At 61.9% G+C, this 56,932-nt stretch carries 51 protein-coding genes (1 of these 51 cut by a window edge); 21 read left to right on the top strand and 30 right to left on the bottom strand.

Annotated elements, in window-relative coordinates; translation table 11 throughout:
* Positions 1-346 carry the start of a tRNA (5-methylaminomethyl-2-thiouridine)(34)-methyltransferase MnmD gene (mnmD, locus tag ACM62R_RS00255; RefSeq protein ID WP_415182112.1) on the bottom strand. It extends 347 nt beyond the left edge of the window, so 346 of the gene's 693 nt are visible here — the first part of the coding sequence; the start codon lies at positions 344-346; the stop codon falls past the left edge of the window.
* Positions 347-387: 41 nt separating this feature from the next.
* Here mnmD and ACM62R_RS00250 point away from each other — a divergent pair, with 41 nt between their 5' ends.
* Complete coding sequence (locus ACM62R_RS00250; RefSeq protein ID WP_415182059.1) at positions 388-1,446, top strand: NAD(P)/FAD-dependent oxidoreductase; 1,059 nt, start codon at positions 388-390, stop codon at positions 1,444-1,446.
* Between the two features lie 60 nt (positions 1,447-1,506).
* Here the strand turns inward: ACM62R_RS00250 and ACM62R_RS00245 are convergent, their stop codons facing one another.
* The 5 genes from ACM62R_RS00245 to menC all read right to left on the bottom strand — a co-directional run bounded on the left by ACM62R_RS00245 (position 1,507) and on the right by menC (position 4,818).
* Complete coding sequence (locus ACM62R_RS00245; RefSeq protein ID WP_415182058.1) at positions 1,507-1,950, bottom strand: molybdenum cofactor biosynthesis protein MoaE; 444 nt, start codon at positions 1,948-1,950, stop codon at positions 1,507-1,509.
* Positions 1,951-1,955: 5 nt separating this feature from the next.
* Positions 1,956-2,204 (bottom strand): molybdopterin converting factor subunit 1, encoded by a 249-nt coding sequence (gene moaD / locus ACM62R_RS00240; RefSeq protein WP_415182057.1) that lies wholly within the window; start codon positions 2,202-2,204, stop codon positions 1,956-1,958.
* Entirely contained in the window at positions 2,197-2,868 is a 672-nt protein-coding gene (gene pgsA, locus ACM62R_RS00235) for a CDP-diacylglycerol--glycerol-3-phosphate 3-phosphatidyltransferase (protein ID WP_415182056.1), read from the bottom strand. The genes moaD and pgsA overlap by 8 nt, the downstream gene beginning before the upstream one ends.
* Before the next feature lie 94 nt (positions 2,869-2,962).
* Entirely contained in the window at positions 2,963-3,682 is a 720-nt protein-coding gene (locus ACM62R_RS00230) for a GNAT family N-acetyltransferase (protein ID WP_415182055.1), read from the bottom strand.
* Positions 3,679-4,818 carry an o-succinylbenzoate synthase gene (menC, locus tag ACM62R_RS00225; RefSeq protein WP_415182054.1) on the bottom strand — a complete coding sequence of 380 codons (1,140 nt, stop codon included), beginning with the start codon at positions 4,816-4,818 and terminating at the stop codon, positions 3,679-3,681. The genes ACM62R_RS00230 and menC overlap by 4 nt, the downstream gene beginning before the upstream one ends.
* Before the next feature lie 115 nt (positions 4,819-4,933).
* Between menC and ACM62R_RS00220 the strand changes: the two genes are divergently transcribed.
* Positions 4,934-5,821 carry a MurR/RpiR family transcriptional regulator gene (locus ACM62R_RS00220; protein WP_415182053.1) on the top strand — a complete coding sequence of 296 codons (888 nt, stop codon included), beginning with the start codon at positions 4,934-4,936 and terminating at the stop codon, positions 5,819-5,821.
* A 9-nt stretch (positions 5,822-5,830) separates the two neighbouring features.
* Here the strand turns inward: ACM62R_RS00220 and uvrC are convergent, their stop codons facing one another.
* From uvrC to ACM62R_RS00195, 5 genes are all read right to left on the bottom strand, one after another.
* On the bottom strand, positions 5,831-7,732 hold the full coding sequence (gene uvrC, locus ACM62R_RS00215; RefSeq protein WP_415182052.1) for an excinuclease ABC subunit UvrC: 1,902 nt from the start codon (positions 7,730-7,732) through the stop codon (positions 5,831-5,833).
* Positions 7,733-8,030: 298 nt separating this feature from the next.
* Positions 8,031-8,813, bottom strand: a complete 783-nt coding sequence (locus tag ACM62R_RS00210) for an SDR family oxidoreductase (protein ID WP_415182051.1) — start codon at positions 8,811-8,813, stop codon at positions 8,031-8,033.
* On the bottom strand, positions 8,810-9,763 hold the full coding sequence (locus ACM62R_RS00205) for a calcium/sodium antiporter (protein ID WP_415182050.1): 954 nt from the start codon (positions 9,761-9,763) through the stop codon (positions 8,810-8,812). The genes ACM62R_RS00210 and ACM62R_RS00205 overlap by 4 nt, the downstream gene beginning before the upstream one ends.
* Positions 9,764-9,766: 3 nt before the next feature.
* Positions 9,767-9,946, bottom strand: coding sequence for a hypothetical protein (locus tag ACM62R_RS00200; RefSeq protein ID WP_415182049.1), 180 nt, complete (start codon positions 9,944-9,946; stop codon positions 9,767-9,769).
* A 1-nt stretch (position 9,947) separates the two neighbouring features.
* Positions 9,948-10,766: a S49 family peptidase gene (locus tag ACM62R_RS00195; protein ID WP_415182111.1), complete on the bottom strand. Its 819-nt coding sequence runs from the start codon at positions 10,764-10,766 to the stop codon at positions 9,948-9,950.
* A gap of 159 nt (positions 10,767-10,925) precedes the next feature.
* On the opposite strand from ACM62R_RS00195, the gene ACM62R_RS00190 reads away from it, so the two are divergent.
* The 6 genes from ACM62R_RS00190 (at position 10,926) to ACM62R_RS00165 (ending at position 17,769) form a co-directional block, all read left to right on the top strand.
* Positions 10,926-11,798: a LysR family transcriptional regulator gene (locus tag ACM62R_RS00190; RefSeq protein WP_415182048.1), complete on the top strand. Its 873-nt coding sequence runs from the start codon at positions 10,926-10,928 to the stop codon at positions 11,796-11,798.
* An 89-nt stretch (positions 11,799-11,887) separates the two neighbouring features.
* Positions 11,888-12,349 carry a formate dehydrogenase subunit gamma gene (locus tag ACM62R_RS00185; protein ID WP_415182047.1) on the top strand — a complete coding sequence of 154 codons (462 nt, stop codon included), beginning with the start codon at positions 11,888-11,890 and terminating at the stop codon, positions 12,347-12,349.
* Positions 12,346-13,872 (top strand): formate dehydrogenase beta subunit, encoded by a 1,527-nt coding sequence (locus ACM62R_RS00180; RefSeq protein WP_415182046.1) that lies wholly within the window; start codon positions 12,346-12,348, stop codon positions 13,870-13,872. The genes ACM62R_RS00185 and ACM62R_RS00180 overlap by 4 nt, the downstream gene beginning before the upstream one ends.
* Positions 13,869-16,736, top strand: coding sequence for a formate dehydrogenase subunit alpha (fdhF, locus tag ACM62R_RS00175; protein WP_415182045.1), 2,868 nt, complete (start codon positions 13,869-13,871; stop codon positions 16,734-16,736). The genes ACM62R_RS00180 and fdhF overlap by 4 nt, the downstream gene beginning before the upstream one ends.
* Complete coding sequence (fdhD, locus tag ACM62R_RS00170; protein ID WP_415182044.1) at positions 16,733-17,539, top strand: formate dehydrogenase accessory sulfurtransferase FdhD; 807 nt, start codon at positions 16,733-16,735, stop codon at positions 17,537-17,539. The genes fdhF and fdhD overlap by 4 nt, the downstream gene beginning before the upstream one ends.
* Complete coding sequence (locus tag ACM62R_RS00165) at positions 17,536-17,769, top strand: formate dehydrogenase subunit delta (protein ID WP_415182043.1); 234 nt, start codon at positions 17,536-17,538, stop codon at positions 17,767-17,769. The genes fdhD and ACM62R_RS00165 overlap by 4 nt, the downstream gene beginning before the upstream one ends.
* A 113-nt stretch (positions 17,770-17,882) precedes the next feature.
* On the opposite strand, the gene ACM62R_RS00160 is transcribed toward ACM62R_RS00165, so the two are convergent.
* The 3 genes from ACM62R_RS00160 to ubiA form a co-directional block, all read right to left on the bottom strand.
* Positions 17,883-18,212 carry a hypothetical protein gene (locus tag ACM62R_RS00160; RefSeq protein WP_415182042.1) on the bottom strand — a complete coding sequence of 110 codons (330 nt, stop codon included), beginning with the start codon at positions 18,210-18,212 and terminating at the stop codon, positions 17,883-17,885.
* A gap of 19 nt (positions 18,213-18,231) precedes the next feature.
* Positions 18,232-20,208 carry an OmpA family protein gene (locus tag ACM62R_RS00155; protein WP_415182041.1) on the bottom strand — a complete coding sequence of 659 codons (1,977 nt, stop codon included), beginning with the start codon at positions 20,206-20,208 and terminating at the stop codon, positions 18,232-18,234.
* Between the two features lie 84 nt (positions 20,209-20,292).
* On the bottom strand, positions 20,293-21,276 hold the full coding sequence (gene ubiA / locus ACM62R_RS00150) for a 4-hydroxybenzoate octaprenyltransferase (protein ID WP_415182110.1): 984 nt from the start codon (positions 21,274-21,276) through the stop codon (positions 20,293-20,295).
* 12 nt (positions 21,277-21,288) lie between these two features.
* Between ubiA and ACM62R_RS00145 the strand changes: the two genes are divergently transcribed.
* Genes ACM62R_RS00145 through ACM62R_RS00135 form a run of 3 tightly spaced genes read left to right on the top strand, consistent with a single transcriptional unit; the run spans position 21,289 to position 23,947 of the window.
* Positions 21,289-22,014, top strand: a complete 726-nt coding sequence (locus tag ACM62R_RS00145) for a 16S rRNA (uracil(1498)-N(3))-methyltransferase (protein ID WP_415182040.1) — start codon at positions 21,289-21,291, stop codon at positions 22,012-22,014.
* Complete coding sequence (locus ACM62R_RS00140; protein WP_415182039.1) at positions 21,984-22,529, top strand: hypothetical protein; 546 nt, start codon at positions 21,984-21,986, stop codon at positions 22,527-22,529. The genes ACM62R_RS00145 and ACM62R_RS00140 overlap by 31 nt, the downstream gene beginning before the upstream one ends.
* A gap of 56 nt (positions 22,530-22,585) precedes the next feature.
* Positions 22,586-23,947, top strand: a complete 1,362-nt coding sequence (locus tag ACM62R_RS00135; protein ID WP_415182038.1) for a glutamate--cysteine ligase — start codon at positions 22,586-22,588, stop codon at positions 23,945-23,947.
* A 24-nt stretch (positions 23,948-23,971) separates the two neighbouring features.
* Here ACM62R_RS00135 and plsY read toward each other — a convergent pair whose 3' ends face one another.
* Genes plsY through ACM62R_RS00115 form a run of 4 tightly spaced genes read right to left on the bottom strand, consistent with a single transcriptional unit; the run spans position 23,972 to position 27,351 of the window.
* The gene (plsY, locus tag ACM62R_RS00130; RefSeq protein ID WP_415182037.1) at positions 23,972-24,580 is read right to left on the bottom strand and encodes a glycerol-3-phosphate 1-O-acyltransferase PlsY; all 609 of its coding nucleotides are present in this window, start codon (positions 24,578-24,580) and stop codon (positions 23,972-23,974) included.
* Positions 24,581-25,867 carry a dihydroorotase gene (gene pyrC / locus ACM62R_RS00125; RefSeq protein WP_415182036.1) on the bottom strand — a complete coding sequence of 429 codons (1,287 nt, stop codon included), beginning with the start codon at positions 25,865-25,867 and terminating at the stop codon, positions 24,581-24,583.
* Between the two features lie 40 nt (positions 25,868-25,907).
* Complete coding sequence (locus tag ACM62R_RS00120; RefSeq protein WP_415182035.1) at positions 25,908-26,393, bottom strand: hypothetical protein; 486 nt, start codon at positions 26,391-26,393, stop codon at positions 25,908-25,910.
* A complete protein-coding gene (locus ACM62R_RS00115) occupies positions 26,386-27,351 on the bottom strand; it encodes an aspartate carbamoyltransferase catalytic subunit (RefSeq protein ID WP_415182034.1) in 966 nt (321 codons plus the stop codon). The genes ACM62R_RS00120 and ACM62R_RS00115 overlap by 8 nt, the downstream gene beginning before the upstream one ends.
* Before the next feature lie 109 nt (positions 27,352-27,460).
* On the opposite strand from ACM62R_RS00115, the gene ACM62R_RS00110 reads away from it, so the two are divergent.
* The 3 genes from ACM62R_RS00110 to ACM62R_RS00100 all read left to right on the top strand — a co-directional run bounded on the left by ACM62R_RS00110 (position 27,461) and on the right by ACM62R_RS00100 (position 33,239).
* Positions 27,461-28,276: a uracil-DNA glycosylase gene (locus tag ACM62R_RS00110; RefSeq protein ID WP_415182033.1), complete on the top strand. Its 816-nt coding sequence runs from the start codon at positions 27,461-27,463 to the stop codon at positions 28,274-28,276.
* Between the two features lie 121 nt (positions 28,277-28,397).
* On the top strand, positions 28,398-29,870 hold the full coding sequence (locus ACM62R_RS00105) for an efflux RND transporter periplasmic adaptor subunit (protein ID WP_415182032.1): 1,473 nt from the start codon (positions 28,398-28,400) through the stop codon (positions 29,868-29,870).
* Between the two features lie 3 nt (positions 29,871-29,873).
* Positions 29,874-33,239: an efflux RND transporter permease subunit gene (locus tag ACM62R_RS00100; protein WP_415182031.1), complete on the top strand. Its 3,366-nt coding sequence runs from the start codon at positions 29,874-29,876 to the stop codon at positions 33,237-33,239.
* 10 nt (positions 33,240-33,249) lie between these two features.
* On the opposite strand, the gene ACM62R_RS00095 is transcribed toward ACM62R_RS00100, so the two are convergent.
* Complete coding sequence (locus ACM62R_RS00095; RefSeq protein ID WP_415182030.1) at positions 33,250-34,059, bottom strand: protein-disulfide reductase DsbD domain-containing protein; 810 nt, start codon at positions 34,057-34,059, stop codon at positions 33,250-33,252.
* 154 nt (positions 34,060-34,213) lie between these two features.
* Here ACM62R_RS00095 and ACM62R_RS00090 point away from each other — a divergent pair, with 154 nt between their 5' ends.
* On the top strand, positions 34,214-34,768 hold the full coding sequence (locus ACM62R_RS00090; RefSeq protein WP_415182029.1) for a YqgE/AlgH family protein: 555 nt from the start codon (positions 34,214-34,216) through the stop codon (positions 34,766-34,768).
* Positions 34,769-34,771: 3 nt separating this feature from the next.
* On the opposite strand, the gene ACM62R_RS00085 is transcribed toward ACM62R_RS00090, so the two are convergent.
* The 8 genes from ACM62R_RS00085 to ACM62R_RS00050 all read right to left on the bottom strand — a co-directional run bounded on the left by ACM62R_RS00085 (position 34,772) and on the right by ACM62R_RS00050 (position 45,945).
* Positions 34,772-37,012 (bottom strand): phosphoenolpyruvate--protein phosphotransferase, encoded by a 2,241-nt coding sequence (locus ACM62R_RS00085; protein WP_415182028.1) that lies wholly within the window; start codon positions 37,010-37,012, stop codon positions 34,772-34,774.
* A gap of 37 nt (positions 37,013-37,049) precedes the next feature.
* Positions 37,050-38,309 (bottom strand): aspartate kinase, encoded by a 1,260-nt coding sequence (locus ACM62R_RS00080; protein ID WP_415182027.1) that lies wholly within the window; start codon positions 38,307-38,309, stop codon positions 37,050-37,052.
* A gap of 154 nt (positions 38,310-38,463) precedes the next feature.
* Positions 38,464-39,108 (bottom strand): SDR family NAD(P)-dependent oxidoreductase, encoded by a 645-nt coding sequence (locus ACM62R_RS00075; protein ID WP_415182026.1) that lies wholly within the window; start codon positions 39,106-39,108, stop codon positions 38,464-38,466.
* Positions 39,109-39,217: 109 nt separating this feature from the next.
* Positions 39,218-39,646, bottom strand: a complete 429-nt coding sequence (locus tag ACM62R_RS00070) for a DUF1178 family protein (RefSeq protein WP_415182025.1) — start codon at positions 39,644-39,646, stop codon at positions 39,218-39,220.
* Positions 39,647-39,699: 53 nt separating this feature from the next.
* Positions 39,700-40,155: an NUDIX hydrolase gene (locus ACM62R_RS00065; RefSeq protein ID WP_415182024.1), complete on the bottom strand. Its 456-nt coding sequence runs from the start codon at positions 40,153-40,155 to the stop codon at positions 39,700-39,702.
* 150 nt (positions 40,156-40,305) lie between these two features.
* The gene (locus ACM62R_RS00060) at positions 40,306-41,631 is read right to left on the bottom strand and encodes a 3-deoxy-D-manno-octulosonic acid transferase (protein ID WP_415182023.1); all 1,326 of its coding nucleotides are present in this window, start codon (positions 41,629-41,631) and stop codon (positions 40,306-40,308) included.
* 107 nt (positions 41,632-41,738) lie between these two features.
* Positions 41,739-44,807: an efflux RND transporter permease subunit gene (locus ACM62R_RS00055; RefSeq protein ID WP_415182022.1), complete on the bottom strand. Its 3,069-nt coding sequence runs from the start codon at positions 44,805-44,807 to the stop codon at positions 41,739-41,741.
* Positions 44,808-44,817: 10 nt separating this feature from the next.
* On the bottom strand, positions 44,818-45,945 hold the full coding sequence (locus tag ACM62R_RS00050) for an efflux RND transporter periplasmic adaptor subunit (RefSeq protein ID WP_415182021.1): 1,128 nt from the start codon (positions 45,943-45,945) through the stop codon (positions 44,818-44,820).
* Between the two features lie 431 nt (positions 45,946-46,376).
* Between ACM62R_RS00050 and ACM62R_RS00045 the strand changes: the two genes are divergently transcribed.
* Positions 46,377-46,685, top strand: a complete 309-nt coding sequence (locus ACM62R_RS00045) for an antifreeze protein (protein ID WP_415182020.1) — start codon at positions 46,377-46,379, stop codon at positions 46,683-46,685.
* Positions 46,686-46,785: 100 nt separating this feature from the next.
* Here the strand turns inward: ACM62R_RS00045 and ACM62R_RS00040 are convergent, their stop codons facing one another.
* Complete coding sequence (locus tag ACM62R_RS00040; protein ID WP_415182019.1) at positions 46,786-47,901, bottom strand: PLP-dependent cysteine synthase family protein; 1,116 nt, start codon at positions 47,899-47,901, stop codon at positions 46,786-46,788.
* 317 nt (positions 47,902-48,218) lie between these two features.
* Between ACM62R_RS00040 and ACM62R_RS00035 the strand changes: the two genes are divergently transcribed.
* From ACM62R_RS00035 to lpdA, 4 genes are read left to right on the top strand one after another with little or no spacing between them, the layout of a single operon-like run.
* Positions 48,219-49,451, top strand: a complete 1,233-nt coding sequence (locus ACM62R_RS00035) for a thiamine pyrophosphate-dependent enzyme (protein WP_415182018.1) — start codon at positions 48,219-48,221, stop codon at positions 49,449-49,451.
* Between the two features lie 3 nt (positions 49,452-49,454).
* Positions 49,455-50,468 carry an alpha-ketoacid dehydrogenase subunit beta gene (locus ACM62R_RS00030; RefSeq protein ID WP_415182017.1) on the top strand — a complete coding sequence of 338 codons (1,014 nt, stop codon included), beginning with the start codon at positions 49,455-49,457 and terminating at the stop codon, positions 50,466-50,468.
* Positions 50,469-50,470: 2 nt separating this feature from the next.
* Positions 50,471-51,754 (top strand): dihydrolipoamide acetyltransferase family protein, encoded by a 1,284-nt coding sequence (locus ACM62R_RS00025; protein ID WP_415182016.1) that lies wholly within the window; start codon positions 50,471-50,473, stop codon positions 51,752-51,754.
* 4 nt (positions 51,755-51,758) lie between these two features.
* A complete protein-coding gene (lpdA, locus tag ACM62R_RS00020; RefSeq protein ID WP_415182015.1) occupies positions 51,759-53,147 on the top strand; it encodes a dihydrolipoyl dehydrogenase in 1,389 nt (462 codons plus the stop codon).
* 61 nt (positions 53,148-53,208) lie between these two features.
* On the opposite strand, the gene ACM62R_RS00015 is transcribed toward lpdA, so the two are convergent.
* Both ACM62R_RS00015 and ACM62R_RS00010 read right to left on the bottom strand, forming a co-directional pair.
* Positions 53,209-53,709, bottom strand: coding sequence for a hypothetical protein (locus ACM62R_RS00015; protein WP_415182014.1), 501 nt, complete (start codon positions 53,707-53,709; stop codon positions 53,209-53,211).
* Positions 53,706-54,440 carry a response regulator transcription factor gene (locus tag ACM62R_RS00010; protein ID WP_415182013.1) on the bottom strand — a complete coding sequence of 245 codons (735 nt, stop codon included), beginning with the start codon at positions 54,438-54,440 and terminating at the stop codon, positions 53,706-53,708. The genes ACM62R_RS00015 and ACM62R_RS00010 overlap by 4 nt, the downstream gene beginning before the upstream one ends.
* 728 nt (positions 54,441-55,168) lie before the next feature.
* On the opposite strand from ACM62R_RS00010, the gene ACM62R_RS00005 reads away from it, so the two are divergent.
* Positions 55,169-56,932: hypothetical protein (locus ACM62R_RS00005; protein WP_415182012.1), on the top strand; the 1,764-nt coding region annotated here is incomplete at its 3' end.

The following is a 56,932-nucleotide window of genomic DNA, read 5'->3' as shown; positions in this document are numbered from 1 at the left end:
CCGCGCGGGCCCCCACCTCGGGAAAGTTGGCAAGGGCGCGGGCAATGTCGGCGGCGGGCAGGGGAAACGCCTCGAAACTGGTGTAGTGAACGGGGCCGGGCAGCCCGTCACAGGCGATCAGCGTGGCCAGCATGTTCAGCCCGGTGCCAAAGCCCAACTCGGCAATGCGAAAGCCGGGGGCCAGCCGGGCGGGCAGCCCATTTCCGGCCAGAAAGACATGGCGGGTTTCTTCCAATCCATTGGAAACACTGAAATATGGATCATCAAATCTGGTCGAGACGGGGGTCAGCCCATCACGCCACTCAGGGCTGTTTTCGTCAAGGTTGCTATGGTCTTGGGCGTGCATCTGGATTAGTCCCCGGTCGGGCGCAACCATGACGAAGGGGAATGGCATTGGCAACTGCATTTCAGGCAGAGGTAACGGTGCGGGGCGGCGGCGTCTTTGGCCTGTGCTGTGCGTATGAATTGGCGCGCCGGGGCACCCGTGTGCGACTGATTGAGACCACGCGCCTTGGCGCCGGGGCCAGCGGTGGGAATGTTGGTGCGCTGGCGCCTCATGTGCCTGAACTCTGGAATCCGAAAAAACAGTTTCAATTGGAAAGCCTGCTGATGGCGCCCGCCTTTTGGGCCGGGGTGGCGGCCAATGGTGGGCAAGATGCCGGCTATGCGCAAACGGGCCGCATCCAACCTATCGCTGACGCCCAGGCCGTGGCCCGTGCCAAGGCGCGAACGGGTGGCGCCGTTACGCTTTGGCAGGGTAAGGCCGTATGGCGCGTGGCGCCGGTAGAGGAGTTTGGGGTCCTCGCCCCCGCCTCACCAACCGGGTTGCTGGTGCATGACACATTGTCCGCCCGCGCCAATCCGCGCCGCGCGCTTGCAGCACTTGCCGCGGCGCTTGTCGCCTTGGGGGGGCAGATCGTCATCGGTGATGCGGCGGATCAGGGTGCCGTGATCTGGGCCGCCGGTGTGCAGGGGCTGGCCACACTTGGGGCGGGGCTGGGGTGTATGGTGGGCGGCGGTGTAAAAGGGCAATCCGCACTTTTGGCATATGACGCGGGCCCCGTGCCGCAGATTTTTGCGGACGGGTTGCTTATCGTTCCCCAGGCCGATGGAACCGTTGCAATCGGGTCCACCTCAGAGCGTTATTATGCCGACCCAACCAGCACCGATGCGCAACTGGACGATCTGATTTCCCGCGCCCGCGCGCTGTGCCCGGTGCTGGGCGATGCCCCGGTTCTTGACCGCTGGGCCGGTGTTCGCCCGCGCGCCAAGACACGCGCGCCAATGCTGGGCGCATGGCCCGGCCGCCCCGGACACTTTATCGTCAATGGCGGGTTCAAGATCGGCTTTGGCATGGCCCCGAAGGTTGCCGTGACCATGGCCGATCTGGTGTTGCACGGTGAAGATACCATCCCCGACGGCTTTCGCGTGGCGGATAATCTTTAACGCCGCGCGGCTTTGCGCAATCCGGATCAATGGCCAAAGGGCCCTAGCTGACAGATCAATCTACCAGCGCAGCAATGCCTTTTCGTCGCTGTCCTTGGCGGCAACCCAAGTGGTGCCATCGGCGCGAATTTCCTTTTTCCAGAACGGCGCGCGCGATTTCAGATAATCCATCAGGAATTCGGCGGCTTCAAAGGCGTCGGCGCGGTGACGGGCGGCGGTGGCCACCATCATGATCGGTGCCCCAACAGTCAGGCGCCCATAGCGGTGGATCACCCGGCAGTCGGCCAGATGCCAGCGGCCCTCTGCCTCTGCGACGATCTCGGTAATGGCGCGTTCCGTCATTGCGGGATAATGCTCGATTTCGAGCGCGGCCAGATTGCCGCTATCGTCGCGGACCATCCCGGTAAAGGTGACGATCGCCCCCACATCGGCGCGCCCCTTGCCAAAACCGGCAACCTCTGCGGCCAGATCAAAGACCGCCTCTTGAACAGAAACCCTTGCCATGAGGATCAGCCCCCGGTCATCGGCGGAAAGAAGGCCACTTCGCGCACGCCCGCCAGGGGTGCGTCAAAATCAGACAGCTCCTGATCCAGCGCCACACGCAGGGCGCTGACGTCGGCAAAGGCGGCGGCATAGCGGTCTTCGCGCGCGGCCAGTTCAGCGACAAGCGCGGAAACGGTCAACGCCTTTGTTTCCACCCGCTCTTTTGCCAGTCCAACCCGTTCGCGCACCCAGGCAAAATAAAGAACATCAACCATCGGGACGATCCTTCAGATAGGGAAGCGACTTGCGGAAATAATCCCACCCTGTCGCCAGTGTTAGCCCCGCCGCGATCCAGATCAGTACCAGCCCGATCAGCGTGGCCAAAGATGAACAGCCGCGTGTGCCGCAGCTTCGCACCGGGTCCGCCAGCCCTGCACTGACGGCCTCGGCATATTGGGCGGTGGTCATGCCGCGCCGGGCTATACCTTCGAGGTGCTCAAGCCCGGTGCCCAGAAACAGCACCGCTATTGCTACCATCTGGGCGGTGGTTTTCCACTTTGCAAGGTAGGTGACACTTAGCATGCGGGCATCGGCGCCCAGAAACTCGCGCAGGCCAGAAACAAAGACCTCGCGGAACAAGATCACGGTTACTGGTAGAATCAGCCAGGGATTCATGCCCGAATAGCCGGTGATGACGACCAGCGCGATCACTACCATCGCCTTGTCAGCGATTGGGTCCATAGCCGCGCCAAACCGGGTTTCCTGCTTCCAAAGGCGTGCCAGATAGCCGTCAAACCAGTCAGTCACCGCCGCCGTGATGAACAATGTCAATGCAAACCAATCGGCCCATGGTCGATGGAAATACAAGAACATGACCGCCACGCCCGGCGCAGCCACCAGACGAACAATTGTCAGGATATTTGGTATATTCCATCTCATGCAGGGATTCGTAGCTCATTCCGCAAAGGGGGGGTAGTGGATTCTTGGAAAGGTGCATAGGCGCCCCGTCGATCTGTGCGCCTATGCGGGCAGGTCAGCGTGGCAACAGCAGATAATCGCGCGTTTGTGCGCTATAGGCGGCAATTTCCAAACCTCGTGCAAAGGCTGATTGCATCTGCGCGCGCACCCGTAGACGTTCTCCCTGTGCGGTGGCGGGGTCCGTTTGCAGCAAGGCGCCAAAATCTACCGGAATCGCGATGCGTTCGGCCTGCGCCATTTCCTTGGCCGACAGCGGCGGTTGCCCCGCGATAGAGGCGGCCACGTTGGGGCTGTCCAGATGCCAGTCCAGCATCAGCCGGTCAGACGGCACGCCGGCGTTGATGCCTGCCATCACGCCGTAATAGTCGGGCAGATAGGTGTGCGAACGTCCGCCCAACCTGCCCACATTCAGTTGCGCATTGGCGGCGCGTATCGGATCATAGGTCCAGCGCACATGGGTGATACCGCGCGAAAGGCACCAATCGCGCTGATAAAGCTTCAGCCCGGCCCCTAGCCCCATCCCCCGCGCCGCGCCCAGAACCGCCAGCCGATGCGAATGCTGCACCTTCGGGTCACGGGTGGGAAAGGCAAAGACATAGCCCAGCAACTCTGCCCCTTGAAACGCGCCGGCGACCAGACCGCCTTCGGACTGGATCACCATCATCAGATCGGCGGGGTCTTCCTTGTCGCCCTTGCCCCAGACGGCACGTTGCAGCGCCTCGGCCTGATCAAATTCGGCTATTCCTGAAAGGTCACGCAAGATGACGCCGGTCATGGGGCGAAGCTGTCTGTGCCAAGGGTGACATCGTTCAGGAACGCCCAATCCAGATGTACACCGATACCCGGCCCCGGCGGCACCGGCATCAGCCCGCCCGATGCCTCCAGCTTTTCCACCGTGATGTCGCGCGCGAAATAGCGGCTGGCCGAGGACGTATCGCCGGGTTTGCGGAAATTGGGCAGGGTGGACATGTGGATATTCTGCGCCCGGCCAATGCCCGATTCCAGCATGCCGCCGCACCAGACCGGCACCTCGAACGCCGCGCAAAGATCGTGGATGCGCCGCGCCTCCAGATGGCCGCCGACGCGGCCCAGTTTGATGTTGACCACCCGCGTCGCATCCGTTTGCAGCGCCTTGCGGGCATCGGCCACCGACCGGATGCTTTCGTCCAGACACAGCGGCGTTGCCAGCCGCGATTGCAGCACCGCATGGTCGTGAATGTCATCCCAAGCCAGCGGCTGTTCGATGTAATCCAGCCCGAACCCATCCATCTGCCGCAGCATCGCGCTATCGGCCAGCGTGTAGCAGCTATTGGCATCGACGCTTAGATGAATGTCGGGAAAGGCCGCGCGCACCGCCCGCAACAGCGCCAGATCATGCCCGGGCATCACCTTCAGCTTGATCCGCTTATAGCCCTGTTCGTGATGCGCGCGCACCCGGTCCAGCGTTTCTTCAACCGGGCCGATGCCCAGCGATACACCCACCTCGATCTGATCGCCCGCACCGCCCAGCAACCGGCCCAAGGGTAGGTTCAGCGATTTCGCCCATAGGTCCCAAAATGCGGTTTCCACCAAAGCCCGCGTCATCTGATGCCCACGCCAATGCGTCATCACCCGTTCCAAGGCCTGCGGGTTTTCAAAGGCTTGGCCTGTGATCTGCGGCAAGATCGCTTCACGCAGCAGCGCCATGGCCGAGGGGATCGTTTCATCCAGATAATCGGGCTGCGGGTCCATCACGCCCTCGCCATAGCCCTCAAGCCCGCCGCTGCGCAGGATCAGCAGGGGAAAAACCTTGTCATACATGGTCCCGGTCGAGATTGTGAAAGGCGTCAGCAGCGGCAGCCGCACCAGCCGCAGTTCGGCACTGTCGATCCGAAGGGGGGGCATGGGGGGGGAATCGGGCAGGGGGGGCATGGCAGGCTCCGTCTTGGGGTGGGCAAAGCCTAGTGGAAAATGTTTTTCTTGCAAATAGGAATTTATGATAGTTCTCTTGCATGAGTGCTGATTCAAGAACCGGACAGGCGGGCATTTGACCGACGCAACAGAACCCCGTGATCTACGCAGCCGATTGGCCGCCCCGCTCGAAACCGGCTCAAGGGCCGAACGGGCGCTGGCTGGGTATATGTTAAGCAGCCTTAAAAGCCTGCCGTTTGAAACGGCGGCCAGTCTGGCGCAAAAAGTTGGTGTCTCCGAAGCGGCCGTGGGGCGGTTTTGCCGGGCAATCGGCTATCAGCATTTCAAAGACCTCAAAGCTAGCCTTCGCGCCGATTTCGGTGACCACGCCTGGCTGATCGGTGACCGTCTGCGGCAGTTCCATGAACGCTCCGGTGAGGGAAGCGATCAGCAATCGCGCGCGTTGGAACAGGAATTGGCGGCCGTGGTGCAAAACCACGAAACCGCCGCCTCGGCTGTGTTCAGGCGGGCGGCCAGACGGTTGGCGCATCACCCAAAGGTGTTTGTCGCAGGGTTTCAGACCGAACGCGGCCACGCGATGACACTGGCACATGGTTTGCAATACCTGCGCCCCGAGGTGCATCTGGCCGACCTTGCAAGCGGCCATTTCGCGGACGTTCTGTTGTCTGATCCGGGCAGTGCCTGCCTGATCATCGTAGATGGCAGACGCTATTCGCGCCACTCGCCACTATTGGCCGCCAAGGCACGCGAGGCGGGGATTCCGGTCACGCTGATCACTGATCCTTATTGCGACTGGGGCCGCGACCTGGCCGATGAGATGTTCGTGGTCGAGACAGACCTGAACCACTTCTGGGATGCAACCTCGGCGATGTCGGGGTTGATCGGGCTGATGCTGAATGCGGTGTTCAAAGAGCTGGGTCCGCAGGTTGAAGACCGGATGCTGCGCGTCTCTTCTCTTTATGGTGCATTTGTTGGCCATTCAGGGCAAGGCCGGCGCGAATAGGCGCAGCACCTAGCCTTTGGTGTTGAAAAAGTCGTGGATGATCCGCGCCATCGCCTCGGAAATGCCGGGGACGACCTGCAAATCCGGCAGGCCCGCGCGCGATACCGCCTTGGCGCTGCCGAAATGCGCCAAAAGGGCGCGTTTGCGCGCGGCCCCAACACCGGGAATATCATCCAGCGGGGTGGCCGACACTGCCTTGGCCCGTTTCGCCCGGTGCGCGCCGATGGCCCAGCGGTGGGCCTCGTCGCGCAGGCGTTGGATGAAATACAGCACCGGGTCGTTCATTCTTAGCGCAAAGGGGCGCTGGTCGGGGCGGTGGAATTCTTCCTTGCCGTGGTCGCGGTCCACCCCTTTGGCGACGCCGATCATCGGAATGTCTTCGACCCCCAGATCATTCATGATTTCAGCCACCGCCGAGACCTGCCCGGCGCCACCGTCGATCAACAGCAGGTCCGGCCAGCTTTCGGTTTCGCGGTCGGGATCTTCTTTCAGCAGACGCGAAAAGCGGCGGGTCAGCACCTCTTTCATCATGCCAAAGTCATCGCCGGGGGTCAGGTCTTCACCGCGAATGTTGAATTTGCGGTATTGGCCTTTGATGAAACCCTCTGGCCCGGCCACGATCATGCCGCCAACGGCATTGGTGCCTTGGATATGGCTGTTATCGTAAACCTCGATCCGGCGCGGCGGGCCGTCCAGCGCGAAAGCCTCGGCTAGGCCTTCCAGCAGGCGCGACTGCGCCGCCGATTCCGACATACGCCGGGCCAGGCTTTCACGGGCATTGCGCGCCGCGTTTTCAACCAGTTCGGCCTTTTCGCCGCGCATGGGCACGGCCAGGTCCACCTTGCGGCCGGCGCGGTCAGACAAAAGCTGCACCATCAGATCGGCATCCTCGATCGGATGCGACAGAAGGATCAGGCGTGGCGGCGTCTTGTCATCGTAGAACTGACCCAGGAACGCCTCCAGCACCTCGGGGGCCTCGGCGCCGGATCCGGTTTTGGGATAGAAATCGCGGTTGCCCCAGCTTTGGTTTGAACGGATGAAAAACACCTGCACACAGGCCTGACCGCCTTCCATGTGAACCGCTACCACATCCGCCTCGGCCACGCTTTGCGGGTTGATGCCCTGCGGTTGTTGTACCGCGGTCAGCGCCTTGATGCGGTCGCGCAGGGCGGCGGCGCGTTCAAACTCCATCGCGTCCGAAGCGGTGGTCATCTCTCGCGCGAGATCTTGCTGAACCGAGGTTGACTTGCCCTGCAAGAAACGCTGCGCATCCGCCACCAGAACGGCGTAATCGTCCTGACTGATCTTGCCGACGCAGGGGGCGCTACAGCGTTTGATCTGGTAAAGCAGGCAAGGCCGGGTGCGGCTGGAAAACATCGCATCCGAACAGTTGCGCAGCAAAAACACGCGCTGCAACTGGTTCAGCGTACGGTTTACCGCCCCGGCAGACGCGAAGGGGCCGTAATAGTCGCCCTTTTCGGTCTTTGCGCCGCGGTGTTTCTTGATCTGCGGGAAGGCGTGGGTTTTTGATACCAGAATATTGGGAAACGACTTGTCGTCGCGCAACAGCACGTTGTAACGCGGCTTTAGCTGCTTGATCAGATTTTGTTCCAGCAACAGCGCCTCGGTCTCGGTGCGCGTGGTCAGGAACATCATCGAAGCGGTTTCCTGGATCATCCGCTGGATCCGCGCCGAATGACCGGTCACGCGCGCATAGTTTGACACCCGTGCGCGCAAGGCCCGCGCCTTGCCGACGTAAAGCACTTCGGCCTGCGCATTCAGCATCCGGTAGACGCCGGGCGAATGGTCCAGCGACTTCAAATAGGAATGGATCAAGGCATGCCCGGTCAGCGGCAAAGGTTCCGTTGCGTCACCTTTTGGCTGATCCGGGCCAGACTGATTTTCGCTCATCTCAAACTCTCGATTCTCGGGCGTCGCTGCAACCATACGCCTTTGGGCGCAAGTAGAAACCTGTCCACGGAATCTGTGGATAACTCTGTGAAAAACAATTCAGAAGCGCCGAATTTTCCTTGTATTCAGCATCGTTCACCGGATTGCCTGTTTTTTGGGCGATTTCGTAAACGATTGAAATATATATGAAAGTATTTCGACAAATAGCAAGCGATTGAAACCATTGGCAGATTCATGACGGTTTTGTGACCTGTTTCGGCATGGTGGACAAGTTGCCGCACGGCATGAAGTTGAAACCTTATTCAACCCCTAAAACGTCTGGTGTTTTCCAGCCAAGATGTTGTCCACCATCCACGCACAATAGCTGTCCGGTGACGGAATTGGCGTCCAGAAAGTAGCCCAATGCGGCGCAAATCCCCTCGGCGTCGGCGCCGCGTTCAAGAATGGTTGCAGCGCGTTGCCGGGCAAAGTGTTCTGCCGACTGGCGGGCGCCTTGCATGGTGGGGCCGGGGCCGATGGCATTGACCCGAACAGCCGGGGCCAGTGCCTGCGCGGCGGTGCGGGTCAGCGCCCAGAGGCCCATCTTGGCAAGGGTGTAGGTCATGAACTCGGGCGTCGGTTTCAACACCCTTTGATCCAGCATGTTGATAATCAGCGCGCGTGCCAGCGGTTCAGGGTCAGCGCGGTCAGGGTCAGGCGCCTGCGCGGCAAAGGTCTGGGTCAGCACGAAAGGCGCGCGCAGATTGCTTTCCATATGCCGATCCCAGGACAGACGGTTGGCAGATTGCAGGTTGTCATATTCGAATATCGAGGCGTTGTTGATCAGCACCGTGAGCGGTCCGCCCAGTTCCTGCGCGGCGCGCGCGACCAGCGTTTCGGTTTCCGCCTCTATCAGCAGGTCAGCGTGCAGTGCGGCGGCACTGACCCCCAGCGCGCGCGCGGCCTCAACCGTCGCTTTGGCGTCGTCGGCGGAACTGGCGTAGTGGATCGCCACATCATAACCCCGTCCGGCCAGATAGAGTGCCATCGCCCGGCCCAGCCGCTTTGCCCCGCCGGTAATCAGGGCGCGCCCCTTCGTCATGCACCGGCCCCGCTCATCAATGCGACCACATAGGCCGCGTAAAGCCCGACAAACCCAAACCCTACCGTGCGACGGAACGGCAGGTGATAAAAGATGAACGGTGCAATCAGCAGCGTCACGCCCAGCATCACCCACAGATCCAGCCGCAGCATCTGGGCGGGCACCGCCATTGGCCCGACCAGCCCGGCAATGCCGATGATGCACAGAAGGTTGAAGATATTGGACCCGACGACATTGCCCAACGCCACATCCGCCCGGCCCTTTACCGCCGCCGTGATCGAGGTGGCAAGCTCGGGCAGCGAGGTGCCAACGGCCACCAGCGTCAGCCCGATCACGGCCTCGGAAATGCCGTAGGCGCGGGCGATATCGGTTGCACCATCCACCAGAAAGTCGGCGCCCAGCGGCAGGCCGACAAGGCCCAACCCCACGAAAAACGCGATTCTGGTCCAGCGCATGTGAAGGTCGGCACCCTCCAGCGGGGTATCTTCGCGCTCGGCGCGATGGGCCAGCGCATCAGTGATCTGGTCCCACAGCATCAGCGTCAGCGCCGCCAAAAGCACCAGCGCATCGCCCCATCCGATCGGTCCCAGAAAGCAGATGGCAATGAACAAAAGCGCCGTGGCCAGCATCGTCAGATAGCTTTTGCGCATGTCATGTTCATCAGTGCGGATGACAGCGATGATCGCCGGCAGGCCAAGCACCAGCAGTATATTGGCGGTATTCGAGCCCACCACATTGCCAAGCGCAATGCCCGGCACCCCGTCCAGCACGGCCGTGACCGAAACCATCAACTCTGGTGCCGAGGTGCCAAATGCCACGACCGTCAGCCCGACGATCAGCGCCGGAATACCCAGTCGGAGCGACATGTTCACCGCCCCGCGCACCAGAAAGTCGCCCGCTACAACCAGCAGCGCCAACCCGGCGGCAATTTCGAACAGATCCCAGATCACAGATTACCGCCTCTTGTCTTTTGCGTGGCAGGGGCAAGGCCCTTTCCCGATTCTGGGGCGGCCGCAGGACGGGCATTTGCCCGGCAGTGCCGGACGGTGCGGCAGGCCCGGAAGCCGTAGCTTGCCAAACATCGCCAGCGCGGCCATGACGGCCAGAAAGATGATCATGCCTTTGATCAGCATGTCATAGCCCGTAACGCGCCCAAAGCGCGCGCTCCTCGGCCAGATCCAAGGCAGAGGTCAGCGCGCCTTCGGCCAGTGCCTGCACCCCGAAACGGCGAAGCCATGGGCGGCGCTGGCCATAGGCGAGCATCCGCACCTTGTTGCCGTAAAGCGATTTCAGTTTCGGAACCAGATGCGCGATACCGTCTATAAGCCCCAGATCGGCGGCCTCGACCCCGGTCCACACATCACCGGTAAAGAGATCGCGGTCAGTCGTTAGCCGCGCCGCCCGGCGCGAGGTAATCCAGTTCTTGAAGGTCAGGTGCATCGGCTCCAGCAGTTTGTGCAGCCGCTCCACATCTTCGGGCTTTTCGGGGCGGAAGGGGTCCATGAAACTTTTTGCGCCGCCTGCGGTGTGAACGCGCCGCTCGATCCCGTGACGGTCGATCAGACCCGCAAAGCCGAAACCCGCCGAGATGACCCCGACCGACCCCACAATCGAGGTGGCATCTGCCCAGATCTCATCGGCGGCGCAAGCCAGCCAATATCCACCCGATGCCGCGATATCCTCGACAAAGGCGTGGGTCGCAACGCCGGTTTCTTCCGAGAGGCGGCGGATCCGCGCCGCGATCAATGACGATTGCACCGGAGAGCCACCGGGAGAGTTGATGACCAGCGCCACCGCCGCCGGACGCCCCCGGCGAAAGGCACGCTCGATCAGCGGGGCCAAGGCCGCATCCGAAAGGCCAGTGGCCCCCGGCCGGGTGGCGCCGATTGTGCCATGAAGGCGGATCACCGAGACCAGAGGCGGTTTTTTGGCGAACGGGTTGAGGCGTTTGATATCCATGCGAGCGCATGTAAGCCGCAGAGGGCGGGCAAACAAGCGTCATGGCAGGAAAATCGGCGGGGGCAGGAGCCTCCGGCGGGAGTATTTTGGCCAAACAAAAGCCGGGCCATTTTTCGGGGTGTGTCGGCGCGTGAAGGGTTTTAAGGTTTGGGCATGATCGACAAGTTGGAAATGTTCATTGCACTGGCGCGCGAGGGTCACTTTGGCCGCGCCGCCGAGACGTATGGGGTGACGCAGCCGTCGCTGTCATCTGCCATTCGCGCGCTGGAAGATCAGTTGGGGGTGCAACTGGTCTGGCGCGGGTCGCGCTATCAGGGGCTGACGCCGGAAGGGCAACGGGTGTTGGAGTGGGCGCGGCGGATCGTGTCGGATGCGCGCACGATGCGCCAAGAGATGCGCGCTGCACGCCATGGGGTCGCGGGCGATTTGCGGTTGGGGGTGATTCCGACGGCGTTGACGCGGGTGTCGCGGTTGACGGGCCCTTATCTGGCGCGCAATCCGGGGGTGCGGATCTCGATTATGTCGCACACCTCGACCGAGATCCGCGAGGGCTTGGAAGCGTTGCAGCTGGATGCGGGGATCACCTATCTGGAGACCGAGCCTTTGGGTCGGATGCGCGAGGTTCCGCTATGGACCGAACGCTACCGGCTGTTGGAGCGGGGCACCGACGCCACACCTATCGGTTGGGCAGAGGCGGCGAAACGGCCGTTGTGCCTGCTGACGCCAGACATGCAAAACCGCCGTTTGGTCAATGCGCATCTGGCCGAGGCCGGGGTGACGGTGACCGCGCGGGTGCAATCCAATTCGACGATCGCGCTGTTGGCGCATGTGGCGAGCGGGGGTTGGGCGGCGATTCTGGCCGAGGCGCTGACCGAGGGTTTCGCGTTGCCGCCCGGCTGCGTGACGCGGCCCCTTGTGGCGCCCGAGGCCAGCCACCGTGTGGGGCTGATTGCGCTGGAGCGTGACCCCTATACGCCCAGTCTTTTGGCTTTATTGGATGAGGCGCGGCGAATAGCCGAAGATTGATAGGCTGTGGCTATCAAGTAACGATATATGTGAATTGATTTCCCTATCATACCGCCCTACCTCAGACATGGCCAACCGGGAGGAGAGCGATGACAGAAGCGGCAACAGCCGAGCGTGTGGATGCGATTTTAAGGGCGCATCAGGGGCTTGAGGGTCCGCTTTTGCCGATCTTGCATGCGGTGCAGGCCGAATTTGGCCTGATTCCAGCAGCGGCAGTGGCGCCTATTGCAAAGGCGCTGACCCTGACAAGGGCCGAAGTTGAGGGTGTTATCAGCTTTTATCACGACTTTCGCCGTGTCCCGGCCGGTCGCCATGTGATCAAACTGTGCCGTGCCGAGGCGTGTCAGTCGATGGGGGGGGCGGCCACGCTGGCCCGGATGGAGGCGGCCTTGGGCCTGAAGATTGGCCAGACGCGGGCCGATGTGACGCTGGAGGCGGTCTATTGCCTTGGGCTTTGCGCCTGCGCGCCCGCAGCGATGGTAGACGGGCGGTTGATCGGACGGTTGGATGACGCCAAGGTGGCGGAAATTGCGGCAGAGGTGAGCGCATGAAAATTTACGTTCCCGCAGATGCCGCTGCCCGTGCGTTGGGCGCCGATGCCGTTGTTCAGGCGATCACCGATGAGGCTGCGCGCCGGGGCCTTTCGCCCCGGATCATCCGCAACGGAAGCCGCGGTATGATCTGGCTGGAGCCGCTGGTAGAGCTGGAAACAGCCGAAGGTCGCGTTGCGTTTGGCCCTTTTGTGCCGGGCGATGCGGCGGCGCTGTTTGAGACGCCCGAGGCGCATCCAAAGGCGTTGGGCCTGACCGAGGAAATCCCCTATCTCAAACGCCAGACGCGGCTGACCTTTGCGCGCGTGGGGGTGATAGAGCCCACCGCACTGGCCGATTATGAAGCGCATGGCGGTCTGGTGGGGCTGCGCAAGGCGCTGAGCATGACGGGCGAGCAGATCCTGGATGTGGTGACGCAATCGGGCCTGAGGGGGCGCGGTGGTGCGGGCTTTCCGACCGGGATCAAGTGGAAGACGGTGGCGAACGCGCCGGCCGATCAGAAGTATATCGTTTGTAATGCCGATGAGGGTGACAGTGGCACCTTTGCCGACCGGATGTTGATGGAAGGCGATCCGCTGAGCCTGATCGAGGGCATGGTGATTGCGGGCATCGGTTGCGGTGCGACGAGAGGCTATGTCTATATCCGGTCGGAATACCCCGATGCGATAGCGGTGATGAACCGGGCCGTGGCTACGGCGCGCGATGCGGGGCTGCTGGGGGATGCGGTCCTGGGGTCGGGCTTTGCCTTTGATATTGAGGTGCGGGTGGGCGCGGGCGCCTATGTCTGCGGCGAGGAAACCAGCCTGTTGAACAGCCTTGAAGGCCAGCGCGGCGTGGTGCGGGCCAAGCCCCCGTTGCCCGCGCTGGAAGGCTTTATGGGCAAGCCGACGGTGGTCAACAACGTGCTGAGTCTGGCCACGGTGCCAGTGATTTTCGCGCGCGGGGCAGAGTATTACCGCGATTTTGGCATTGGCCGGTCACGCGGCACGATGCCCCTGCAAATTGCTGGAAATGTGCAATTCGGCGGGCTGTTTGAAACGGCTTTTGGCCTGAGCCTGGGTGAAATTGTCAATGACATCGGCGGCGGCACTGCCACCGGGCGCCCGGTGAAGGCGGTTCAGGTGGGCGGCCCGCTGGGGGCTTATTTTCCCCCTTCGATGTTCGACACGCCCTTTGGATATGAAGAGTTCGGCGCGAAAGAGGGGCTGATCGGCCACGCCGGGATCGTCGTTTTTGACGACAACACCGACATGCTGGCGATGGCCCGCTTTGCGATGGAGTTTTGCGCAATCGAGTCCTGTGGCAAATGCACGCCGTGCCGGATCGGGTCGGTGCGCGGCGCCGAGACGCTTGACCGGATTGCCGCGGGGGACGCTACCGCGGTGCCGCTGCTAAAGGATCTTTGCCAGACAATGAAGCTGGGGTCGCTCTGCGCGTTGGGGGGCTTTACGCCCTACCCGGTGCTATCGGCGTTAACCCATTTTCCGGATGACTTTGCCTGCCACAAGGAGGCTGCGGAATGAAGGATTTCATCATCCCGATCAAGGATAAAGGCACCCCCGCACGGCAAGGCGCGCCCGTCACGCTGATGGTTGACGGGTTCAGCGTTACGGTTCCGGCGGGGACGTCGGTGATGCGGGCGGCGGCCGAGGCGGGGATCTCGGTCCCGAAGCTATGCGCCTCGGATATGTTGGAGCCGATTGGGTCGTGTCGGCTGTGTCTGGTGGAAATCGACGGGGTGCGCGGCACGCCCGCGTCATGCACAACGCCGGTGGCGCCGGGCATGGTGGTGCATACCCAGACGCCGCAGTTGAAAACCCTGCGGCGTGGCGTGATGGAACTTTACATCTCGGATCATCCGCTGGATTGCCTGACCTGCGCGGCCAATGGCGACTGCGAATTGCAGGATATGGCCGGGGCCGTGGGCCTGCGCGATATGCGCTACGCGCCCGGTGAAAACCACTTTGAGGTGCGCGGCCCCGAAGGGGACAACCCCGCCTGGCAACCAAAGGATGAAAGCAACCCTTATTTCACCTTTGATCCCACCAAATGCATTGTCTGCATGCGCTGCGTGCGCGCCTGCGAAGAGGTGCAGGGCACCTTTGCGCTGACGATTGACGGGCGCGGCTTTGACTCAACCGTGTCGACCGGCACCGAGAATTTTCTCAATTCCGACTGCGTGTCCTGCGGCGCCTGCGTGCAGGCCTGCCCCACCGCCTCGCTTATCGAAAACTCGGTCATCGAGATCGGCACCCCCGAGCGCAGCATCATTACCACCTGTGCCTATTGCGGTGTCGGCTGCAACTTTGAGGCGCAGATGCGCGGTGATGAGCTGATCCGCATGGTGCCCTGGAAAGAGGGCAAGGCCAACCACGGCCATTCCTGCGTCAAGGGTCGCTTTGCCTGGGGCTATGCCCAGCATAAGGAACGGATATTGAAGCCGATGGTGCGCGACAGCATCACCGACCCTTGGCGTGTGGTTACTTACCCCGAGGCGATCGGTTTCGCCGCTGACCGTTTGCGCGCGATTCAGGCGCGCGATGGGGTGGATGCGATCGGGGTCCTGACCTCATCGCGCTGCACCAATGAAGAAACGTTTCTGGTGCAGAAACTGGCCCGTGCCGTCTTTGGCAACAACAACACCGATACTTGCGCGCGGGTCTGCCATTCGCCCACCGGTTATGGATTGAAACAGACTTTCGGCACATCGGCAGGCACCCAGGATTTCGACTCGGTCGAGCAAACCGATGTGGCGGTTGTGATCGGTGCCAACCCAACGGATGCCCACCCGGTTTTTGCCAGCCGGCTGCGTAAGCGGCTGCGCGAAGGCACCAAGCTGATCGTGATTGACCCGCGCCGGATTGACCTACTGGAAACGCCGCATATTGGGCCGGCATGGCATCTGGGTCTGCGGCCCGGCACCAATGTGGCCGTTTTGACCGCGATGGCCCATGTGATCGTGACCGAAGGGCTATACGACGAAGCCTTCATTCGCGCGCGCTGCGATTGGGACGAATTCAGCGATTATATGGACTTTGCCGCCGACCCCGCCCATTCCCCCGAAGCGACCGAGGCAATGACCACCGTTCCCGCCGAAACGCTGCGGGCCGCGGCGCGGGTTTACGCGACAAATGGAAATGGCGCGATCTACTACGGGCTGGGTGTGACCGAACATTCGCAAGGCTCGACCACCGTCATGGCAATTGCCAACCTTGCGATGATGACCGGCAATATCGGGCGCCCCGGCGTGGGGGTGAACCCATTGCGCGGGCAAAACAACGTGCAAGGGTCGTGTGATATGGGCAGCTTCCCGCATGAACTGCCGGGGTATCGCCATGTTTCGGACGACACTGCCCGCGGCATATTTGAGGCCGCCTGGGGTGTGCCCCTGTCGGATGAGCCGGGCCTGCGCGTCAACAACATGCTGGATGCGGCTGTGGCTGGCAGTTTCAAAGGGATTTACATTCAGGGCGAAGACATCATGCAATCTGACCCCGATACCCGGCATGTCGCGGCGGGTCTGGCGGCGATGGATTGTGTGATCGTCCAAGATCTGTTCCTGAACGAAACCGCAGATTTCGCGCATGTGTTCCTGCCCGGTTCAACCTTTTTGGAAAAGGACGGCACCTTTACCAATGCCGAACGTCGCATCAACCCGGTGCGCCGGGTGATGGCGCCGAAAAACGGCTATGCCGATTGGGAGCTGACTCAGCTTTTGGCCAATGCGATGGGCGCCGATTGGGCCTACACCCACCCGCGTGAGGTGATGGCCGAAATCGCCGCCACCACGCCGGGTTTTGCCAATGTCACCTATCAGATGCTGGACGAGCGCGGCTCGGTTCAGTGGCCGTGCAACGATAACGCCCCCGATGGCAGCCCGATCATGCATGTCGACGGTTTTGTGCGCGGCAAGGGCAGGTTCATCCGCACCGATTATGTGGCAACCGAGGAACGCACTGGCCCGCGCTTTCCGCTGCTGCTGACCACCGGGCGGATTTTGTCGCAATATAACGTCGGCGCACAGACCCGGCGCACCGAAAACAGCACATGGCACCCCGAGGATCTGCTGGAAATCCACCCCCATGACGCAGAGGTGCGCGGCATCAAGGACGGCGGCTGGGTGCGCCTCGCCTCGCGCGTGGGCGATACGTCCTTGCGTGCCACCGTCACCGAACGGGTTGCGCCGGGTGTCGTTTATACGACGTTCCACCACCCGGCGACGCAGGCCAATGTGGTCACCACCGACAATTCCGACTGGGCCACCAACTGTCCCGAATACAAGGTAACGGCGGTGCAGGTCGCCCCGTCGAATGGCCCGACGGAATGGCAGACCGATTCCGCCGCCCGCAGTGATGCGGCGCGCCGGATCCTGTCCGTTGCAGAATGAGGGCGCTTTGGTCCTCGCGCTCTGCGCGCCGCTACGCGCGGGGGTTCAGCGATGCGGGCGGCGCACTGGCCGAAGAGGTGCCGGTCGCGCTGGTCTATGATGGCACAACGCAGGCCGTGATGATGGCCAGCCCCGGCGATCTGGAAGAGTTCGTCACCGGTTTTGCGCTGACCGAAGGTCTGGTGCGGACCCTGGACGAAATCACCGCAATCGAGATTGTCGATCAGCCCAAAGGCATCGAGGCGCGCGCCTGGCTGGTGCCGGGGTCGGCGTCGCGGCTGGCGGCGCGGCAGCGTGGCATGGTTGGCCCGTTGGGTTGCGGGCTTTGCGGTATCGACAGTCTGGAACAGGCGCTACGCGCTTTGCCGCCCGTGCCGCGTGGCACGGCATTGTCGCCCCGGGCCCCCGCGCAGGCCATGGCCGCGCTGGCGACTGCCCAGCCGCTGCAAGACGCCACCCGCGCCGCCCATGCCGCCGGTTTCTGGCACCCCGAACGGGGCCTTGTCATCCTGCGCGAAGATGTGGGCCGCCATAATGCGCTTGATAAACTTGCCGGTGCGTTGGCGCAGGCCGGCATCGCGCCGGCGACCGGCGCACTGGTGATGACCTCGCGCTTGTCGGTCGATCTGGTGCAAAAGGCGGCAATGATTGGTGCGCCGGTGCTGATCGGGGCGTCTGCCCCCACCGCCCTTGCCGTGACCGAAGCCGAGGCCGCCGGCCTGACCCTGATCGCCCGCGCGCGCGGCGAGACCTACGAAATCCATTCCCACCCTGACCGGATCGACGCAAAGGACATCCAATGAGCGCAGACAAGCTGGTCCGAATGGCCAACCAGATCGCCGGGTTCTTTGCGACCCAGCCGGGTGACGCAGGCGCGGCCTCTGTCGGCGGTCACATCAACGATAATTGGGCGCCGCCCATGCGGCTGGAGTTGCTTGATCTTATCGTCAGACAAGACGCCGATTTGCACCCGTTGGTCATTGCTGCGGCAAGCCATATCCGCAAACCGAAACCCGCAGCCACCAGCGGCTGACCGGGGCGGGGCCGCAGCATTCATTCCGATCAGGACTTGCGGCTGCCTTCCCAACATCGGCGTTCGGGGCAGGTGTTCTCGTTTCGCAATCGCGCCGTGCCCTGCACGCGGCGTCAGCGGTCCGCGTTCATCCGCTCAATATAGCCGCGCAGTTCCTCTGCCTCGTGGCGGGCATCGCGCAACCCGTCCATCGCGGCACGTTGTTCGGCCTCGGTCTGGCTGATCTGGTTCATCAATTCCGCTTCGCGTTGTTCGATGTAAGCCATTGCCTGATCGCGGGTTTCTTCGGCCTCATGCAGGGCCTGGGCCATTTGCTCCAGCTCGCCCATATCGGCACGGGTGACGCGGGTCAGGCGATGTATCAGCCACGACGCGAACCACCCCAGGCAAAATGTGACAAACAGGGTGATTGCCGTGGCGAAGACAAATTCGGTTCGGTTCATACTTGGTCCTTGTCACCCTTTATTCGGTTTGCGCCGGGGTCTGATCCGCAGCGTCGGGCCGGGGCGTGGGGCGTTTGGTTTCGTCATCTGCGGGCTGCGCCTCAATTACGATGTCATCTTCAGGGGTGGCTTCGGGCGCGGTGGCCGCGGGGGTATCCGCCGGTTCGGCGCTATCGTCAGATGGTGCGGGTGCCGTCTGCTCGATCGGGGTGGCGTCCAGCAGGACAAACTCGATCCGGCGGTTCGCCTCGCGGCCCTCTTCGGTGCGGTTGTCCGCGATAGGCTGGCCTTCGCCGTAGCCCTTGGCCTCAAGATTGCCAATCAGAACCCGGCGCTGCATCAGCGCGTCGATCACGGCTTTTGCGCGGTCTTGTGACAGTTCCTGATTGAACTCCTCGCTGCCCTGACTATCCGTATGACCGGCAAGCTCCATGCGGAAATCGGCGCAGTTTTTCATCAGCACGGCCAGTTCATCCAGCGTGGCGGCCGCGTCATCCGCGATCACCGAGGAATTGGGGTCAAAGGTGATTTTCGCGGCGGCCAGAACCGCATTCAGTTTGGCCACACATTCCGGCCCGGTGGGCAGGCCCAGCACCGGGTCCAGCCGCTTGTCGTAGCGCACCGAAAGATCCATCCGCGTGTTTTCCCCGACCCGCGCCGACAAGATCCGCGCCACCTCGTCCGAGGCGTTGGGGTTGCCGCTGACCCCGCTGAGGCGGATCAGGTCGGGTTGCACCGTTACCTTGCCCTCATTCACCTGATCCAGCGCCTCCAGCGCGGCCAGAACCCGCACTGGCCAACCGGCGGGCAGGGTCTTGTCGATCCGCGTGGCCCCCAGAACGGCGTCATGGCCAAACTCGGCACGGGCAAAGTTTTCGACCGCTTCGCGTTCGCGTTCATCGGTCAGGCGGCCGCGCAGCTGGACCTTGCCTTTTTCAGTCAGGGTTGCGGAAAACTCGGGTGGGCCTTCTGCGGCGCTGGTCGGTTTGCGCGTCAGTTCGGCCTTCAGCGAAAACACTTCGGGCAGGTTCGATTCCAGTTCACCCACGACCTGATCAAACGTCGCTTGGCTGACGCTGTCGGCGGCAATCAGCGAAATATCGGCATCGGAATAGGTGATTGACCCGGCCCCCAATTCCTTGATCGCGCGCAGGCCCATGGTCACGGCATCGCCCCAGCCGGGGCTGGGCACGCCCATCCCCACGGTGCAGCCCTGCGCGCCTTGGGCACCTGCGTCGCGGGCGGCGGCCAGTATCTTGTCGCGGGCACGGTCCGTATCGGCCGAACAGGCATCAAAGCGGGCGCCCTCATCGTCGATCAAAAAGCGCAGGGTAAACGGGGTGATAACCGGTCGCGGCGCGGAAATATCCAGCGTGACGCGCAAGGCGCGGGGGGTGCGGCGCCTGAGATCGGTTTCGATCCGCGATTTTTCGGTGACGCTATCGGTGATGGCAGTAATCGAAACCCGCCCCGGCGCGACTGAGATTTTTGACCGGGGTAGTGTTTTCAGCGCCGATATTCCGAAATCCAGCGCCTGTTGCCACGCGCCCGGCACGGGGTAATCGGCGCTTTCCAGCATGTCGGTGACCACGCCATCAGCGGCAACCTGTTTCAGCAGCGTCAAAAGCGCCTCTCGGTCCGTATCCGCCGGCACCAGCCCGATCAAGGAAATCCCGTCGTCATTGCGCAGCAGTTCCAGCGAAAACACTGGCGCGTCGATTGCCTTGGCTGCCTCGACATCCGCGGCATCGACGATCCGGCTGGAATCGACGATGGAGCCAACCAGCGTCACGGCACGAAAACGCGCCGCCTCGGATGGCGCCGTGCCCAGCAGATTGACCTGTAGCCCGTCAGTCTCGACCCGCGCCCAGGAATGGCCTGCGGTGTTCAGCGCCGCCTGCACGTCATTGCGCGACCGCTTTTCGATGACGGTGGCAGAGCCGCCGGCAACCAGCGCCGACAGCACTAGCGCCAGAGAAAATGCCGCGAAAGTCATGATCTTGGGTCCAAAACGCATGTGACGCGTGGCCTTTGTCAGTTGGTTTCGCCTGTTCTTACGGCGCGCGTGCGCCCGGATCAATCAGACCAGCGCCGCACCGGCAAGAAATAGCGCAACGATCAGGCCAGTGTCGCGGCTTGTGCGAAACAGCGCAAGACACGTCTCGGGGTTGTCGATATCCAATCGCCGAAGCTGCCACAGCATGTGCCAGCCAAAGGCCCAGGGCGCCACCAACGCCATTACCAGTTTCAACGGCCCCGCGCCGGGCAACAGCGCCAACAGCACCGCCAACGTCATCAGCGCGACCGCACCCAGCAAAAACCAGCTCAGCCAGCGCGCCGTTTGCTGCCCAAACAGTCGCGCGGTGGATTTGACGCCAATCAACGCGTCGTCCTCCTTATCCTGATGGGCGTAGATCGTATCGTAAAACAGCGTCCAGACAATGCCCGCGCCATAAAGCGCCACGGGCGCCAGCGAAACGCTACCGGTATGGGCAGCCCAGGCCAGCAGCGCGCCCCAGTTGAACGCGAGGCCCAAAAACACCTGCGGCCACCAGGTGAACCGCTTGGCAAAGGGATAGATCACGACCAGCGCCAGCGACCCCACGCCCAAACCGATTGCCACCCAGTTGAAGGTCAGCAGGATCAGCCCCGCCAGCGCGGCCTGCACGGCCATCCAGACCACAGCGCCCCGCACCGTAACCTGGCCCGACGGGATCGGCCGTGACCGGGTTCGCGCTACGCTGCCATCAATATGGCGGTCGGTGATGTCGTTCCAGGTGCAGCCCGCGCCACGCATCAAAAATGCCCCCAGCGTTGACCCCAGCGCGATCCACAGGTCAAACAGCTGGGGCGCGTCGGCAGCGGCGGCCAGCGCCACGCCCCACCAGCACGGCAATAGCAATAGCCAGGTGCCAATCGGCCGATCGGCACGGCTTAGCCGCAGCCAGGGGCGGCTCCAGGCGGGGGCCAGACGGTCCACCCAATTGCCTTTGGGCGCATCTGCAACGCGCCCTTGGGTGTTTGGGTGCTGCGGATGCTCTGGCATTTCGTTTGCCCCGGTCATAAGTTCTGCCTCATGGAACGCGCAAAAATCAGACTTCATGTAGAGCACCCTTTGGGGCAGGGGCAAGCCGTGCCGCTGACAGAGGCGCAGGCGCATTACCTTTTTGGGGTGATGCGGCTGGCACCGGGGGCATTGGTTGCGCTGTTCAACGGCCGCGATGGGGAATGGAGCGCAAAAGTTGAACGCGCTGCAAAACGGGGGGGCGATCTGATCTGTCAGGCGCAGACCGCGCCGCAAACCACGCCGCCCGACCTGTGGCTGATCTTTGCGCCGGTCAAAAAGGCGCGCACCGATTTCATCGTGGAAAAAGCGGTAGAGCTGGGGGTGGCGCGGCTTGTCCCGGTGCAGACCGAGTTCACAAATTCTGACCGTATCCGCCCCGACAAACAGCGCCTTCACGCCGTTGAGGCGGCCGAGCAATGTGGCGCAACCTTTGTGCCCGACGTGGCGGGTCTGGTGCCGCTGCCAAAGCTGCTGGCAGGTTGGGACGAAAGCCGCCGCATCCTGTGGGCTGACGAATCGCTGGCCGGTCCGGCGCAGGTTCTGTCGGGCCTGCCGCCGGGGCCCTGGGCCATTTTGATTGGCCCCGAAGGCGGGTTTTCCGCAGCCGAGGCCGCGCGCCTGCGCGCCGCCCCCTTCGTGACACCGGTCAGCCTTGGCCCACGCATCCTGCGCGCTGAAACCGCAGCACTTGCCGCGTTGGTGTTGTGGCAAACCGCGCTTGGGGATTGGAGTTGACCCTGCTGCGCCCCGAGGCGCTGGCCACGCTGGCCCGTTGGCGCGAGGTGATGGCGGCGCTGGGTGCCTTTGGCGTGGCGGTCTGGTTGTTTCGGCTTGGGGGCTACATTCTGGCGCCGATGGGCGCTCTTTTGGGTGTTGCCGCCCTTGGCTGGGTGATTATCGCACTGCGACGGATACGTTTTTCCCGGCCGGTCAACGCGCCGGGGCTGGTCGAGGTGGACGAAGGCCAGATCGGTTATTTTGGCGCGGGTCTGGGCATTGGCGGTTATGTCGCGCTGCGGGATTTGGTGGAAATCCGGCTGCTGCGCCTGCGCGGTTCGCTTTACTGGCGGCTAAAGCAGAGCGACGGGCAGGCGGTATTGATACCCGTGGCGGCGGCAGGCGCGCCTGCGCTATATGATGCGTTTGCCACTTTGCCCGGTATTGATATGGGCCGGCTGACCGCCGCGCTTGACCGGCGCACCCCCGCGCAAAGCTTGTGGCAAAGACCGGACGCTTCGGCCTTGACTTGAGCGCGCGCCCGCGCCACCTGTGTGATCCTTGACCCGCAGTGAACGGAGCCCTGCCCATGTCTATTCCCCAACTGGGCGGTGGCCCCATTGAGCAGGTATCGCAATTGGCCGAATATATGGCCGAGGGTGAAAAGCCCAAGGCTGATTGGCGTATCGGCACCGAGCACGAAAAATTCGGCTACTGCACGGATTCCCTTAACCCCTTGCCCTATGATGGCCCGCGTTCGATCCGTGCAATGCTGGAAGGTTTGCGCGACCGCTTTGGCTGGGCGCCGGTGTTGGAGCAGGACAAAATCATCGGCCTGACGCAGAACGGCGCAAACGTCAGCCTGGAACCGGGGGGCCAGTTGGAACTGTCGGGCGCGCCTATGGAAACATTGCATCAGGTGCGCGCCGAACTGGACCAGCACCTGCTTGAAGTTGCCGCAGTGGCCGAAGGCATTGGCGCGGGTTTTGTCGGTCTTGGGGCGGCGCCGATCTGGACGCATGAACAGATGCCGATGATGCCCAAGGGCCGCTATCGGCTGATGACGGACTATATGAGCAAGGTCGGCACGCTGGGCACGCAGATGATGTATCGCACCTGCACGGTGCAGGTGAATCTGGACTTCGCGTCCGAGGCCGACATGGTGCAAAAGCTGCGCGTCAGCCTGGCGCTTCAACCGGTGGCAACGGCGCTGTTTGCCAATTCGCCCTTCCTGGAGGGTAAGCCAAATGGCTTTAAATCCTGGCGCTCGCGGATCTGGCGTGACCTTGACGCGGCCCGTACCGGCCTGCTGCCCTTCGCCTTTGAAGACGGCATGGGGTATCAGCGTTACGTTGACTATGTGCTTGATGTTCCTATGTATTTTGTCTATCGCGATGGCAAGTATATTGACGCGCTGGGCCAGTCCTTCCGTGATTTCCTGAACGGCAAGCTGCCCGCGCTACCCGGTGAAGTGCCCACCCTGTCGGATTGGGCCGATCATATGACCACCGTTTTCCCCGAAGCGCGGGTCAAGAAATTCCTGGAGATGCGTGGTGCCGACGCTGGCGATCGGGCGCATCTGATGGCGCTGCCGGCGCTTTGGACCGGGCTTTTGTATGACCAGTCGGCGCTGGATGCCGCCTGGGATCTGGTCAAGGGCTGGGATGCCGAAACCCGCGAGGCGCTGCGCGTTGCCGCGTCAAAACAAGCCCTTCAGGCCGAGGTCGGTGATTTGCGCATGATCGACCTTGCCCGCGAGGTGGTCGAGATTGCCCGCGGTGGACTGGTCGCCCGCGCCGGGCTTTCGCCCGAAGGCGACGAAAGCGCCTATTTGGAGGTTCTGGCCGAAAGCGCCGCGACAGGCTGGGTGCCCGCCGATGTGCTGCTAGAGCGCTATCATGGCGAGTGGGACGGCGATCTGACCCGGATCTACAGCGCGATGTGCTACTGACGGCGGTCCGGTATGGGCCGAAAGTTAGCCTCTTTTGCCGATTCTGGGTTCGGTTCCGGCGATGATGCGCGTGATATTGGCGTGGTGGCGCAGAAAGATGAGGGCCGCCAGAATCGTGCATAGCAGGGTTATTTCGCCGCGACCCATTGCCCATGCCAGCGGCACCGATGCCGCCGCCGCGACCAGCGCAGATAGCGACGATATCCGGCTGAGGTAAGCGGTAACCAGCCAGGTGGCACAGGCGGCAAGCCCCACGGGCCAGGCCAGCGCCAGCACCGTGCCCAGAAAGGTCGCGACGCCTTTTCCACCCTTGAACCCCAACCAGACCGGGTAAAGATGGCCAAGGAACGCGGCGGCACCCGCAATCTGCGCCGCGTCTTCGCCAAGGGCGGCGCGGGCGATCAATGCGGCAACGGCACCCTTCGCGCCGTCCAGCACCAGCGTTGCGGCGGCGGCGCGTTTATTGCCGGTGCGCAACACGTTGGTGGCGCCGATATTGCCCGACCCGATGGCACGCAGATCGCCCAGACCCATTGCCTTGGTGATGACCACGCCAAAGGGGATAGCGCCCAAAAGATACCCCAGCACCGCCACCAGCACCAAAAGTACTGCGCTATGTTCAATGATCGGCATTCAGGCCACGGTCCCCTTGTTGTCATATATCTGCACGCCGGCCACAAAGGTGGCAAGCACCTTGCCCTCCATCCGCTGGCCGTCAAACGGGGTGTTCTTGGATTTTGAGTGCAGCTTAAAACGGTCCAGCAGGAACGGCGCATCGGGGTCGAACAGCACCAGATCGGCGGGCGCGCCTTCTGACAGGCGGCCTTGCGGCAAGCCAAGCCGGCGCGCGGGGTTCAGCGCCATTGCACGAAACAGCTGCGGCAGGGTTAGCGCGCCGGCATGGTAAAGACGCATCGCGGCGGGCAGGAAGGTTTCCAGCGCAACCGCACCTGCCGCGGCCTCTTCAAAGGGCAGGCGTTTGCTTTCTTCGTCCGCCGGGGTGTGCATCGAGCAGATCACGTCGATCAACCCGTCACCCACCGCCGCCAGCACCGCCACCCGGTCATCCTCGGATCGTAGAGGTGGCGTCATTTTGAAGAAGGTGCGGTAATCGCCCACGTCCAGCTCATTCAAGGTGAGGTGGTGGATTGAAATCCCGGCCGTCACATCCAGCCCGTTTTTCTTGGCGCGTGCCAGTGCGGGCAGGCTGCGGGCGGTGGTGATCTGGTCGGCGTGATAGCGCACGCCGGTCATCTCAACCAGCGCAAGATCACGGTCCAGCGCCATGCGTTCGGCCATGGGCGACACCCCCGGCAGCCCACGCAATGACGCGAACTTGCCCGAGGTAACAGCCGCCCCCGCCGAGAGACCCGGGTCTTGTGGATGGGCCACGACCAGCGCGCCAAGGCCCTGCGCATAGGTCAGCGCGCGCGACAAGGGTTTGGTTTGGGTCGCGACATGGTCACAATCGGTAAAGGCAATCGCGCCGGCATCCAGCAAAAAGCTGATCTCGGTCATTTCGCGGCCTTCGCGGCCCTTGGTTAGCGCGGCCATGTGGTGGATGCGCACGGGCGCGGACCCGGCGGCGCGGCGGGTGACGAACTCCAGCGCCTCGGGCGTGTCGATGGCGGGTAGGGTATCGGGGCGGGCGATAATCGTGGTCACGCCGCCTGCCGCGGCTGCCAGCCCCGCCGAGCGGAAGGATTCGCGGTGCCTCTCGCCGGGTTCCCCGATCTTGACACCCCAGTCAACGATGCCGGGGGCAAGGCATTTGCCGTGACAGTCGATTATCGCCGCGTCAGCAGGCGCCGACATATCGCCAATGGCGGCGATCAGGCCGTTGTCCACGATGACATTGCCCAGATGTTGGGTCAGCGCCTCGGGGTCGATCAGGCGGGCGTTTTCAAAAAATAGGGTCATGTCGCTGTCCGATGATAAGGCGCAAGCTGGGCGTTTGCGGTCATTTTGCCACCATGGCGCGCGCATCGCGCGCCTGAAGGATGGTTGTCACCACGGCGTCTGAATCGGCCAGATGTTTCAGCAAATGTTTCTGCCCGCTTTTGGTGACAATTTGCACATCGCCCAGCAGTTTGCGCGCGGTCAGCAATTCCAACAGCATCACATTGCGGCCTTGCGGGCCGATCAGGCGGCGGTCGGTCAGCTGCCAGCGGCGGGCAAACTGCTCTGAGGCAAGGTAGGCGCCACGCAGGAATATGGCCACGATCACCGCGGGCACCGCAATCGGGATCTGCCCGGCCTTGCCAAACAGCGGCAGGATCAGCAACACAGCCGCCGCGCCGATGCCGGCCATTGCCGCGTGATCAGTCCAATAGCGGCGGCGATCACTGGCGAAAACGGCCAGAACCGGTTCGTCCATCTCGACCGGCAGTTCCGATTGTGGGCCGGGGCGGTAGTTCATGACCGCGTCGCGTTCCATTTCAGACATAGGTATCCCCGCTAAGGGCGCGGCCGCGTTCGGCGCGCAGGTTGCGGGCCAGAAGGTCCATGCAGGCCATCCGCACGGCCACCCCCATTTCGACCTGCTCCTGAATCACGGATCGGTGGATGTCATCGGCCAGTTCACCGTCAATTTCCACACCCCGGTTCATCGGGCCGGGGTGCATGACGATGGCGTCAGGTTTGGCGTGGCGCAGCTTTTCGGGGTCGAGCCCATAGCGGTGGTAATATTCGCGCTCGGACGGGATAAAGCCGCCGTCCATCCGTTCGCGTTGTAGCCGCAGCATCATCACCACATCGGCGCCTTCCAGCCCCTTTGCCATATCGTCGAAAATCTCGCAGCCAAATTCACCCACGCCAGAGGGCATAAGCGTGGGGGGCGCGATCAGGCGCACGCGGTTTTCCATTTTGCCCAGCAATATCAGATTGCTGCGTGCCACCCGGCTGTGCGTGATATCGCCACAGATGGCGACGGTCAGCCGCTGGATCCGGCCCTTGGCGCGGCGGATCGTCAGCGCATCCAATAGCGCCTGTGTGGGGTGTTCATGCTTGCCGTCGCCCGCGTTCACCACCGCGCAATTCACCTTTTCGGCCAGCAGATTGACCGCGCCCGAACTGCCGTGCCGCACCACCAGCAGATCGGGATGCATTGCGTTCAGCGTCATCGCTGTGTCAATCAGCGTTTCGCCCTTCTTCACCGAAGAATGCGCCATTGCCATGTTCATCACATCGGCCCCCAGCCGCTTTCCGGCCAGCTCAAAACTGGCCTGCGTGCGGGTCGAGTTTTCAAAGAACATGTTGATCTGGGTCAGCCCGGCCAGCGCATCGGTGCGTTTGACCGTCCGGCGGTTCAGGTCAACGTATTGATCGGCAAGGTCCAGAACCGTGCGGATTTCCTCAGGGGAGAGGTGCTCGATCCCCAAAAGGTGCCTTGCGCGGAATGTCATCGCGGCCTCCCCAAACGTGGTTTTGCGCGCTTATCGCAAAGGGGGCGGCGGCTGGCAAGCGGCATCGCGGTGGCTTTACCTTTTGCTGCGCTGGCCGTAGCTTTGGCGGATGGAAACTGGAACCGCCCCCGCCCTTGATCTGGACTTTCACGCCGCCGTCGCCCTGATGCAGTGGCAGATGGAGATGGGCGTCGATGAGGCGATTCTGGATGCGCCGCTGAACCGCTACGATCTCCCAGAAAGCCTTGCCGTCAAACCGGCCGCCACTGGCGCCCGCGTCCCGGCCCCGGTGGATGGGGTGCCCGCCCGCACCTCTGGCCCCGACCCGGTTGCCGTGGCCGCCGCCGCCGCCGCCGCTGCCAGTGATCTGCCCGCCTTGGCCGAGGCGCAGCGCGCCTTTGATCTGTGCGAGTTGAAAAAGGGCGCGCGGTCGTTTGTGTTTGCCGATGGTGTGGCGCGCGCGCGGGTGATGATCGTGGGCGAGGCGCCGGGCCGCGAAGAGGATATCGCGGGCCGTCCCTTTGTTGGCGCCGCTGGCGAATTGCTGGACCGGATGTTGGCCGCCATTGGTTTGTCGCGGCAGGCCCCGGCCCCCGAAAGCGGCGTCTATATCACCAATGTCATGCCGTGGCGCCCGCCCGGAAACCGCGAACCGACCCCGGCCGAGATTGCCATGATGCAGCCGTTTCTGGCGCGGCATGTTGCGCTGGCGGACCCGGATCTGATCGTGCTGATGGGAAATGCGCCCTGCATGGCGGGTTTGGGGCAGCGCAGCATCTTGCGGTTGCGGGGGCAGTGGGCCACCGCCTTTGGCAAACCAGCCCTGCCGATGGTGCATCCTGCCTACCTTTTGCGCCAACCGCAGGGAAAGCGTGACGCCTGGGTCGACCTTTTGGAACTGCGCGCAAGGCTTGATCGCGCGTAATTGCGACGGAAGCGGCAAGCTGGCACGTTGAACTGTGGTGGGCTTGGTCCTATCCCGGTTCGGAACTAGATGATCAGCATTGGCTATCGGGGCATGCCCCGGCACAGGAAAAGGCACGACTATGCGGTTTTTGATGCGCAGCCTGATGGGGTTGTTTCTTGTGGCTCTGACGCTGGGCCTGTTGGCCTTTGCCGCCTATACGGTCAAATCTGCGCTTGATGCGCGCCGGACGGCGAAAAGCCGGCCCCAGGCTGCGCAGGAACGGGTTTTTTCGGCCAATGTGGTGGCGGTTACGGTGGGGCGCATCGTGCCGGTGCTGACCGCCTACGGCGAGGTGCAAAGCAGCCGCCGCTTGGAACTGCGCGCCGCCAGCTCGGGCACGATTGTCGAAATGTCGCCCGATTTTGCTGAAGGGGCAGCGGTTGAGGCGGGTCAACTTTTGCTGCGCATTGATCCTGCCGAAGCCACCGCCACCCGCGACACCCAGCGCGCCGCCCTGGCCGAGGCCGAGGCAGCGCTTGCCGAAGCCATCCGTGGCCTTGCTATCGCGCGCGACGATCTGGCCGCCGCCGATGTGCAGGCGCAGCTGCGCGATCAGGCCCTGACCCGGCAACAAAGCATTGACGCCCGCGGCCTTGGCCGCGCGACCGATACCGAAACCGCGCAGCTAGCCGCCAGCACCGCCGCGCAGGCCGTTCTGAACCGGCGATCAACGCTGTCGCAGGCCGAGGCGCGGCTGGATCAGGCGCAAAACACCCTGGCGCGCCAACAGATTGCCCTTTCGGAAGCCGACCGCAAATTGACCGACACGGAATTGCGCGCGGAATTTGCCGGGCGCCTTTCGGGGGTGACGGCGGTCAAGGGCGGGCTTTTGTCGAACAACGAAAAGCTGGGCGAGCTGATCGACCCCGCCGCGCTGGAAGTGTCGTTCCGGGTTTCCACCACGCAATTTGCACGGCTGATTGATCCGCAAGGGGCGCTGTTGCCCGTCACGGCCACAGTCGCGCTTGAGGTGCAGGGAACCGAGCTGATGGCCCGCGCGCGGCTGACCCGCGTGGGGGCGGCGGTGGGCGAAGGTCAGACCGGGCGGCTTTTGTTCGCGCAGCTTGAGGCGGGGGCCGCAGGCTTTCGCCCCGGCGATTTCGTGACTGTTCGGCTGGAGGAACCGGCGCTGGATCAGGTGGCGCTGGTGCCCGCCACGGCGGTCGATGCCGCCGGGCAGGTGCTGGTTCTGGGGCCGGACGACCGGTTGGAACTGGCCCAGACCCAGGTGCTGCGCCGTCAGGGCGATGCGGTCATCATCCGCGCCTCAGCCCTTGCCGGGCGCGAGATTGTGGCCGAACGCTCGCCGCTTTTGGGCATGGGGTTGAAGGTTCGGCCGCTGCGGTCAGGCGAAACCGGCGCGGCGCTGACGGCCCCAGAGGTGCCCGCCATGGTGGCACTGACCCCCGAACGCCGCGCGCGGCTGATCGCCTATGTCAAGGGCAATGCCAATATGCCCGCCGACGCCAAGGCCCGTGTGCTGGCGCAACTGGGTCAGGAACAGGTTTCAGCCTCGGTGATTGCCCGGCTGGAACAGCGGATGGGGGGCTGACGCATGGCCAATCCCGATACCGATGACCTGCCCCCGCCGCGCGGCGTGATTGCGCATTTCACCCGGCACCGGACGCTGGCCAATATCGTTTTGGTGGTGATGATTGCGGCGGGGCTGGTGGCGATACCGCGGATGCGGGCGCAGACGTTTCCCGATTCGGTGGTGCAGTCTGTCAGCGTGAATGTGGTGTGGGACGGTGCCGGTGCCGAAGATGTGGACCGCGCCATAGTGCAGGTGCTTGAGCCCTCGTTGCTGCTGGTCGAGGGGGTGGAAAACACGACCTCGCGCGCGACCGAGGGGCGGGCGCGCATTGATCTCGAATTTGAGTCCGGCTGGGATATGAGCCGCGCGGTGGATGACGTGGATGGCGCGTTGGCGCTGGCGGGCGATCTGCCCGATGACGCCGAAACCCCCGAAGTCAGCCGTGGCGTATGGCGTGACACGGTGACCGATGTGGTTATCACCGGCCCCCTTTCAGTGATGCAGTTGGGCCGTCTGGCGGATGAGTTGATCGTCCGGCTTTACGCCGAGGGCGTCACGCGCACCACCATTCGCGGGCTGGCGGCACCCCAGACCGTGGTCGAGGTGCCGCAGCTTAGCCTGATCGCGCATGATGTGACGATGGCACAGATTGCCGCCGTAATCGGCGCCGAGGCGGCAACCCAGCCTGCGGGTGATGTGGCCGGCGGCGCGGCGCGGGTGCGCACCGGTCAGGAAAAGCGCGCCCCCGAACAGATCGAATCGCTGGTGCTGCGCTCAGAGCCGGACGGATCGACGTTGACGGTGGGCGATGTGGCGCGGATTCGCGTTGAAGGGGCGGACCGCGCGCGGGCGTTTTATGTGGGCGGCCATCCGGCGATGACGATCAATGTGGCGCGATCAGACAAGGGCGATGCCATTGCGCTTCAGCACAAGGTGGAAAAGGCGGTGGCCGAAATGCGGCTGAGCCTGCCTGCGGGGGTGCGCGTCGATCTGATCCGCACCCGGTCCGAAGGTATCAGCGCGCGCATTGAATTGCTGATGCAGAACGGCGTGATGGGGCTGGCATTGGTGGTAACGCTGCTGTTTTTGTTCCTGAACGCGCGCACGGCGCTTTGGGTGGCTGCGGGGATTCCGGTGTCGATGCTGGCGGCGATTGCGGCGATGTATATGGGCGGCATGACGCTGAACATGATCTCGATCTTTGCGCTGATCATCACACTGGGGATCGTGGTGGATGATGCGATCGTGGTGGGCGAACACGCTGATTTTCGTGCCCGTATCTTGCGCGAACCGCCGGCGCTTGCGGCTGAAAACGGTGCGCGGCGTATGGCCGCGCCGGTGTTTGCCTCAACCATCACCACGATCATCGCCTTCGCTGGCTTGATGGTTATTGGCGGGCGGATGGGGGATACGATCAAGGATATTCCCTTCACGGTAATAGCGGTTCTGGCGGCCTCGTTGATCGAGTGTTTTTTGATCCTGCCCAATCATATGACACATGCACTGGCCCATGCGGCCAAGGAAAGCTGGTATGACTGGCCGTCACGCACCGTGAACCGGGGCTTTGACTGGCTGCGCCACCGGGTGATGCGGCGGGTGACAGGGGCGGTCGTGCGGGGGCGCTATGTGGTGCTGGCGGCGGCGCTGGCGCTGCTGGCGTGGCAGGTTGCCTATCTGATTTCGGGCAAGGTGCAGTGGCGGTTTTTCAACCCGCCCGAACAGGCGACGGTGACCGGCAGTTTTGCCATGCTGAACGGTGCCACGCGCGCCGATACGGTGGCGATGATGCGCGGCCTGCAACAGGCCGCCGATGATCTGGGTACGCGCTATCAGGCGGAATACGGCGTGAACCCCATTGATTACGTCATTGCCGAGGTGGGCGGCGCGTCAGGGCGCGCCCTTTCCAGCGCTGATACCAAGGACAGCGATCTGCTGGGGTCGATTTCGATTGAGCTGATCGACCCGGACCTGCGGCCCTATTCCTCGTCCGAATTTGTGGCGGCGTTGCAGGATCTGGCCCCGCGCCATCCGCTGCTGGAAGAGATCAGCTTTCGCGGCTACCGCATGGGGCCGGGCAGTGACGGGCTATCGGTGCAGTTGTCGGGGGCCGAGGCGGGCACCCTGAAAGCCGCCGCCGAGGCGCTGAAATCAACGCTTTCCGCCTACCCGGAAATATCCGCGATCGAGGATAATCTGGCCTATGACAAGGATGAACTGGTGTTGGAGCTGACCCCGCAGGGGCAGGCTTTGGGTTTTACCGTCGAGGCGCTGGGCCGAGAGCTTCGTTCGCGCCTCAACGGTATCGAGGCGGCAAGTTTCCCCGATGGGCCGCGCAGCGCCACCATTCGTGTTGAAATGCCCGATAGCGAATTGGCCGCCGATTTTGATGAGCAGATGCAGCTACGCACCCCGTCGGGGGCCTGGGTGCCGCTATCGGATATTGTCCATATTTCGGTGAGGGGCGGCTTTTCGACGATCCGGCGGGAAAACGGGCTGCGGCTGGTCGCGGTCACCGCCGATCTGTCCGAGGACGACCCGACCCGCGCCACCGAAATCACCAAAGAGCTTGAAACCGTCATCCTGCCGCGTCTGGCTGAGGATCATGGTGTCACCTGGCAACTTTCCGGTATGGCGGAACAGGAACGCGACTTTCTGTCGGATGCGCTGGTGGGGCTGGCGCTTTGCCTGATTGGCATTTTTATTGTGCTGGCGTGGATATTTTCCAGCTGGACGCGGCCTTTGGTGGTGATGTCGGTCATTCCGTTCGGGCTGATCGGGGCGATCTGGGGGCATGTGGTCTGGTCGATGCCGATGTCGATGTTTGCGGTGGTCGGGCTGATCGGCATGTCGGGGATCATCATCAACGACGCGATCGTGCTGATTTCAACGGTGGATGAATACGCGCAAAAACGCGGGCTGGTGCCGGCAATCATTGATGCGGTGTCAGACCGTCTTCGCCCGGTGTTCCTGACCACGGCGACAACGGTTCTGGGGCTGGCGCCGATGCTATACGAGAAATCCAGCGCGGCGCTGTTTTTGAAGCCCACGGTCATTACGCTGTGCTACGGGCTGGGCTTTGGGATGGTGATCGTGTTGCTGGTGGTGCCGGCGCTCTTGGCGGTGCAACTGGACTTTGGCCGCCAGATACGGGCGCTGCGGCGTGGCTTGGCGGTGCCGGGGCTGCGCGGTGTGCTGGCCGCCAGCGCGGTGGCGTTGCTGCTGGGCTTTGGCGCAACGCTGGGCCGTGCGGTTTTCGCGGGTGAAGGGGTGGCAGCCGCTTTCGGGCAGTTTGCGCTGTTGGCGGCGGCTGTGGTGGTGTTGGCGGCGCTGCTGGGGCCAAGGCTGATGGCGGGGCGATTGACCAAAACGCCCCATCCCGGCGAGTGATGTGCGGGGGTTAGCCCGGGCAGCCGTTTATTTCTACGGCACGCTCGTCACTTAGAACGGTGATCACCAGATCCGCCGGGTTCAGCGCAAAGGGCTGCGCGTTGTCTGGCACAAATTCGGCCATGGATACCAGCCGGGTGCCGTCGCGGTGCGAGGTGCTGTCAGATACCCAGACCGGCGCTCCGCGTAGCTCGAACAAGGCTATCTCATCAGGACCAAGGGGCGGCAGATCAATGCTGGCGGTGACGCGCATACCATCTTTTATCGGCTCGATCAGGCAGGTCGCGTTTCCCTTGACCGGTTCGGGTTGCGCGGTCAGCGCGGCGCGGATCAGCGGATCGGTTGTGCCGGGGCCAGACAGATCGGCCGAGAGCGCAACCGAAACCGGCACACAGACATCGCGACAGATGCCAAATTCAACATCCGCCGCCAGCGCCACCGGCTGTGAGGGGTCAGTGGGGATAATCTCAATCGGCAGGATCATTTCACCCAGATAGCCAACCGAACGCATTCCGCCCGACTCGAACACCTGCGGGCGGGGCCAGTGAACGGTAACGCCCGCCACATTCTGCGATCCGGCAAAGTTGAACTGTGGTGGGATGCCGGCATCGCCGGGCGCGCGCCAATAGGTTTTCCAACCCTCGCCAAGGGCGATCCGCACGGCCGCCATGCGGCTGCCGTTGTCGGCCTGCCAACCGTCCAGAACCTCGGCCCCGCGCATGCCATGCGGCAGATCCTGTGCGCTGGCGACACGCGGTGCCAACCCGCTGGGCAGGCAAAGCGCAAGCAAAAGGGGTAGGGCGTGCAGGTGTGGTTTCATGCCCTACGCTTACGCCCCCGCCATGCCTGTGCAAAGTCACAAACGCGCCAGCAGGCCGGACCTGTGCGCCCGTGCCACACCCGGCTCTTGCGTCGTGGCCCGGTACGCGCGATGCTTGGGGAAGGGACGTCACAGGCGCAAGAAGGGGGTTGCCATGGACCTGACCGGAAAGCTGTTGATTGCCATGCCCGGCATGGGGGATACGCGCTTTGAACATGGCGTCGTGCTGATCTGCGCCCATTCGGAAAGCGGCGCAATGGGGCTGATCATCAACAAACCCGCGCCGGGGGTCGAGTTCAACAGCCTGATGGACCAGCTTGGCATATCGCACCCAAACCCCGATATTCTGGTGCCGGTGCATTTTGGCGGACCGGTGGAAACCGGGCGCGGCTTTGTGCTGCATTCGGCCGATTGGCACGGGCAGGGCGGGGCCATTCAGGTTGGGCCGCAGATGGCGATGACCTCAACCCGCGATGTCCTTGAGGATCTGGGCCGGGGCAACGGGCCAGACAATGCACTGCTTGCCTTGGGGTATGCGGGCTGGGGGCCGGGCCAGCTAGAGGCCGAGATCCTGTCCAATGGCTGGCTGACCGGCAAGGCCGACCCCGAACTGGTGTTCACCATTCCCAATGCGCGCAAATGGTCAATGGCGCTTCATGCGCTGGGTGTTGATCCCTTGACGCTTTCGCCGACGGCAGGGCACGCCTGACGCCTAGAGCCGTGCCAGATAGCCGACGACAGCCGGACGGACCGAAGCGGCACCCTTTGCGCGGGCCTCATCAATCACGGCCTTCAGATGGGTCAGATTTGCACGCCGGATCAGGCTTTTGACCGGCCCGATCGACGCGGGGCGCATCGAAAGCGTGGTCAGGCCAAGGGCCGCAAAGGTCAGCGCCTCAATCGGGCGGCCCGCATCTTCGCCGCAAAATGACAGCGGCGTTCCCGAAGCGGCACACCGCGCGACGATCTGTTCCAGAAAGGTCAAAAAGCTGACATCAAGCGTGTCATAGCGTCTGCGCACACGTTCATTTTCACGGTCGGCGGCAAAGAAGAACTGCTTGAGGTCATTCCCCCCGATCGAGATAAAATCCGCATCATCGAAAAACGCCTGTGGTGCAAAGGCAAGGCTGGGCGTTTCCAGCATCGCACCCGCCTCGACAGAGGCGGGGACCGGGCGCCCCAACAGGGTTTCGCGCGCTATTTCCTTGGTCAGAAAGGCGCGTGCGGTGGTGAATTCCTTGTGGCAGGCGATAAACGGAAACATCACCGTCAGCGGGCGTCCATTTGCGGCACGGATCAACGCCTGAAGCTGCATCCGCAACATGCCGGGTTTGTCCAGCCCTACGCGGATCGCGCGCCAGCCCATGGCGGGGTTGGGTTCATCGTGGGGCTTCATGTAGGGCAAGACCTTGTCCGACCCGATGTCAAGGGTGCGAAACGCCACCCGCCGGCCATGGGCCGCATCCATCACCCGTGAATAAAGCTTTGCCAGCTCTCCTCGGCGTGGCACATGGCTGCGGATCAAAAATTGCAACTCGGTGCGAAACAGGCCCACGCCCTCGGCGCCAGACCCTTCAAGGCTGGGCAGATCGGCCATCAGCCCTGCGTTCATCATCAGGTTGATTCTGGTGCCGCAGGTTGCGGCCGCGGGCAATTCGCGCAGGCTTGCATAGCGTTCTTGCGCCTCGGCCTGCATCGCCATCTTGTCGCGAAAGGCGGCAGCCACGGTATCTTCGGGGCGCAGATGGGCGAACCCCTGATCGCCGTCAACCAGAATCGGGTCACCGTTCATGGCCTCTGACGTGATCCGTTGGGCGTGGATAACCAAGGGAATCGACAGCGCCCGCGCCACAATCGCAGCGTGGCTTCCGACCGAGCCCTCCTCAAGCACCACACCCTTAAGGCGGCGGCCATAGTCCAGCAGATCGGCGGGGCCGATATTGCGCGCCACCAGAACCGGATTTTCGGGCAGGTCCAGATCGGTGTTGTGCCCTTGGTCGGTCAGAATCCGCAAAAGCCGGTTTGACAGGTCTTCGAGGTCATGCAGCCGATCACGCAGATAGGGGTCGGCCGATTGTTCCAACCGGGCGCGGGCGGTGGATTGTTCCTTTTCAACGGCGGCCTCGGCGGAAAGGCCCAGGTCGATATCTTCGCTCATCCGGCGGATCCAGCCGCGCGAATGCGCAAACATCTTGTAGGTTTCCAAAACCTGCCGATGCTCCTTGTCCAGGCTTACCGCCTCGGACAGCATCTGGTCGACCTGTTTGCGCAACTTTTCAACAGCATCTGTCAGCCGTTCACGTTCGGCGTCAGGGTCATCCCCGACCGGGTTGGTGACGACGACACGCGGTTCGTGCAGCCAGACGCGGCCTTCTGCTGTGCCTTCCTGGGCTGTGGTGCCGTGAAACATGACGGGGTGACGGTGGGTGCCCCCCAGGGCCTCTCCCTCGCCCAGAAAAGCCCCCAGCTCTGTCATTTCGGCAAGAACCATCGCTACGACCTCCAGGCCGTATAGCTCATCTTCGGAAAATTCGCGGGCGACTTTCGATTGCACGACCAGAACACCCATCCGTTCGCCAACGCGCTGAATCGGGACGCCCAGAAACGACGGATAGAGCTCCTCTCCGGTTTCGGGCATATAGCGAAAGCCCTTTTCGGCAGGGGCGTTGCCCGTATTGACCGGTTGCGCCGTGCGCGCTACGCGCCCCACCAGACCTTCGCCCAGACGCATCCGCGTATGATGCACGGAACCGGCTTTCAAACCCTGGGTGGCGCTGAGTTCCAGTGTGTCAGCGTCGCGGAAAAGATAGATTGAACAAACCTCTGTGCCCATCGAATCGGCAATCAGTCTGGTTATTTGATCAAGCCGTTCTTGTCCTTTGCCTGGGGTTGCCAAACTGTCGCGCAGACGCCGAAGCAATTTTCGGCTGTCACTTTCTGTCCGTTCTGGCATAGGCCCCCTGCGTCTCTTGGCTTAGCGGCCTGTAACTTCAGGCCGATTTTTCCAACTCAAACGCATCATGAAGCGCCTGCACCGCTAATTCCAAGTATTTCCGATCAATCAGCACAGAAATTTTGATTTCAGAGGTCGCGATAACCTTGATGTTGACGTTTTCGGAGGCAAGTGCCTGAAACATGGTCGCGGCAACCCCTGCGTGTGACCGCATCCCGATGCCAACCACCGAAACCTTGGCGACATCCGTATCAACAACCAGATCGTCATATTTGATCACGCCGTTTGCACGGGCATCTTCCATCGCCTTTTGGGCGCGCGAAACCTGGTTGATTGGGCACGAAAAGGTCATATCGGTGACGGCGGCGGTATGGCCTTCGTAATTCTTTTCCGAAATATTCTGAACGATCATATCGACGTTCACCCCGGCTTCGGACAAGGGGCCAAAGATTGCCGCGGCAATGCCGGGCCGGTCTTCGACCGAGAGCAGGGTCATCTTTGCCTCATCCCGTGAGAAGGCAACGCCCGAGACAACTTTCGATTCCATGATTTCATCCTCGTCGCAGACCAGGGTTCCAGAATTTTCGTCGGTGTCCTCAAACGAGGACAGAACCCGCAGCCGCACCTTGTGGCGCATGGCAAGTTCGACCGAGCGGGTTTGCAGCACTTTTGCGCCCAGGCTGGCCAGCTCCAGCATCTCCTCGAACGCGATGCGGTCAAGTTTGCGGGCCTTTTGGCTGATGCGCGGGTCTGTGGTGTAGACGCCGTCGACATCGGTGTAGATATCGCAGCGTTCCGCGCCAAAGGCGGCGGCAAAGGCAACGGCTGTGGTGTCGGATCCGCCGCGGCCGAGGGTGGTGATCCGCCCTTCGGTGGACAGTCCCTGAAAACCGGCGATCACCGCGACCTTCATGCCTTCGGTAAATTTCGTATCGATATTGGTGCGCGGAATGTCGACAAAACGGGCACTGGAGTGGACGCTGGTGGTGTGGATCGGCACCTGCCAGCCTTGCCAGCTGCGCGCGGGCACGCCCATTTCCTGCAATGTCAGCGCCATCAGGCCGGCGGTGACATTTTCACCCGATGAGACGACCGCATCATATTCGCGCGCGTCAAACATCGGTGAGGTCTGTTCGACCCAGCCGACCAGCTCATTGGTCTTGCCCGACATCGCTGATACGATGACGATAACGTCATAGCCGCGCTCGACCTCGCGCTTGATCTTTGCGGCGACATTCTTGATGCGCTCTAGATTGGCTACAGAAGTGCCACCGAATTTCATAACTAGAAGCGGCATGGATACCCCCCTGAACCGCCGGACCGGGTTTTGCCGTTCTTTATGCGCCGCAACGCCGAAGGGCAAGGGGCGATGCGGGCGCGGCAGGGGGCATTCTGCCCCCTCTTGGCTGCGCCAATTCACCCCCTGAGAGTATTTCGGCCAAACAAAAGCCTCAAAACGGGATCGGCGTGCCGTCCCATTCCTCAAAGCAGCCGGTGGTTTCAGGGCCAAGGGCCGCAAAGCGTTCGCAAAGGCCCTCGACCGATTGTTTGGGGCTGATCGTGGCACCGGGGCCGCCCATATCGGTCTGGACCCAGCCGGGGTGATAGATGCCGACCGCGATGCCCTCGGGGGCGAGGTCGGCGGCGAGATTGCGGCCAAGGTTGAGCGCCGCCGCCTTTGAGGCACGGTAGATATACGAGCCGCCGGGTGCCAGCGATTGCGAGGCCATTTGCGACGACAGGATTGCCACCTTGCCATGGCCGGCGCGCAGGTTGGGCAAAAGCGCCTGAATGGTCAGAAAGACGCCGGTGACATTGGTTGCGAAAGTTGCGGCCCAAAGGGCGGCTGGGTAGCCTTTTTCCAGTGTCTGGCCCTTGTCGGGGTAAACGCCCGCGTTACAGATCAGAAGGGAAATTGGCAGGCCGTTCAGGCGGCGGGCCAGCGCGGTGTGGCTGGCCGGATCCGTGACATCAAGAGCTAGCAAGTCACCCACCGGTTTGCGGCTGGTGCCCATCGCGGCGGTGCCGGATTTGCGGTATCGCGCCAGAAGGGCCGCACCAACGCCCCGGTTTGCGCCGGTAATGAGAACGGTCATGAAAGCCTCCGTGTTGGTTGAGGGCCATGATGCAGGGGCGTCGGGTGAAGGCCAAGGGAAAAACGAACCAGCGGAAAAAACCTGCGCGTTTTCGGGCCTTGCCGGTTGTTTAGTTCGTTTTGCGCGCGGACATGAAAGGTAGGGGGGCGACCTGGATACCCTCTTCGAGCAGGGCGCGGGCTTCGTCTATCCGGGCTTCGCCGTAGATCGAGCGTTCGGGTTGCGCACCTTCGTGCATGGCGCGTGCTTCGGCGGCAAAGTTCATGCCGACATAATCGGAATTTGCTTCGACATGAGCGCGCAAGGTGGCAAGGGCGGCCTCGGCAGGGGATTGCGGGGACGAAAGTGGAGTGTCTGTCGCGGTGGCGCTGCGGGTGGGGCGAATTGCCGGGGCCATCAGTTCCTTGTCAACCATGGTTGATCCGCAGACGGTGCAGGCGATCATGCCACCGGCTTTGAGTTTGTCAAAGGCGTCGGTGGATTGGAACCAGCTGTCAAAGCTATGGTTGTGATCACATTTGAGCGTGTAGCGGATCATCATATACCCCTTCCATTCATACCTATGGTTTGGGTAGGAAAATGCAAGCGCCGTCAGAGTTTCGCAGGTAGTTCAGCCAAGAGCTGTGCCAGTTCGGGTTCCAACACTTTGGTGGCCGCCTTGGATGGGGTGAACCATTTGCGCTTGCGTTGGCCCATTTCCGGGAATTCATCTGCCAGACGGTCGACCGAAAGCGGGTAGACTGCTACGCGGCAGGGGCGCGCAATGGCTGTGCCAAGGGTTTTCTCGTAGGAAAAATGGCCCAGACAGGTATCGCTGACCGTGCCGATTACCCCGGCCTCTTCCCAGGCCTCGCGCGCGGCGGACCCTGATGCGCCAAGCCCCGCAATCGGCCACCCCTTGGGCAGCACCCAGCGCCCGCTATCGCGTGAGGTGATCAGCAAGACTTCCTGCTTGCCCGCCCGCCGACGCAGGCACAATGCCGCATATTGTGTTGGCGTCTTGCCATTTGCGCCGATCAGCAGCGATAGTTTCGTTTCAAATTTCATGGCCTGCCCAGCCCCGGTTTCCTGCCATTCGGCATGAGTGTCAATTATTCGCCCGATGATAGGGTAAGCGGGCGCATATTTCCAGCGCAGGGTTGAATGCGCGGCGGGCGCCCCGCCAGAGCCTTGGTCGCACCATCATTGGTGACGCCCCTATGTTCGGGTGGGGTGCGCGTCATCGCTGGGCGCCTTGCCGCAAGAGGGGGAAAAGATGGCGTCGAGCAGGGGGTCAAGATCGGTGCCTTTGTCCAGAACCTTGTGGGCGGTGCTGGCCATGGTGGTTTGGCGGGCGGGATCTGCCAGGGCCTCCAATGCCGCGGCCAGTGATGGGGCCGTAACGGGAAGTGCCGCCTCGGCGGCATCCAGCGCGTCAAACGCGGCGTGAAAGTTTGACACATGGGGGCCATGCACGATGGCCGAGCCGAAGGCCGCGGGCTCATAGGGGGTATGGCCGCCCCGGTCCACCAGCGACCCGCCGACGAAGGTAATACCGGCCAGCGCATACCAGATCGCCATTTCGCCCATTGTGTCGGCCAGATAGACGGGGGCATCGCCGGGGCTTTCGCCATTTGACCGGGTGGTATGGTGCAGCCCGGTGCGGGCGATCAGCGCCGCGATTTCGGCGGCGCGGCGCGGGTGGCGCGGCGCGAGGATCAGGCGGCGCGCCGGGTTGGTTTTCAGCGCTTGCGCGAATGCGGCCAGGACCGGCTCCTCTTCGCCCTCATGGGTTGAGGCGGCGAGCACCGTGGTTGCGCGGGGAAAATGGGGGCGCAGGGCCGCAACCTCGGGCGGGGGGGTGGCATCTGGCGCGGTCTTGAGATTGGTGATTGGCAAAAGCCGATCTGCGGGTAGGCCAAGTTTGGCAAAGCGCACCTCGGACCCGGCGTCCTGGGCGGATAGCGCGGTGATAGCCCCCAGCAAGCTGCCCGCAAGCCCCGGCATCCACCCCCAGCGACGGGCTGAACGTGCCGACATCCGCGCGCCGACCACCACCACCGGAATCGCGCGGGCGGCACAGGCGGTTAGGCGATTTGGCCAAAGCTCGTTTTCAACCACGACCAGCACGGCGGGGCGGGTGCGGGCCAAAAACCGGCGCAGCACCAGCCGATGATCCAGCGGCGCCAGCGCGGCATGGGTGCGCGGCAGGCGCCAGGATCGCGCCAGCGCCCGCCCGGTTTCGGTGTTGGTGGTAATCAGCAGCCGGACGGATGTGTCGCGGCGCAACACCCCCTCGATCAACGCGCGGGCCGAGGCCAGTTCGCCATTAGAGGCGGCATGAAGCCAGATCAGTGGCCCCGCCAGACCGGGCGCCGTGCCAAGGCGTTCGGCCACGCTCGCTGCATCACCCCGCCCCATCATGCGGCGCAGTAGCAGGCGCAGCGCCATATAGGGCGCGGCAAATGACACAAAAAGGCGATAAAGAAGCAAAGCGGCACCATGAACGAGGATCATGCCATTGAACCCGTCCGAACGCTGCATGCAAGGCTTGCGATACATATTTGCGGGCCGCAGAAGATGAACGGACAAGTTGCCCGTTCATCTTTATGTCAATACCTCTGTCCTTGCCAGAGGGTGTTGGGTTTGCCTTACCCGGCGGCCAGGCGGGCTTCGCGCGCCTTGCGCCAGGCAACGTCGGAAGGCGAGATGAAGGTGTAAAACATCGGCACGACAAACAGGGTGAACATGGTGCCCAGCACCAGCCCCGAGAACATCACCACGCCCATTGCCTGACGTGCGGCGGCGCCCGCGCCATCGGCCATGATCAACGGAACCACGGCCAGCGTCATGGCGGCGGTCGTCATCAGGATGGGGCGCAAGCGCACCTTGGCTGCGGCCACGATTGCCTCGCGTCGGGTGGCGGCATGGTCGTGGCGCTGCTGATTGGCAAATTCGACCATCAGGATGCCGTGTTTCGTAATCAGGCCGATCAGCGTGATCAGCCCGACCTGGCTATAGATGTTCAGCGTTCCCAGCCCCAGGTTCAACGGCAGGACCGCGCCAAAAATGGTCAGCGGCACGGACATCAGGATGATGAACGGGTCACGCAGGCTTTCAAACTGTGCGGCCAGCACCAGATAGATCACCACAACCGCTGCCGCGAAGGCGATCAGGATGGTGTTGCCCTGTTTAACCTCAAGCCGCGACTGGCCGGAATAGTCGATGAAAAAGCCGTCGGGTATAACCTCGTTTGCGATCTGAACGATCTCGGCCAGGCCATCACCGGTGGATTGGCCGGGCAAAGGCAGTGCCGTGATGGTGGCTGAGTTGAGTTGGTCAAACTGTTCGATCGAGGATGCCGCGACACCGGTTGAAATGTTGACCACCGCCGATAGCGGCACCATTTCGCCGGTTGCGGCACGCACAAAGAACTGGCCCAGTTGTTCGGGGTTGGCGCGCATGTCTTGGGGCACCTGGGTCACAATGTCATAGCTGTTGGAGTCGCGGTCAAACTGTGCCACAGCGCCGCCGCCCACCAAAAGCCCCAGCGTCGCCCCGATCTCTGAGACCGGCACATTCAGCGTTGCCGCGCGATCACGGTCGATCATGACCCGCACTTCGGGGGCATCGAAGGCCAACGAATTTTGCACGATGATGAACTTGCCTGTGGCCTGCGCCTTGGCCTTGATTTCATCAGCGACCTCGGCCACCCGATCCGGCGAGTGGATCGACTGAATCACGACAGAGATAGGCAAGCCGCCGCCTGTGCCCGGTAGCGATGGTGGCGAAAAGACAAAGCCCTGCACCCCCGCCACCGAGTCCAGCCGCGCCTGAATGTCCTGCTGGATTTGCTTTTGGTTGCGGATCCGGTCGGACCAGTCTTTCAGCGCCCAGATATAGATGCCGGTATTTCCAGCCCCCCCAAAACCGGCAATCGAAAACTCGGTCCGAACCTCGTCTATATCCTGGGTCAGATGCGAGATTTGATCAGTGTAAAGGTTGGTGTAGTCGATGGTTGCGTAGCGTGGGCCGTTCAAAAAGGCGAACAGCGCGCCTTGGTCTTCTTCCGGGGCCAGTTCGGTTGAGGTGTTGAAAAACATGAACCCCGTCACCCCGACCAGTGTGGCCACGATCAAAAGCGTCACCGGGCGATAATCAAGCGAGGATGACACCCGCCGCCCGTACCACGCTGACAGCGTGTCCGAAACGTGGTCGACATATCCTTGAAACTTGCTGGTGCTGTCATGGCTCAAAAGTCGGGCGGACATCATGGGGGTGATGGTCAGCGCGATGATCCCCGAAAGCACGACCGCGCCGGCCAGGGTAAAGGCAAATTCCTGAAACAACGAACCGGTAAGCCCGCCGGTAAAGGCCAAAGGCGTAAGAACGGCTGCCAGTGTGATGGTCATGGCAATGACCGGGCCGGTGATTTCCTGCATCCCCTTGATGGCCGCAGGCATCGGTTTCATGCCGTCTTCGATATGGCGGTGGATGTTTTCCACCACCACGATCGCGTCGTCAACGACAAGCCCGATCGCCAGCACCATGGCCAGCAGCGTCAGCAGGTTGATCGAATACCCCAGCGCCAACAACACCGACATCACCCCGATCAGCGACAGCGGAATGGTGACGATTGGCATCAGCACCGACCGGAACGATCCAAGGAACAACAAGATCACCAACACCACGATGCCGACCGCTTCAGCGATGGTCTTGAACACCTCATCGATCGAGGCCGAGATGGTTTCGGTCGAATCGTAAACCAGTTCGATGTTCATCCCCTCGGGCAGGGTGTCATTGATGACGGGCAATTCAGCGACCACGGCGGCCGCAGTATCCAGCGGGTTGGCCGCCGGGGTGGGGAACACGCCGATAAAGGTGCCGGGTTGACCGTTGAAGGTCACAATCTCTGACCCGTCCTTGGCCGCCAGTTGTACATCGGCCACATCGCGCAGCCGCACCACGGCATCGCCATCGGCGCGGATCGGCAGGGCGCCGAACGCCTCAGGGGTTTGCAAGGTGGATTGCAACGTGATTGACTGTGCGACATATTCGTTTTCTGTCTTGCCGGGGGCCGACAGGAAGTTCGACGCGCGGATCGCGCCCAGCACTTCGGATGCGGTCACGCCGCGCGCCGCCAGTTTCAGCGGGTCAATCCAGACGCGCATCGCGTAGTTCGAGGCCCCGATCACCTGAATTTCTGCCACGCCGGGAATAGTGGACATGCGCGGGCGGATCACGCGCTCAAGATATTCGGTCAACTGTTCGGGCGTCATGTTGGGGTTCTGGGCGGCCAGATACATCAGCGCGAACTGCATCCCCGTGCCTTTGACGATGATCGGGTCTTCCGCCTCACTGGGCAGTTGCCCGCGCACCTGTTGAACCTTGGCCAGCACTTCGGTCAGGGCTACGTCGGGGTCGGCACCAAGCTGCATCTGCACCGACACGACCGAGGCCGAGGGCCGCGACTGCGAGGTGACATAGTCAATGTTTTCGGTCGTCGCCACCGCTGCGGCAACCGGCGAGGTGATGAAGCCCTGAATCAGGTCCGGCGCGGCGCCGGGGTAGACCGTGGTGATCGTGACCACGGTTTCCTCAACCTCGGGGTATTGGCGCACGGCAAGGCTGAAAATCGCCTGAAATCCCAGCAAAAGCATGAAAGCGCCCAACACGGTAGACAGCACGGGGCGGCGGATGAATATCTCGGAAAAGCTCATCTTATGGCCCTCAGTTGCCGGTTTGGGGGGCGGCGTCGCCATAGGCCACGGGGGTCGGCGCGACGGAATTGTCGATGGTGACGGCGGCACCGGCAGATAGCTTGTTCTGGCCCGCGTTCACCACCTTGTCGCCTGCTGCCAACCCTTCGGTTATTTCAACCATGGCGCCGGTACGGCGGCCCAGTTTGACAAATACCTGTTCGGCGCGTTCGGGGTCGCCTTCGGCCTTGCCGGGGCGCACAACATAGACCGAGTCACCGTAAAGGTTTGATGTAACGACAGTTTGTGGCAGCGCGATTACCCCGTCTTCGTCCGGCAGATCAACCCGTACGCGCAAGAACTGACCCGGTGTGATGCCTGTGCCCGCGTTGTCTACCACAGCGCGAACCGTAACCAGACGCGAGTTGGGGTCGATCTTCGGCTCTATCCCGCTGATATGGCCGGTTGCGGACAGATCACCCACCTCAGACCGGACCGACAGCGCCTGACCCGTGCTTACAAGGCCCAATTGCTGTTCGGTCAGGGTGAAATCGACGCGCATGTTATCGCGGTCTTGCAGGGTCGCATACACCGTGCCGGTGGCGACGAACTGGCCCGCCTCGATCTGGGGGATCCCCACCACACCGGCGAAGGGTGCGGTCAGGCTTTTGGTTGCCAAAAGAGCCTTCAGCTTGGCCACGGTGGACCGGGCAGAGACGGCCTGTGCCTCGGCAACATCCAAGGCATTCGAGGTGGAAACGCCGCGCGTTGACAATTCCCTCGCGCGTTTCAACTCGGTCTCGGCCAGCTGCATTGCGGCTTCTGCGGCGGCCAGATCGGCCCGTTCGGTGCGGTCGTCGATTTGCACCAGGACGTCGCCCTTTTTGACGCGGTCATTGGCCGTAAAAGCAATTTCTCGCACCACGCCCGAGGCTTCGACTGACAGGTCAACGCCCTGTGCCGCCCGCGCGGTGCCGATGGTTTCAATACCCGGCGTCCAGGTGATCGGTTGCACTTCGGTTACTGAAACCACCAATGGGGCCGGGGTCATGCCGGCAAAAAATTGCGCGATCATCTTGGCGCGAAACAGATTGAAGCCAACAATGCCGCCGCCGATCAATCCAAGAACGACGATGGCGATGATTATACGCTTTATCATGAAGACCCCTGCAGTCATTGAACATAGAAAAGCCAGCGCGCAACCTTGCCCGCCGGTCTCATTCCTGAACGTGATAGTTCAGAATGTACGTCGGGTGTCAATCACGCATCAGGCGCAAGCTATGTCGTTTAACCCATATGGCAAGGGAGTAAAGCGCAGTCCCCGCATTGCATTACCTTACGGAAGGCAAAGTCGTATTTTGTTGCGGCCACGTTCTGAATCAGGTGACAAAGCGAAAAGGTGACGCAACTGGAGCGATCATCTGACCGTCTGAACCACATATGGCGGACGATATTTTATAGCAATATGTGATTTGGGTTTTGGTGGAACCGATGCGCATGCCTTTGTGAACCGCTTTAGAGAACAGGCTTACACCGAATGGTAAGCCTTGGGGCGTGATGAAATGAAATCAGGGAGGAGCGATACGAGAAATGTTTGACCCTTTCGCGCCATTTGCGCTGTGTATGGATATCGCAAAGATCGGGATGGAAGCACAATCCGTGGTTACTTATCGGCTGGCAGGGCTGATGGGGCTGTGGGATACCCCCCCGTCCGAGGTGAACCGGATGTTTGCCGAAAAACAGCGCGCCATGGTATGGTCAGTCGGTGCGGCACAACGTGCTGTGTTTGCGGGAAAATCGCCCGAAGCGGTGATGCGGGCCGGGCTTAAGCCTATCGGCAAACGCACGGCTGCAAATGCGCGTCGCCTTGCGCGGCTGGGGCCGAAAAACGGCGATTGATGCCGCCTTTCGCGCATTGGCCGGCGCGTCAGCGCGGCGCGCAATGCGCAGTGATACCTCAAAGGCCTGTGCCCCGGACAGCCCCCGAAGAGAAGCGTGACTAGGAGGGGGCCGCGATAAGGCCGTCAATCCGCGCTTTCCAGGCTGTCGTGTCCACACCGCATTTGGCCAGCCAATCGGCATTGTAATAGGTGTCCAGGTAGCGCTCTCCGCTGTCGCAGATCAGCGTTACGATTGAACCCGTCTGCCCGCGCCGCTGCATTTCGGCAGCGATGCACAGAACCCCGAAAAAGTTAGTTCCGCTCGAAGGGCCAACCTTGCGAAACAACAGGTTTGAAAGCGCCTGCATTGCCGCAACCGATGCCGCATCCGCAACCTTGATCATCGCGTCGATGACCCCAGGAATAAACGACGGCTCGACCCGGGGGCGCCCGATCCCTTCGATGCGCGATGATGTTTTTGCCGTAAGGTTGCGGTCGCGTGATTGCCAGGCATCGAAAAATACCGAATGTTCCGGGTCCACGACGCATAGCGATGTGCGAAGGTCCTGATACCGGATATAGCGCCCGATCGTGGCTGATGTGCCGCCGGTGCCCGCGCTCATGACGATCCATTCGGGTATTGGATGCGGTTCGCCGGCCATCTGGCGGTAGATGCTTTCCGCGATGTTGTTGTTTCCGCGCCAATCCGTTGCCCGTTCGGCATTTGTGAATTGGTCCAGGTAAAAGCCGCCCGATTCCTGTGCCAGCCGTGCCGCTTCGGAATAGACGGCATCTGCGGTGCCGACAAAGTGACACTTGCCGCCATATTGGGTGATTGCGGCGACCTTTGCGCGCGAGGTGCTTTCTGGCATCACCGCGACAAACGGCAAGCCAAGAAGCCGCGCAAAATAAGCCTCGCTGACCGCTGTAGAGCCAGAGGACGCCTCGACCACCGTTGTCTTTGGGCCAATATCGCCATTGCTGATCCCGTAAAGAAACAAGGACCGCGCCAACCGATGTTTCAGACTGCCCGTCGGATGGGTGCTTTCATCCTTTAGATAGATCGGGATACCCGCAAGCCCCGGCACATCCAGCCGAACCAGATGGGTATCGGCCGAGCGCTGGCGGTCGCGTTCAAGCTGGGTCGCGGCGTGGCGGACCCATTCATGGTCAGTCGGGCGGGTGATGATCAGATTTGCAGGGCAAAAACGTTCAGCGTCAGCGTGGTTTGTCATGGCTCAGAAGTCTTTCATTGCGAACAGGTTCCGCCCTTGATCAACGTGCCACACGGCAGGCAGGCACCTTGCCATGGTGCGTAGGCTGTCGCGGGTGCCCAAGTATTCGGCGCATGTATTCTTTACCCCGGCTATGGCTGAGAGGTCACGCGGAAAGATCGCGGGGTTGATCGCGCCCCCCTTTCATCCCGGCCCTTAACGCTTGCGTGCGGGGCAAGTGGTTATAGCCCGCGGCCCCTATCGTAATTTCGCCCGAAGCTGTTATCATGGTCTTTTAACTGCCGTTCTTTCGTCACTGGCCTGTGAGGAAGTCCGCCATGCAAAAGATCGCTGCGCTTAGCCTTCATGTTCCCGAACCCGAGGTTCGCCCCGGTGGGGTGCCCGATTTCACCAATGTGACCATCGCCCCGGCGGGCGCTGTTGACCGCCCGCCTGTGGATGTTGACCCCCGCGAAATCCGTGATTTGGCGTTTTCCATCATCCGGGTGCTGAACCGCGCGGGCGAGGCGGTTGGCCCTTGGGCGGGCACGCTTGGCGACGATGAGTTGGTCGCGGGGCTGCGCCATATGATGCTGCTGCGCAGTTTTGACGCACGGATGATTATCGCGCAGCGTCAGGGCAAGACCTCGTTCTACATGCAACATCTGGGCGAAGAGGCGGTCAGCACCGCCTTTCGCAAGGCATTGTTGCCCGGCGATATGAATTTTCCCACCTATCGGCAGGCCGGGCTGTTGATTGCGGATGATTATCCGCTGGTGGATATGATGAACCAGATTTACTCGAATTCGGCCGATCCGCTGAAGGGGCGGCAGTTGCCGGTGCTTTATTCAGTCAAGAGCAAGGGTTTTTTCACGCTTTCCGGCAACCTTGCCACGCAGTTCCCGCAAGCGGTTGGCTGGGCCATGGCCTCGGCGATCAAGGGCGAAACGAATATCGCGGCCGCCTGGATTGGTGACGGGTCAACCGCCGAAAGCGACTTTCACGCGGGGCTGGTCTTTGCCTCGACGTTCAAGGCGCCGGTCATTTTGAATGTGGTCAACAACCAATGGGCCATTTCCACGTTTCAGGGCATCGCGCGCGGTAGTGCGGGCACATTTGCGGCGCGGGGGCTGGGGTTTGGTCTGCCCTCGCTGCGGGTCGACGGAAATGACTATCTGGCGGTTCATGCGGTGGCGAAATGGGCTGCTGAACGGGCAAGGCGCAGCCTGGGCCCGACGTTGATTGAATACGTCACCTACCGCGCCGGGGCCCATTCATCGTCTGATGACCCCACCGCCTACCGCCCCAAGGAAGAATCTGCCGCCTGGCCGCTGGGTGACCCGGTGATCCGGTTGAAAGCGCATCTGATCGCCAAAGGGCTTTGGTCTGATGAGCGGCACGCCCAGTTGGAGGTCGAACTGCTGGATACCGTGATCGCCGCCCAGAAAGAGGCCGAAAGTTTCGGCACGCTTCATTCCGGCGCCCACCCGTCGACGCGGGACATGTTTGAGGGGGTTTACGCCGAAATGCCTGCGCATCTGCGCCGCCAGCGGCAAGAAATGGGGGTCTAGCGCATGGCACGGATGACGATGCTTCAGGCTATCCGCGACGCCATGGATGTCGCCATGGGGCATGATCCGACGGTTGTGGTTTACGGCGAGGACGTGGGGTATTTTGGCGGCGTGTTCCGCGCCACGCAGGGGTTGCAGGAAAAATATGGCCGCACCCGCTGTTTTGATACGCCGATCAGCGAAAGCGGCATTGTCGGCACCGCTATCGGCATGGCCGCGAATGGGCTCAAACCCTGTGTCGAGATCCAGTTCGCGGATTATATGTACCCCGCCTATGACCAGATCACCCAAGAGGCGGCGCGCATCCGCTACCGCTCTTCGGGGGAGTTTACCTGCCCGATCGTGATCCGCATGCCAACCGGCGGCGGTATATTCGGCGGCCAGACCCACAGCCAAAGCCCCGAGGCGCTGTTTACCCATGTTGCGGGCCTAAAGGTGGTGATGCCGTCAAACCCGCATGACGCCAAGGGCCTGCTGATCGCTTCAATCGAAGACCGCGATCCGGTCATTTTTCTGGAACCCAAGCGCCTTTATAACGGGCCGTTTGATGGCCATTACGACCGGCCGGTGACGTCCTGGGCGAAACACCCCGATGGCGAGGTGCCCGAGGGGTATTTTGCCGTGCCGCTGGGCCAGGCCCATATTGCGCGCAAAGGGGGCGGCGTTACCGTTCTGGCCTACGGCACGATGGTGCATGTTGCGCTGGCCGCCGCTGACGACACCGGGGTTGACGCCGAGGTGATCGACCTGCGCACCCTGCTGCCCTACGATCTAGACACGATCACCGCATCGGTCCGCAAGACGGGCCGCTGCGTGGTCGTGCATGAGGCAACGCTGACCTCGGGCTTTGGCGCCGAACTGGCGGCATTGGTGGCCGAGCATTGTTTTTACCACCTGGAGGCGCCGGTGTGCCGTGTGGCAGGCTGGGACACGCCCTATCCGCATGCGCAGGAATGGGACTATTTCCCCGGCCCCGCCCGTGTTGGCGCGGCGCTGACCAAGACGATGGAGGCCTGACGATGGGCCAGCACACGATAAAAGTTCCCGATGTTGGCGAAGGTATCGCTGAGGTGGAACTGGCGGAATGGGCCGTTGAGGTGGGTGATCTGGTGCGCGAAGATCAGGTGCTGGCGGCGGTGATGACCGATAAGGCAACCGTTGAAATCCCCTCGCCTGCAGACGGCAAGGTGATCTGGCGCGAGGCGGAAATAGGCCAGAAAATGGCCGTGGGTGCCCCCCTGATCCGGCTGGAGGTCGCGGGCGACGGTAACACCAAACCAAGCGCGGCGATCAGGGATGAACCACCTGCCGTGCCGCTGCCCCGCGCCAGGGGCGACAGCGACCCCATGGCCAAACCGCCGAAACCGGAAAGACCCGCTACCCCGCCCCACCCCGTTCATGCGCCGCTAGCTCCACTGCCCCGCCCCGAGGGGGAACGGCCGATGGCCGCGCCCTCGGTCCGCGCGCGCGCCGCAGAGGCGGGCGTTGATCTGCGCCGGGTGACGGGGTCAGGGCCGGCTGGGCGCATCACCCACGAAGATCTGGATCGGCTGGCAGCCCAACCCGAGGCCCCCCGCCCGGCAGGCACCCGTCAGCGCAACACCACGATCGAACAGATCAAGCTGATCGGTATGCGCCGCAAGATCGCGGAAAAGATGGCCCTCGCAAAAGCGCGAATACCGCATATCACCTATGTCGAGGAAATTGATGTGACTGCGGTTGAGGCATTGCGGGTCAGCCTGAACGTTACAAAGCCTGACAGCCACCCGAAACTGACGCTGTTGCCGTTTTTGATGCGCGCCATGGTGCAGGCCATCGCCGCGCAACCCCGCTTGAATGCCCGCTTTGATGATGAGGCGGGGGTGATCGAGCAGGTCGGCGGGGTGCATATCGGTATTGCCGCGCAGACGGGCGCGGGGCTGATGGTGCCGGTCGTGCGCCATTGCGAGGCGCGCGATATATGGGAATGCGCCGCCGAGCTGAACCGCGTCACGGATGCCGCCAAATCCGGCAGGGCCGCGCGGGATGAATTGACCGGATCGACCATCACCATCACCTCGCTTGGCGCGATGGGGGGGATTGTTTCGACCCCGGTGATCAACCACCCCGAAGTGGCAATCATCGGGGTGAACAAGATCGCGATCCGCCCAGTCTGGCAGGACGGTGCCTTTGTGCCGCGCAAGATGATGAACCTTTCATCGGGCTTTGATCATCGGGTGATCGACGGTTGGGATGCGGCGATGTTCATCCAAAAGATCAAGACCTTGCTGGAAACGCCGGCGCTGATCTTTGTCGAAGGGTAGGGCAATGAGGGATATTTATTGCAAACTACTGGTGATTGGGGCGGGGCCCGGCGGCTATGTCTGTGCCATCCGCGCGGGACAGTTGGGCATTGATACGGTGATCGTTGATTTTGCCAAACCGGGCGGCACCTGCCTGAATATCGGCTGCATCCCCTCAAAAGCGCTGATCCATGCGGCAGATGAATTTGATGCAGCCCGGAACCGGGCGTTGCCGAATGCACTGGGCATCAGCGCGGGCGCGCCGCAGATTGATCTGGCCCAAACGGTAGAGTGGAAAAACAGTATTGTTGCGCGGTTGACCGGGGGTGTCAGTGATCTTTTGAAACGGGCCAAGGTCAAGATCCTGGCGGGACAGGCGCGGTTTCTGGACGGCAAGACGGTTGAGGTGATGACAGATACCGGGCCGCAGATCCTTCATGCCGAAAACGTCGTGATCGCCACCGGATCGGCCCCGGCGGAGCTGCCGTCGCTGCCGTTCGGCGGGCGCGTGATCGCATCAACCGAGGCGCTGGCGCTGGCGCGGATACCCGAAAGCATGGTGGTGGTTGGCGGCGGCTATATCGGGTTGGAACTGGGCACCGCCTTTGCCAAAATCGGCGTCACGGTGACGGTAATCGAGGCCGCCAGCCGCGTGCTGCCGCAATATGACGCTGATCTGATCCGCCCGGTGCTACGGCGACTGAATGAGCTTGGGGTCACGGTGATGACCGGGGCCAAAGTGACCGGTATGAATGTAAAAGGCGCCCTGCAGATTGAGGGCCCCGACGGCGATGTGCGGATGAAGGCCGATACAGTGCTGGTAGCCGTTGGCCGCCGCCCGGTGACCGATGGTTGGGGCCGCGAAGAACTGGTGCTTGAGATGGACGGCCCCTATCTGCGTGTTGATGACCGCTGCCAGACCGCAATGCGCGGCATCTATGCCATAGGCGACGTCACGGGTGGGCCGATGCTGGCGCACCGGGCGATGGCCCAAGGCGAATTGGTCGCGGGCGTCATCGCGGGCCACAAGGTCCGGTGGACGAAACAGGCAATCCCCGCCGTGTGCTTTACCGACCCCGAGGTTGTGACCGCTGGCCTGACCCCGGATCAGGCCCGCGATGCGGGATATAAAACCAAGATCGGGCAGTTCCCCCTTGCCGCAAACGGGCGGGCGTTGACGATGCAGGCCGGGCAAGGCTTTGTCCGGGTTGTGGCGCGTGCGGACAATCATCTGGTGCTGGGTATTCAGGCCGTCGGGCGCGGTGTCTCCGAGCTGTCAGCAGCCTTTGGGCTGGCGTTGGAAATGCAGGCCCGGCTTGAAGATATTGCGGCCACGGTCCACACACACCCGACCCAAGGTGAGGCCTTGCAAGAGGCTGCGATGACAGCGTTGGGTCAAGCCTTGCATATTTGAAAACCATGGCCATTCGGGCGGTTTTTAAGGCCTGTCGTTATGATTGCTGGCTGATGCGCCGTCAAACGGGATAGCCAAAGTCTGAAATCGTGCGCCAAATGTCATGGTTGATCAGCTTCAATTCCTTGATAGCGGCCTCGATATCCTCAAGGGCTGCGTCATTCAAGGGATTGACCTGACCCATCATCAGCTTGTCCTTGCGATCGGCTATGCGCATCAGAATTGTCCGGGGGTTTCCGCCCTCGGCATCAAAGGCATAGATGCAATGATTATATCTATTACGCAAAGCTGACTGGCTTAGGATACGCCCCGTCAGCGAAAGGATGCTTTTTCGTTCAGTCAGGCTGGTCTTTTCCAGCTTAGATAAGCGCTCTACCAGATCTATGCGGGCGCGGGTGGTATTCAGCGTCAAAAATACGACCGTTGCCGTTTCCTTATCCATACCGGACAGCCCTGCGATCAGATGAATCAACAGGCTTTCGGTGTTTGTCCAAGCATAATTCAGCTTACCTACCAGCAGTAAGAAACCATCGAAATCAATCAGATGGTCCGGGTCTGTCACAATGGCCCACCATTGGCGTTATCGGCAGAAGACAAATACCAGATGGCAGCTTCGGTTCGGTTGTTGACGCCCAGTTTGGCGATCACATGGTGAATATGCAGCTTGATCGTATGTTCCGATACGTCAAGCTCTTCTGCGATGATCTTGTTTTGTTTGCCTTTCGACACAGAACATAAAACCTGGCGTTCGCGCTCGGTTAGTTTGACCGGTCCTTTCTCTGGCCGCGGCATCTGGGTGTGTGAAACCGGGCTGTCGTTGCCGCCTTTTGGAGGGTGATCCGTTCCCGAATCTTCGATCAGCTCATCGGGGATATATCGCACTTTGCCCATCAGCAGGCGAAGAATGGATAGCCTCCGATCAATTTCCATGTTCATGGGTAAAAACCCAAGTGCGGGCGGTGTCTCTTTCTTTGCAGTATGCAACAACAGGTTTCGCGCAACTTCGGGTTGTCGATAAGCAAGTGCAAACATTGTCGCGGGGAACCTTTCACGCAAGAACGGCATGCGTTCGCAAAACTCACCCGTTTTCGTTTCATTGACTATGATCGCCCGAATTCGTTTGGCACGCTCTGGTGCAATGGCCGAAAGTTCATTCAAAGAAGCAATACGGTTAAATTCAACGCATCCAAATTCACTGCGTGTAATCCGGAGCATTGTATCCGAGAAATCAAGGGAGTTTCCGACAAAAATACAACCTATGGTGACTGGGGTATCATTAATCTCAGTGTGCATTATAAACTTACCTCGCCTTAACCTTAAGGTTGCATATTTATTTGAAAAAATACCAACAGGAATTGTGTTTAGAATGCCGCTAAGAAGTGTTGCAACGGAACTTAGTCAACGGCTTAAATTATTGTAAGTCATTGGTTTATATTGTAAAAATATCAAACTCCCTTGCCCGTAGGTTGAAGCCCGTTTGCACTTCTGTATTAACCTTATGCTAACACATTTTTCGGCAAGAGTCCGCCGATTTGTAGTTTTTTGAAACCATAAGGTGGTTACGGCACCCTGTCCTGACGGCTAGGGGGCATGGGTGTGGTGATTAATAACCGTTTGGCTTGGTCATCAGAAATACTTGTTTTACCTCAATTGGTTTTGGCGCGCCAGACGCTCGCACAATGTCTAGCTATGTCAATCATGCCTTCTGGTGGGATGCTGATTTCCGTACGGATCCTTTTACCGCAACGCGGATCTGTAGGGCGGGATATAGCAAAGACCCCTGGAAACGGCGATCAAATATGCCGAATCGCTTTGGGCCGATTCTCCCGCTTGGTGCGAAGAAATCAGGGGGGGGCGCGAACGTAAGATCACAGGTCTGTCAGACGAAGCTGAGACCGGAAGGCCGAGTCATCGCCCAAGGTTTCATAATTCGACGTGCAACGAAAAATGCGCTTGTGTGATGATCGCTTTTGAAATGAGCGGCGATCCGGCGAACGCATCCAACATGATGGAGAACTTCGATGCCCAAGAAAAGCATGATCATGCCGCTTCAAGCCCAGGGCCAAGGCCAGGGTCAGCTTGAGGCCCAGGGCCAGGCCCAGGCCGAGCTGCAGGCTCAGGCCCAACTGGAAGCACAGGGCCAGGCCCAGGGTCAGGGCCAGCACCAGTCATCCGACAGTGAAAACTGGAATGGCAATGGCAATGGCAATGGCAACCTGAACGGTAATGGTAACGGTAACCTGAATGGTAATGGTAATGGTAACCTGAATGGTAACGGTAATGGCAATGCCAACATGAACGGTAACGGTAACGGTAACGCCAACATGAACGGCAACGGCAACCTGAATGCCAATGGCAACCTGAATGCCAACGGTAATCTGAATGCCAACCACAATTCCAACACCTCAGATACGACTGTCGACGTGTATGTGGGGGTTGGGCTTGAGGGGTATGAGCCGACCGACAATGACTTTGCCGATATCGACCTCAGCGACGCGAGCGCGGGTGATTTCATCATGGCGCAGGGCAACATCAACTACGACCCTGGCAATGATATGAACCTGCAAAACATGTTGAATGATGCGCTGAATGGTTCGGGCAATAATGCCGGAACCGTCAACGCGCAGGCAAACCACTTGGTTGATAATGACAGCCTGTCGAATGTGTCCAACAGCGGCAGCATGACCCAGACCAACACCTCAAGCGGTGGCACAGCGACCTCTGAAGACGGTATCGACAGCAATGCCGATGGCGCGATGGGGGGCAGCAATGCCCAATCCAACGGTGGGTTTGCGCTGGGCGGTCTGGGCGTTGGTGGTGCGGCGACGGCTGGCAGCGGAACCAGCGGCCCCGGTGGCGCGGGTAGTGCGGCCGGTGGCTCGGGCGGTAATGGTGGCAGCGCCGGTGCGCTTGGCGTTGGTCTGGGCTTGGGCGGTGCAGCCGCTCATAGCACGTCGACCGGCGGTGCCGGCGGCGACGCGGCGTCGGTTGCGCTGGGCCTGGGGGCTGGTGGTGCCGGTGCCGACTCGGGCGCGACCGGTGGCGGCTCGGGTGATGCCGGTGGTATCGGTGCGGGTTTTGGCGCGGCTGGTTCCAATGCCGACAGCTCCAACACCGGTGACGCCGGTGCGCTGGGTGCGGGCCTTGGGCTGCTGAACCTTGGCCTTGCAGGTGCCAATAACGGCGAAACCGGCAATGCCGATGCGGATGCCATTGGTGCTGGTCTGGGTGCTGGCCTGGGTGCCAGCGGTGACGGTGGTGCTGCCGGTTCGCTGGCTGCGGCTGCCGGTTACGGTGCCGGGACGGCCACTGCGGGTGATGCAAGTGGTGGTTACGGCGGTGCCTCTGATGCGACCTCGGGTGCAACCAACTCGTCCAGCGGTAATGGCGGCACGAACAGTGCAGGTGCCGGTGACGGCAGCTATGGCACTGGCGGCCAGGCATGGGGCGGTAGCACGGGTGATGCCTACGGTGGCTATGCCGAGGTTGGCGGTGTCGAGGCCTATGGCGGTCAGGCCGGTGACGGCTATGCCTATAACGGTGATGGCGGTGCCGGTGGCAATGCCGGGATGTGGGGGTCGCACAACGGTGACGACGGGTTCGTGACCGGTGAGTCCTTCGCTTCGGCAGCGTCGCAAATCGAAACCACGGCGTTCAACCAAAGCATCGTAATGGGGGCCAACGTTCTGGGTAACGTTGTCGACATGACGGTTGTCGGTGGTTCGTTCAGCTCGAGTATCCGTCTTGATCAAGCCGTTTTTTTCACCCAATTTCGGTCAGCTTTG

The organism is Phaeovulum sp. (assembly GCF_047638075.1).
Classification (GTDB): Bacteria; Pseudomonadota; Alphaproteobacteria; order Rhodobacterales; family Rhodobacteraceae; genus UBA6197.
The sequence above is the reverse complement of the archived record's forward strand: the minus strand, read 5'-3'. Positions and strand labels throughout refer to the sequence as shown.

Excerpts from the sequence above, each read along its gene's own strand:
- ACM62R_RS00230 (WP_415182055.1), bottom strand. The coding sequence starts at position 3,682 with ATGACCGGCGTCATCTTGCGTGACCTTTCAGGAATAGCCGAATTTGAT.
- fdhF (WP_415182045.1), top strand. The coding sequence starts at position 13,869 with ATGAAGGATTTCATCATCCCGATCAAGGATAAAGGCACCCCCGCACGG.
- moaD (WP_415182057.1), bottom strand. The coding sequence starts at position 2,204 with ATGGTTGATGTTCTTTATTTTGCCTGGGTGCGCGAACGGGTTGGACTG.
- fdhD (WP_415182044.1), top strand. The coding sequence starts at position 16,733 with ATGAGGGCGCTTTGGTCCTCGCGCTCTGCGCGCCGCTACGCGCGGGGG.
- lpdA (WP_415182015.1), top strand. The coding sequence starts at position 51,759 with ATGAGGGATATTTATTGCAAACTACTGGTGATTGGGGCGGGGCCCGGC.
- ACM62R_RS00080 (WP_415182027.1), bottom strand. The coding sequence starts at position 38,309 with ATGCCGCTTCTAGTTATGAAATTCGGTGGCACTTCTGTAGCCAATCTA.
- ACM62R_RS00035 (WP_415182018.1), top strand. The coding sequence starts at position 48,219 with ATGCAAAAGATCGCTGCGCTTAGCCTTCATGTTCCCGAACCCGAGGTT.
- ACM62R_RS00045 (WP_415182020.1), top strand. The coding sequence starts at position 46,377 with ATGTTTGACCCTTTCGCGCCATTTGCGCTGTGTATGGATATCGCAAAG.
- ACM62R_RS00160 (WP_415182042.1), bottom strand. The coding sequence starts at position 18,212 with ATGAACCGAACCGAATTTGTCTTCGCCACGGCAATCACCCTGTTTGTC.
- ACM62R_RS00085 (WP_415182028.1), bottom strand. The coding sequence starts at position 37,012 with ATGCCAGAACGGACAGAAAGTGACAGCCGAAAATTGCTTCGGCGTCTG.
- ACM62R_RS00095 (WP_415182030.1), bottom strand. The coding sequence starts at position 34,059 with ATGAAACCACACCTGCACGCCCTACCCCTTTTGCTTGCGCTTTGCCTG.
- pgsA (WP_415182056.1), bottom strand. The coding sequence starts at position 2,868 with ATGAGATGGAATATACCAAATATCCTGACAATTGTTCGTCTGGTGGCT.
- ACM62R_RS00075 (WP_415182026.1), bottom strand. The coding sequence starts at position 39,108 with ATGACCGTTCTCATTACCGGCGCAAACCGGGGCGTTGGTGCGGCCCTT.
- ACM62R_RS00250 (WP_415182059.1), top strand. The coding sequence starts at position 388 with ATGGCATTGGCAACTGCATTTCAGGCAGAGGTAACGGTGCGGGGCGGC.
- ACM62R_RS00065 (WP_415182024.1), bottom strand. The coding sequence starts at position 40,155 with ATGAAATTTGAAACGAAACTATCGCTGCTGATCGGCGCAAATGGCAAG.
- ACM62R_RS00115 (WP_415182034.1), bottom strand. The coding sequence starts at position 27,351 with ATGACATTCCGCGCAAGGCACCTTTTGGGGATCGAGCACCTCTCCCCT.
- ACM62R_RS00050 (WP_415182021.1), bottom strand. The coding sequence starts at position 45,945 with ATGATAAAGCGTATAATCATCGCCATCGTCGTTCTTGGATTGATCGGC.
- ACM62R_RS00030 (WP_415182017.1), top strand. The coding sequence starts at position 49,455 with ATGGCACGGATGACGATGCTTCAGGCTATCCGCGACGCCATGGATGTC.
- ACM62R_RS00155 (WP_415182041.1), bottom strand. The coding sequence starts at position 20,208 with ATGACTTTCGCGGCATTTTCTCTGGCGCTAGTGCTGTCGGCGCTGGTT.
- uvrC (WP_415182052.1), bottom strand. The coding sequence starts at position 7,732 with ATGAGCGAAAATCAGTCTGGCCCGGATCAGCCAAAAGGTGACGCAACG.
- ACM62R_RS00185 (WP_415182047.1), top strand. The coding sequence starts at position 11,888 with ATGACAGAAGCGGCAACAGCCGAGCGTGTGGATGCGATTTTAAGGGCG.
- ACM62R_RS00060 (WP_415182023.1), bottom strand. The coding sequence starts at position 41,631 with ATGCAGCGTTCGGACGGGTTCAATGGCATGATCCTCGTTCATGGTGCC.
- ACM62R_RS00210 (WP_415182051.1), bottom strand. The coding sequence starts at position 8,813 with ATGACGAAGGGGCGCGCCCTGATTACCGGCGGGGCAAAGCGGCTGGGC.
- pyrC (WP_415182036.1), bottom strand. The coding sequence starts at position 25,867 with ATGACCCTATTTTTTGAAAACGCCCGCCTGATCGACCCCGAGGCGCTG.
- ACM62R_RS00135 (WP_415182038.1), top strand. The coding sequence starts at position 22,586 with ATGTCTATTCCCCAACTGGGCGGTGGCCCCATTGAGCAGGTATCGCAA.
- ACM62R_RS00200 (WP_415182049.1), bottom strand. The coding sequence starts at position 9,946 with ATGCTGATCAAAGGCATGATCATCTTTCTGGCCGTCATGGCCGCGCTG.
- ubiA (WP_415182110.1), bottom strand. The coding sequence starts at position 21,276 with ATGACCGGGGCAAACGAAATGCCAGAGCATCCGCAGCACCCAAACACC.
- ACM62R_RS00070 (WP_415182025.1), bottom strand. The coding sequence starts at position 39,646 with ATGATCCGCTACACGCTCAAATGTGATCACAACCATAGCTTTGACAGC.
- ACM62R_RS00110 (WP_415182033.1), top strand. The coding sequence starts at position 27,461 with ATGGAAACTGGAACCGCCCCCGCCCTTGATCTGGACTTTCACGCCGCC.
- ACM62R_RS00010 (WP_415182013.1), bottom strand. The coding sequence starts at position 54,440 with ATGCACACTGAGATTAATGATACCCCAGTCACCATAGGTTGTATTTTT.
- ACM62R_RS00245 (WP_415182058.1), bottom strand. The coding sequence starts at position 1,950 with ATGGCAAGGGTTTCTGTTCAAGAGGCGGTCTTTGATCTGGCCGCAGAG.
- ACM62R_RS00090 (WP_415182029.1), top strand. The coding sequence starts at position 34,214 with ATGGACCTGACCGGAAAGCTGTTGATTGCCATGCCCGGCATGGGGGAT.
- ACM62R_RS00165 (WP_415182043.1), top strand. The coding sequence starts at position 17,536 with ATGAGCGCAGACAAGCTGGTCCGAATGGCCAACCAGATCGCCGGGTTC.
- ACM62R_RS00105 (WP_415182032.1), top strand. The coding sequence starts at position 28,398 with ATGCGGTTTTTGATGCGCAGCCTGATGGGGTTGTTTCTTGTGGCTCTG.
- ACM62R_RS00145 (WP_415182040.1), top strand. The coding sequence starts at position 21,289 with ATGGAACGCGCAAAAATCAGACTTCATGTAGAGCACCCTTTGGGGCAG.
- menC (WP_415182054.1), bottom strand. The coding sequence starts at position 4,818 with ATGCCCCCCCTGCCCGATTCCCCCCCCATGCCCCCCCTTCGGATCGAC.
- ACM62R_RS00100 (WP_415182031.1), top strand. The coding sequence starts at position 29,874 with ATGGCCAATCCCGATACCGATGACCTGCCCCCGCCGCGCGGCGTGATT.
- plsY (WP_415182037.1), bottom strand. The coding sequence starts at position 24,580 with ATGCCGATCATTGAACATAGCGCAGTACTTTTGGTGCTGGTGGCGGTG.
- ACM62R_RS00190 (WP_415182048.1), top strand. The coding sequence starts at position 10,926 with ATGATCGACAAGTTGGAAATGTTCATTGCACTGGCGCGCGAGGGTCAC.
- ACM62R_RS00180 (WP_415182046.1), top strand. The coding sequence starts at position 12,346 with ATGAAAATTTACGTTCCCGCAGATGCCGCTGCCCGTGCGTTGGGCGCC.
- ACM62R_RS00040 (WP_415182019.1), bottom strand. The coding sequence starts at position 47,901 with ATGACAAACCACGCTGACGCTGAACGTTTTTGCCCTGCAAATCTGATC.
- ACM62R_RS00055 (WP_415182022.1), bottom strand. The coding sequence starts at position 44,807 with ATGAGCTTTTCCGAGATATTCATCCGCCGCCCCGTGCTGTCTACCGTG.
- ACM62R_RS00025 (WP_415182016.1), top strand. The coding sequence starts at position 50,471 with ATGGGCCAGCACACGATAAAAGTTCCCGATGTTGGCGAAGGTATCGCT.
- ACM62R_RS00120 (WP_415182035.1), bottom strand. The coding sequence starts at position 26,393 with ATGTCTGAAATGGAACGCGACGCGGTCATGAACTACCGCCCCGGCCCA.